Annotated in this window: 43 protein-coding genes (1 of these 43 only partly in view); 22 read left to right on the forward strand and 21 right to left on the reverse strand. The window is 74.0% G+C overall.

All coding sequences use genetic code 11. The features are described from left to right. Nucleotides 1-866, forward strand: partial view of a cytochrome P450 gene (locus ACZ4VA_RS31870; protein WP_356172695.1) — the 3' portion only. The gene continues 322 nt to the left of window position 1, outside the view; only the last 866 of its 1,188 coding nucleotides appear in the window; its start codon lies off the left edge, out of view; the stop codon is at nucleotides 864-866. Nucleotides 867-878: 12 nt separating this feature from the next. Then, nucleotides 879-1,079, forward strand: coding sequence for a ferredoxin (locus ACZ4VA_RS31875; RefSeq protein WP_355786636.1), 201 nt, complete (start codon nucleotides 879-881; stop codon nucleotides 1,077-1,079). Nucleotides 1,080-1,126: 47 nt separating this feature from the next. On the opposite strand, the gene ACZ4VA_RS31880 is transcribed toward ACZ4VA_RS31875, so the two are convergent. Further along, the gene (locus ACZ4VA_RS31880) at nucleotides 1,127-1,705 is read right to left on the reverse strand and encodes a TetR/AcrR family transcriptional regulator (RefSeq protein WP_355786633.1); all 579 of its coding nucleotides are present in this window, start codon (nucleotides 1,703-1,705) and stop codon (nucleotides 1,127-1,129) included. Nucleotides 1,706-1,816: 111 nt separating this feature from the next. On the opposite strand from ACZ4VA_RS31880, the gene ACZ4VA_RS31885 reads away from it, so the two are divergent. Together ACZ4VA_RS31885 and ACZ4VA_RS31890 are read left to right on the forward strand one after the other, a co-directional pair. Further along, on the forward strand, nucleotides 1,817-2,275 hold the full coding sequence (locus ACZ4VA_RS31885; protein ID WP_468083449.1) for a nuclear transport factor 2 family protein: 459 nt from the start codon (nucleotides 1,817-1,819) through the stop codon (nucleotides 2,273-2,275). Nucleotides 2,276-2,376: 101 nt separating this feature from the next. Beyond that, nucleotides 2,377-2,940, forward strand: coding sequence for a flavoprotein (locus ACZ4VA_RS31890; RefSeq protein WP_468083451.1), 564 nt, complete (start codon nucleotides 2,377-2,379; stop codon nucleotides 2,938-2,940). Here ACZ4VA_RS31890 and ACZ4VA_RS31895 read toward each other — a convergent pair. Then, nucleotides 2,891-3,808: a hypothetical protein gene (locus tag ACZ4VA_RS31895; RefSeq protein WP_468083453.1), complete on the reverse strand. Its 918-nt coding sequence runs from the start codon at nucleotides 3,806-3,808 to the stop codon at nucleotides 2,891-2,893. The two genes, ACZ4VA_RS31890 and ACZ4VA_RS31895, sit on opposite strands and share 50 nt — an antisense overlap. 199 nt (nucleotides 3,809-4,007) lie before the next feature. Beyond that, nucleotides 4,008-4,916, reverse strand: coding sequence for an endo alpha-1,4 polygalactosaminidase (locus tag ACZ4VA_RS31900; protein WP_355792230.1), 909 nt, complete (start codon nucleotides 4,914-4,916; stop codon nucleotides 4,008-4,010). A 283-nt stretch (nucleotides 4,917-5,199) separates the two neighbouring features. On the opposite strand from ACZ4VA_RS31900, the gene ACZ4VA_RS31905 reads away from it, so the two are divergent. The 5 genes from ACZ4VA_RS31905 (at nucleotide 5,200) to ACZ4VA_RS31925 (ending at nucleotide 11,572) form a co-directional block, all read left to right on the forward strand. After that, complete coding sequence (locus ACZ4VA_RS31905; RefSeq protein WP_468083456.1) at nucleotides 5,200-5,823, forward strand: NADPH-dependent F420 reductase; 624 nt, start codon at nucleotides 5,200-5,202, stop codon at nucleotides 5,821-5,823. Between the two features lies 1 nt (nucleotide 5,824). Beyond that, nucleotides 5,825-6,685 carry an alpha/beta hydrolase gene (locus ACZ4VA_RS31910; protein ID WP_356172706.1) on the forward strand — a complete coding sequence of 287 codons (861 nt, stop codon included), beginning with the start codon at nucleotides 5,825-5,827 and terminating at the stop codon, nucleotides 6,683-6,685. Beyond that, complete coding sequence (locus ACZ4VA_RS31915; protein WP_356172709.1) at nucleotides 6,682-9,453, forward strand: helix-turn-helix transcriptional regulator; 2,772 nt, start codon at nucleotides 6,682-6,684, stop codon at nucleotides 9,451-9,453. The genes ACZ4VA_RS31910 and ACZ4VA_RS31915 overlap by 4 nt, the downstream gene beginning before the upstream one ends. Nucleotides 9,454-9,716: 263 nt before the next feature. After that, entirely contained in the window at nucleotides 9,717-10,790 is a 1,074-nt protein-coding gene (locus tag ACZ4VA_RS31920; RefSeq protein ID WP_468083458.1) for an RNA polymerase sigma factor, read from the forward strand. 122 nt (nucleotides 10,791-10,912) lie between these two features. After that, complete coding sequence (locus tag ACZ4VA_RS31925) at nucleotides 10,913-11,572, forward strand: RICIN domain-containing protein (RefSeq protein WP_468083460.1); 660 nt, start codon at nucleotides 10,913-10,915, stop codon at nucleotides 11,570-11,572. 6 nt (nucleotides 11,573-11,578) lie between these two features. Here ACZ4VA_RS31925 and ACZ4VA_RS31930 read toward each other — a convergent pair whose 3' ends face one another. From ACZ4VA_RS31930 to ACZ4VA_RS31940, 3 genes are all read right to left on the reverse strand, one after another. Next, complete coding sequence (locus tag ACZ4VA_RS31930; RefSeq protein ID WP_356172714.1) at nucleotides 11,579-12,073, reverse strand: universal stress protein; 495 nt, start codon at nucleotides 12,071-12,073, stop codon at nucleotides 11,579-11,581. A 5-nt stretch (nucleotides 12,074-12,078) separates the two neighbouring features. Beyond that, nucleotides 12,079-13,374, reverse strand: coding sequence for an arsenic transporter (locus ACZ4VA_RS31935; RefSeq protein ID WP_468083462.1), 1,296 nt, complete (start codon nucleotides 13,372-13,374; stop codon nucleotides 12,079-12,081). Between the two features lie 96 nt (nucleotides 13,375-13,470). Next, on the reverse strand, nucleotides 13,471-15,852 hold the full coding sequence (locus ACZ4VA_RS31940; RefSeq protein ID WP_468083503.1) for a SpoIIE family protein phosphatase: 2,382 nt from the start codon (nucleotides 15,850-15,852) through the stop codon (nucleotides 13,471-13,473). Between the two features lie 858 nt (nucleotides 15,853-16,710). Here ACZ4VA_RS31940 and ACZ4VA_RS31945 point away from each other — a divergent pair. Next, nucleotides 16,711-18,609 (forward strand): RICIN domain-containing protein, encoded by a 1,899-nt coding sequence (locus ACZ4VA_RS31945; RefSeq protein ID WP_468083464.1) that lies wholly within the window; start codon nucleotides 16,711-16,713, stop codon nucleotides 18,607-18,609. A gap of 61 nt (nucleotides 18,610-18,670) precedes the next feature. On the opposite strand, the gene ACZ4VA_RS31950 is transcribed toward ACZ4VA_RS31945, so the two are convergent. Beyond that, nucleotides 18,671-19,672 (reverse strand): 2-hydroxyacid dehydrogenase, encoded by a 1,002-nt coding sequence (locus ACZ4VA_RS31950; RefSeq protein ID WP_468083466.1) that lies wholly within the window; start codon nucleotides 19,670-19,672, stop codon nucleotides 18,671-18,673. After that, entirely contained in the window at nucleotides 19,669-20,838 is a 1,170-nt protein-coding gene (locus tag ACZ4VA_RS31955) for a lactate 2-monooxygenase (RefSeq protein ID WP_355793890.1), read from the reverse strand. The genes ACZ4VA_RS31950 and ACZ4VA_RS31955 overlap by 4 nt, the downstream gene beginning before the upstream one ends. Before the next feature lie 113 nt (nucleotides 20,839-20,951). Here ACZ4VA_RS31955 and ACZ4VA_RS31960 point away from each other — a divergent pair, with 113 nt between their 5' ends. Beyond that, nucleotides 20,952-22,160: a PucR family transcriptional regulator gene (locus tag ACZ4VA_RS31960; protein ID WP_468083469.1), complete on the forward strand. Its 1,209-nt coding sequence runs from the start codon at nucleotides 20,952-20,954 to the stop codon at nucleotides 22,158-22,160. A gap of 95 nt (nucleotides 22,161-22,255) precedes the next feature. Then, on the forward strand, nucleotides 22,256-22,528 hold the full coding sequence (locus ACZ4VA_RS31965; RefSeq protein ID WP_355789339.1) for a hypothetical protein: 273 nt from the start codon (nucleotides 22,256-22,258) through the stop codon (nucleotides 22,526-22,528). An 87-nt stretch (nucleotides 22,529-22,615) separates the two neighbouring features. Here ACZ4VA_RS31965 and ACZ4VA_RS31970 read toward each other — a convergent pair whose 3' ends face one another. Together ACZ4VA_RS31970 and ACZ4VA_RS31975 are read right to left on the reverse strand one after the other, a co-directional pair. Continuing rightward, on the reverse strand, nucleotides 22,616-23,800 hold the full coding sequence (locus ACZ4VA_RS31970) for a glycoside hydrolase family 64 protein (RefSeq protein ID WP_468083471.1): 1,185 nt from the start codon (nucleotides 23,798-23,800) through the stop codon (nucleotides 22,616-22,618). Nucleotides 23,801-24,282: 482 nt separating this feature from the next. Then, nucleotides 24,283-26,079 carry a coagulation factor 5/8 type domain-containing protein gene (locus tag ACZ4VA_RS31975; protein ID WP_468083473.1) on the reverse strand — a complete coding sequence of 599 codons (1,797 nt, stop codon included), beginning with the start codon at nucleotides 26,077-26,079 and terminating at the stop codon, nucleotides 24,283-24,285. Nucleotides 26,080-26,499: 420 nt separating this feature from the next. Here ACZ4VA_RS31975 and ACZ4VA_RS31980 point away from each other — a divergent pair, with 420 nt between their 5' ends. The 5 genes from ACZ4VA_RS31980 (at nucleotide 26,500) to ACZ4VA_RS32000 (ending at nucleotide 33,742) form a co-directional block, all read left to right on the forward strand. After that, nucleotides 26,500-27,594, forward strand: a complete 1,095-nt coding sequence (locus ACZ4VA_RS31980) for a DUF1996 domain-containing protein (RefSeq protein ID WP_356172731.1) — start codon at nucleotides 26,500-26,502, stop codon at nucleotides 27,592-27,594. Nucleotides 27,595-27,710: 116 nt separating this feature from the next. Beyond that, entirely contained in the window at nucleotides 27,711-29,459 is a 1,749-nt protein-coding gene (locus tag ACZ4VA_RS31985) for a discoidin domain-containing protein (RefSeq protein WP_468083475.1), read from the forward strand. A gap of 16 nt (nucleotides 29,460-29,475) precedes the next feature. After that, on the forward strand, nucleotides 29,476-31,908 hold the full coding sequence (locus ACZ4VA_RS31990; RefSeq protein WP_468083477.1) for a glycoside hydrolase family 3 C-terminal domain-containing protein: 2,433 nt from the start codon (nucleotides 29,476-29,478) through the stop codon (nucleotides 31,906-31,908). Nucleotides 31,909-31,972: 64 nt separating this feature from the next. Then, nucleotides 31,973-33,013 (forward strand): LacI family DNA-binding transcriptional regulator, encoded by a 1,041-nt coding sequence (locus ACZ4VA_RS31995; RefSeq protein ID WP_355790389.1) that lies wholly within the window; start codon nucleotides 31,973-31,975, stop codon nucleotides 33,011-33,013. Between the two features lie 294 nt (nucleotides 33,014-33,307). After that, the gene (locus ACZ4VA_RS32000; RefSeq protein WP_355790386.1) at nucleotides 33,308-33,742 is read left to right on the forward strand and encodes a protease inhibitor; all 435 of its coding nucleotides are present in this window, start codon (nucleotides 33,308-33,310) and stop codon (nucleotides 33,740-33,742) included. 214 nt (nucleotides 33,743-33,956) lie between these two features. Here the strand turns inward: ACZ4VA_RS32000 and ACZ4VA_RS32005 are convergent, their stop codons facing one another. Genes ACZ4VA_RS32005 through ACZ4VA_RS32015 form a run of 3 tightly spaced genes read right to left on the reverse strand, consistent with a single transcriptional unit; the run spans nucleotide 33,957 to nucleotide 35,812 of the window. Beyond that, entirely contained in the window at nucleotides 33,957-34,160 is a 204-nt protein-coding gene (locus ACZ4VA_RS32005) for a CDGSH iron-sulfur domain-containing protein (RefSeq protein WP_355790384.1), read from the reverse strand. Beyond that, nucleotides 34,141-34,770: a HemK2/MTQ2 family protein methyltransferase gene (locus tag ACZ4VA_RS32010; RefSeq protein WP_468083480.1), complete on the reverse strand. Its 630-nt coding sequence runs from the start codon at nucleotides 34,768-34,770 to the stop codon at nucleotides 34,141-34,143. Before ACZ4VA_RS32010 ends, ACZ4VA_RS32005 begins: the two co-directional genes overlap by 20 nt. 46 nt (nucleotides 34,771-34,816) lie before the next feature. Next, nucleotides 34,817-35,812: an iron-containing redox enzyme family protein gene (locus ACZ4VA_RS32015; protein ID WP_356172744.1), complete on the reverse strand. Its 996-nt coding sequence runs from the start codon at nucleotides 35,810-35,812 to the stop codon at nucleotides 34,817-34,819. A gap of 73 nt (nucleotides 35,813-35,885) precedes the next feature. Here ACZ4VA_RS32015 and ACZ4VA_RS32020 point away from each other — a divergent pair, with 73 nt between their 5' ends. Further along, on the forward strand, nucleotides 35,886-36,494 hold the full coding sequence (locus ACZ4VA_RS32020) for a flavodoxin family protein (protein WP_356241457.1): 609 nt from the start codon (nucleotides 35,886-35,888) through the stop codon (nucleotides 36,492-36,494). 56 nt (nucleotides 36,495-36,550) lie between these two features. Here ACZ4VA_RS32020 and ACZ4VA_RS32025 read toward each other — a convergent pair whose 3' ends face one another. Further along, a complete protein-coding gene (locus ACZ4VA_RS32025) occupies nucleotides 36,551-37,570 on the reverse strand; it encodes a Ppx/GppA family phosphatase (RefSeq protein WP_389391254.1) in 1,020 nt (339 codons plus the stop codon). 137 nt (nucleotides 37,571-37,707) lie between these two features. Between ACZ4VA_RS32025 and ACZ4VA_RS32030 the strand changes: the two genes are divergently transcribed. Then, nucleotides 37,708-39,291, forward strand: a complete 1,584-nt coding sequence (locus tag ACZ4VA_RS32030) for a phosphatase PAP2 family protein (RefSeq protein WP_468083483.1) — start codon at nucleotides 37,708-37,710, stop codon at nucleotides 39,289-39,291. A gap of 36 nt (nucleotides 39,292-39,327) precedes the next feature. On the opposite strand, the gene ACZ4VA_RS32035 is transcribed toward ACZ4VA_RS32030, so the two are convergent. From ACZ4VA_RS32035 to ACZ4VA_RS32060, 6 genes are all read right to left on the reverse strand, one after another. Continuing rightward, complete coding sequence (locus tag ACZ4VA_RS32035; protein ID WP_356172776.1) at nucleotides 39,328-40,830, reverse strand: MFS transporter; 1,503 nt, start codon at nucleotides 40,828-40,830, stop codon at nucleotides 39,328-39,330. Nucleotides 40,831-43,423: 2,593 nt separating this feature from the next. Then, a complete protein-coding gene (locus ACZ4VA_RS32040; RefSeq protein WP_468083485.1) occupies nucleotides 43,424-46,240 on the reverse strand; it encodes an NHLP bacteriocin export ABC transporter permease/ATPase subunit in 2,817 nt (938 codons plus the stop codon). Nucleotide 46,241: 1 nt separating this feature from the next. Further along, nucleotides 46,242-48,479: an NHLP family bacteriocin export ABC transporter peptidase/permease/ATPase subunit gene (locus ACZ4VA_RS32045; RefSeq protein ID WP_468083487.1), complete on the reverse strand. Its 2,238-nt coding sequence runs from the start codon at nucleotides 48,477-48,479 to the stop codon at nucleotides 46,242-46,244. Further along, nucleotides 48,476-49,285 carry a hypothetical protein gene (locus tag ACZ4VA_RS32050; RefSeq protein WP_468083489.1) on the reverse strand — a complete coding sequence of 270 codons (810 nt, stop codon included), beginning with the start codon at nucleotides 49,283-49,285 and terminating at the stop codon, nucleotides 48,476-48,478. Before ACZ4VA_RS32050 ends, ACZ4VA_RS32045 begins: the two co-directional genes overlap by 4 nt. Before the next feature lie 91 nt (nucleotides 49,286-49,376). Beyond that, entirely contained in the window at nucleotides 49,377-49,592 is a 216-nt protein-coding gene (locus ACZ4VA_RS32055) for a type A2 lantipeptide (protein ID WP_121407520.1), read from the reverse strand. Nucleotides 49,593-50,049: 457 nt separating this feature from the next. After that, nucleotides 50,050-50,463: a PaaI family thioesterase gene (locus ACZ4VA_RS32060; protein WP_356172761.1), complete on the reverse strand. Its 414-nt coding sequence runs from the start codon at nucleotides 50,461-50,463 to the stop codon at nucleotides 50,050-50,052. A 117-nt stretch (nucleotides 50,464-50,580) separates the two neighbouring features. Here ACZ4VA_RS32060 and ACZ4VA_RS32065 point away from each other — a divergent pair, with 117 nt between their 5' ends. After that, complete coding sequence (locus ACZ4VA_RS32065) at nucleotides 50,581-51,906, forward strand: S1 family peptidase (protein WP_468083492.1); 1,326 nt, start codon at nucleotides 50,581-50,583, stop codon at nucleotides 51,904-51,906. Nucleotides 51,907-52,063: 157 nt separating this feature from the next. Here ACZ4VA_RS32065 and ACZ4VA_RS32070 read toward each other — a convergent pair whose 3' ends face one another. Then, nucleotides 52,064-54,205, reverse strand: coding sequence for a SpoIIE family protein phosphatase (locus tag ACZ4VA_RS32070; protein ID WP_468083494.1), 2,142 nt, complete (start codon nucleotides 54,203-54,205; stop codon nucleotides 52,064-52,066). A 301-nt stretch (nucleotides 54,206-54,506) separates the two neighbouring features. Between ACZ4VA_RS32070 and ACZ4VA_RS32075 the strand changes: the two genes are divergently transcribed. Together ACZ4VA_RS32075 and ACZ4VA_RS32080 are read left to right on the forward strand one after the other, a co-directional pair. Further along, a complete protein-coding gene (locus ACZ4VA_RS32075) occupies nucleotides 54,507-56,948 on the forward strand; it encodes a SpoIIE family protein phosphatase (RefSeq protein WP_356172770.1) in 2,442 nt (813 codons plus the stop codon). Nucleotides 56,949-56,981: 33 nt separating this feature from the next. Further along, complete coding sequence (locus tag ACZ4VA_RS32080) at nucleotides 56,982-57,494, forward strand: metallophosphoesterase family protein (protein ID WP_389391251.1); 513 nt, start codon at nucleotides 56,982-56,984, stop codon at nucleotides 57,492-57,494. Nucleotides 57,495-57,584: the final 90 nt, after the last annotated feature.

A 57,584-nucleotide genomic window follows, 5' to 3' on the forward strand; every position in this document is an offset into this window, starting at 1 on the left:
GGACCGCCGAGCTGCGTCCCCGGATCCAGGAGACCGTGGACCGGCTGCTGGACCGGATGGCGGAACAGGGTCCCGACGCCGAACTCGTGGACGCCTTCGCGCTGCCCGTGCCCTCGACCGTGATCTGCGCCATGCTCGGCGTCCCCTACGCCGACCACGACTTCTTCGAGGAGGAGTCCCGCAGACTGCTGCGCGGCCCCGGTGCGGCCGACATCCAGGCCGCCCGCGACCGACTCGACGCCTATTTCGGCGCGTTGATCGACCGCAAGCTGGAAAATCCCGGCGACGGGCTGCTCGACGAACTCGTCCAGGAGCGGCTGCGCGAGGGCACGCTCGACCGCACCGAACTGCTCGGACTGGCCACGCTCCTGCTGGTCGCCGGCCACGAGACCACGGCGAACATGATCTCGCTGGGCACCTTCACGCTGCTGCGGCACCCGGAGCGGCTGGCCGAACTCCGCGCCCGACCCGCGCTGTGGCCGGACGTGGTGGAGGAGCTGCTGCGCTATCTCTCGATCGCCGACGGGCTGCTGCGGGTGGCCACCGAGGACATCGAGGTGGCCGGGGCGACGATCCGGGCCGACGAGGGCGTCGTCTTCTCCACCTCCGTCATCAACCGCGACGCGGACGCCTTCGGGACCCCGGACGCCCTGGACTGGCACCGCCCGGCCCGGCACCACGTCGCGTTCGGCTTCGGCATCCACCAGTGCCTCGGGCAGAACCTGGCCAGGGCCGAGCTGGAGATCGCCCTGCGCTCCCTCTTCGAGCGCTTCCCCACACTGCGGCTCGGCGCCCCGGCCGAGGACATCCCCTTCAAACCGGGGGACACGATCCAGGGGATGCTGGAACTCCCCGTGACCTGGTAAGAGGCTTCGGGCATGGACTACGACATCACCATCGACAGGGACGTCTGCATCGGGGCCGGGCAGTGCGCCCTGGCCGCCCCCGGCGTCTTCACCCAGGACGACGACGGATTCGGCGAGTTGGTCCCCGGCCGCGAGGACGGCGCGGGTGACCCCATGGTGCGCGAGGCCGCACGGGCCTGTCCCGTGAGCGCCATCACGGTGTCGGGGGCCTGACGGTCCGACACCCGCGTGACGTCCCGGACCCGTCCGCGATCCGTGTCCTACGGCCGGGAGTTGAGCAGCGCGCGGGCGGCCTCGCGCGCGTGCGCGGCGGGCGCGGTGCTCTGTTCGACGCCCGCGGTGACCATGGCGCCCTCGGCGAGCAGGTACACCTGTTCGGCGAGGGCCGCCGGCCGCCCCGCGTCGGCCACCAGCGCCGCCAGCCAGCCCTTGAACGCCTGCTTGTGCGCCCGCACCCGCGCGGCCACCCGCGGCGAGGTGGCGCCCAGTTCGCCGTACGAGTTGATCCACGCGCAGCCGCGGAATCCGGGTTCGGCGAACCAGCCCTCCAGCCAGTCGAAGACCGCGAGGACGCGCTCGGCCGGGTCCTCCCGACGGTCGACGTACTCGGCCAGCCGCCGCCGCCAGCGGACGTCACGCCGCTCCAGATACGCCTCGACCAGCAGCTCCTTGGACGGGAACAGCTGGTACAGCCGCTTGAGCGAGACGCCGGAGGTGCCGCGCACGTCGTCCATGCCGACGGCCTGGATACCGCGGCCGTAGAACAACTCCTCGGCCGCGTCCAGGGCCTGGTCCCGGGCGAGGGCCACTGCCTGTTCACGGGCGGCCGTGCTGTCCATCCGAAGTCCGCTCCTTGACGTGAGAACCACCGTTCTCTACGTTAGCAGCCATCGAGAGAACGGCCGTTCTCTCCGTCGTGGGCGTCCGCGCCCCGCCTCGAGGAGGACGCCATGAGCGACCGTCCACCGCTTCCGCCCTTCACCCGCGAGACCGCCGCACAGAAGGTCCGGGCGGCCGAGGACGCCTGGAACACCCGCGACCCGCACCGGGTCTCGCTCGCGTACTCCGAGGACTCGGTCTGGCGCAACCGCGACACCTTCGTGCGGGGCCGCGCCGAGATCGTCGAGCTCCTGACCGCCAAGTGGGCACGGGAGTACGAGTACGCGCTGCGCAAGGACCTCTGGGCCTTCGACGGCAACCGGATCGCCGTGCGCTTCCAGTACGAGTCCCGGGACGCGGACGGCCAGTGGTGGCGCTCGTACGGCAACGAGCTCTGGGAGTTCGACGAGCACGGCCTGATGACGCGCCGCGAGGCGAGCATCGACGACGTGCGGATCGAGGAGGCCGAGCGCCGGATCAGGGGCCCCCGCCCGGAGACGGAACGAGCGGACACCCTGCCCCTGCGCTAGCTCCGGCCGTCCGGACCGGCCGCGAGCGGCGATGTGCCGCTCCGGACCGCGCGACGCCGACCGGATCCGGACGTCAGGACCCGGGTCATTAGGGTGCTCGGGTGAGCGAACGCGCCGAGAAGCCCTTCCTGTACGTCGTCGTCTGCGCCGCCGGTGTCGCCGCGGACGTCGGCACGCTGATCACCGCCGCCCTGCGGGACTGGGAGGTCGGCGTCATCGCCACCCCGCAGGCGCTCGGCTTCTTCGACACCGCGGACGCCGAGCAGCGGACCGGCCGCCCGATCCGCTCCGCCTGGCGCTCGCCCGGCGACCCGCGCCCGTTCCCGGCCCCCGACGCGGTCACCGTCGCACCGGCCACCTTCAACACGGTCAACAAATGGGCCGGCGGCATCTCCGACACCCTGGCCCTGGGCACCCTGTGCGAGGCGTACGGTCTCGGCGTGCCCATATCCGTCCTGCCCTGTGTGAACGAGGCGCTCGCCGCCCACCCCGCCTACCGCGCGAGCGTCGAACGGCTCGGCGGCATGGGCGTCCGGTTCGGCGACCCGTACGACGGCGCGCCGGGGGAGGACGGCGGACGCGGTGAGTTCCGCTGGGAGCGGGCGCTCGACCTGCTCACCCGTCCCGTCCGACCCCGGCGGCGGAGGGCCGGTCCGCGCAGGTGAGCGTGGGCCCGACGAGCATGCCGCCCGTGTAGACGGCCTGGCCCTGCGGCATCCAGTAGCCCAGTTTGGAGACGACCGTGGAGCAGGACTCGGGCAAGGAGACGTGGACGACGACCGTGTCGGGCCGGCCCGGCTGGAGTTCGGTGAGGGCGCAGTCCAGGGCGTGCATGCTCCGCTCCGTGGAGGGATAGCGGCCGGTCAGCGGGTTGACGCAGCGGGGATCCGACGTCGTCAGCTCCACCCCGGACCCCTCCTCGCCGATGAGCCCGAAGCGGGCGCTGCCGTCACCCTGCTCGCTCTCCCGCGCGACCGTGTAGGTCACGGTGGTCGTGGAGCCCGCGCGCAGCGAGTCCCGGTCGACGTCGATGCGGTGGGTGGGCGCGGCCTTCGGCCCGGACAGGGTCAGCGTGGCGTGCACCCGGCCGCGCAGGTCGACACCCGCGGGTGTCGAGCGGACGTGCACCTCGCCGCTGATGTCGTAGGTGCCGGGCCCCGGGTAGTCGCGTCCGCCGGGCAGCGTCCCGGAGGCGACGGTCTCGCCCGCGCGCCGCGCCGTCCAGCTGCCCGAGGTCGTACAGGCGTACGCGACGGACGTGCCGGCCCGGCGGCAGGTCGCCGGGGCCGACACCGACATGGTCGGACCACCGCTGCTCGCGCACAGGTTCACGGAGGCCCGCTGGCCGTTCTCGCCCTTCAGCGTGCCCGCCTGCGCGCACAGGGTGGCGGGGGCGGAACCGCCGGGGGCCGGGGCGCGCCGCTCGGCGCTCGCCGCGGGCTCCCCCACGACGCCCCATCCGACGGCGGCGGCCAGCAGGGCCGCCGCCGTGAGGGTCCGGGACGTCCTGCGGACGGTGGTGCGTGTCGGCACGGCTTTTTCCTCCCGCACGGCTGTGACCGGCGGGTCCGCCGGTCGCGTGCGTCGAGGATGCGCGTCCGGCCGCCCCGGGCCGCCGCTCCCACGCCGGACGGTCACCTGCGGGCACGAAGGACGGGCACCCATCCGGGGCACCGGAGGCTCGGGGCGGGGGTGGGTGCCCGCCGTGCGCCACCACGGCAACGGCCGGGCGTCAGCGGGTCCGGCGTACGTACTTCTCGTCGTCCGGCGTGGACACCAGGACGTCCCTGCGGACGATGCTCAGCCGGTCGCCGAAGGCGGAGCGCGCCTTGCGCAAGCCGCTGTCGGTGTACTCGATGACGAGCACCCGGTCCCGGAACGCCTTCGCGTAGACCCCGCACTCGTCGTACTGGCCGCACTCCTCCGCCACCGCGAAGTCGAGCCCGGCAGCCTTCCGCCGCCCGGCCAGCTCCGGCGTGTTCTTCTGGCCGACGGCCAGATGCCGGGCGTGGGCGTGCGCCGAGAGGAGCCTGGTGAACGCGACGGCGTCGTCGGCGGTCAGCAGGTGCCGGGAGCGGGTGTAGCTGTCGTAGTTGTCCGGCTCGACGGCGTCGAAGCCCTTGGCGGCGCAGCCGTCGATCCAGCGGGCGACCCGCGCGGCCACCCGCTCGCGCTTGGCCGGGGTGCCGATGTCCAGCAGCGCCTCGTTCCAGTCGCGGTCCACGACGACCTCGCCGTCCGCGTCGCGCAGCAGCAGGTCCGCGGGCCACGCGTCGCGCTCCGCGGGCTGGGCCTGGAAGGCGTTGACGTAGCAGACGTTGTAGAGGCCGCGCGCGGGCGTCGCCGAGCGGTCGCGGCTGACGACGCGCACGCCGGCGGGCGGAGGATAGGCGCCGCCGATCTGGTAGTCGAAGTCCGCGCCGAGCGGCGGCAGGCGCACCCCGGCCCGCGAGGAGGAGTCCTCGCGCGGCTTCGGGCCGCCGTGCTCGTCCGGGGCCGTGGCCGCGCTTTCCCGGCCGCCCGAATCGTTCTTCCCGGCCCCGCCGGACCCCGATCCGCAGCCCGCGAGCGCGGTCAGGACGGCCAGGGCCGCGGCGACGGTTCGCAGGGGCCGGGCACGGCCCACACGCGTGACGGACATGTCCGCTCCATCGATCGCGAGTACGACCCCGCCTCGGACGCGTCGGCGGTCCTGGCGACTGTGGCCGGGCTTGGACCGAGTCCGCTACCGGCTGGGCGCACCTCTGCGTGCCGGGTTCCACCACGGCACGCGAAAGATCCAAGCGTGCCGGGCCGCCGCGAGTCAAGCGGCCCCCCGGCGCCGCCGAATCAGGTCACGCGACAGAAGCACGGCCCCGGCCCGTGCCCGATGCTGGCCGGTGCGCACGTCGGAGAAGCCGGGCACCACGGGAGAGCAGGCACGCATGCCCATCGGGATCATCGGCGCGGGAGCCGTCGGACAGGCCCTCGCCGTCCGCTTCCTGGCCGCCGGGGAGCGGGTCGTCGTCAGCGACAGCCGGGACCCGCAGCGGTCGCGGGCCCTGGCCGACGCCCTCGGGCCCGGACTGACGGCCGCGACGGTCGAGGAGGCGGCCGTCGCGGAGATCGTCGTGCTCGCCGTGCCCTGGCGGCGGCTGCGGGAGGCGGTGCGGGCCGCCGAGTCGTCCGACTGGCAGGAACGGATCGTCGTCGACACCACCAACCCGCTGGGGCCCGGCCACACGCCGGCCGAGCTCGGCGGGCGCCCGTCCAGCGAGGTCGTGGCCGCTCTGCTGCCCGGCGCGCGCCTGGTCAAGGCGTTCAACACGCTGCCGCCGGCCCTGCTCGGAGCCGACCCGCGCACCCCCGCCGGACGCCGTGTGATCTTCCTCTCCGGGAACCACCCGGGCGCCAACGGGCGTATCGCCGGTCTCGTGCGGCGCGCGGGCTGGGCGGCGGTGGATCTCGGGCCGCTGGCGGGCGGCGGGCGGCTCCAGCAGTTCCCGGGCGGTCCGCTGGCGACGCTGGAGCTCATTCTGAGGCCCGGCGCGGAGGCCTTATTGTCATGACATGAGGAACGACCGCGGCGCATTGGCCGTGCACGACCACGGGGGCGAGGGCTCGCCCCTGCTCCTGCTGCACGGCGCGGGCCGCACCCTCGCCGACTGGGCGGCCGTCGCGCCGATGCTCGTGCGCCGACACCGGGTGCTCGCCGTGGATCTGCGCGGACACGGCCTCTCCCCGTCCGGCGCCTGGAGCGTCCCGGAGCTGCTCGGCGACCTCGAAGGCGTCCTCAAGGAGCACGGCATCCCGGACGCGCTGCCCGTCGGGCACTGCGTCGGCGGTGTGCTCGCCGTCCTGTACGCGCTGGAGCACCCCGACGTCACCCCGGGCGCGGTGAACCTGGACGGGTTCGGGTGGGGACGCCCCGGCCCGGACGGGGACCCCGGGAGCGAGGAAGATCCGGCGCTCGCCGCGTCCGGACGTCCGCTGCCGGCCGACGGACTCAAGGAACTCCTCGCGCTCCAGCGCACCCTGTCGGAGCGGCTCGGCATCCCCTACGAACTGCTGGAGGCCGGCGTCCGGCGCGCGACCCACGACGGGCCCGACGGACGGCTGGCGCTGCGGCCCGAGCGCGCCCAGGTACGGGAGATGCGCGCCGCGATCGACTCGCTCGACCTCTTCGGCCTTCTCCGGCGGACCACGCGGCCCCTGCTTCTCGGCCGTGCGCTGCGGACCGCGCCGCCGATCCCGGGCATGGACTGGTCGTGCGCCCCGACGGCCGCCGGTGCGAGGGACATCGAGCGGGAACTCGCCGAACTGGCCGAGTACCGGGCCGAGTTGACGGTCACCGGAATCGACGCCACCCACGCCATGCTCCTCGAGAACCCCAGGGCGGTCGCCGACGCCGTCCTCCGGTTCGCCGCATGACGCCCGCCGGAGACGAGTGGATCGTCGGCCGCGAACACGAACTGGAGCTGCTCGCCCGGCTGGTGGACGACCCGTCGGCCCAGGTCCTGCTGGTCACCGGCGGCCCCGGACTCGGCAAGAGCGTGCTGCTGGACGCCACCGCCCGCCAGGCCCGGCGCGCCGGAACGCGGGTGTTGCGCTGCCGGGGCTGCGAGGGCGAGTCGGAGCTACCGTTCGCCGGACTCCACCAGCTGCTGCGGCCGGTCCTCGACCTGGCCGACGGGCTCCCCGCCCGTCAACGCGCCGCACTGCTCGGCGTGTTCGGGATCGAGGAGAGCGCCGAGCCCGCCGACCCGCTGCTGACCGCGCTGGGCGCCCTGACGCTGCTCTCCGACGCGGCGAACGGGGGCCCGCTGCTCCTGGTGGCCGACGACGCCCACTGGCTGGACGTGGGCACGCTCGACGTCCTCGCCTTCGTCGCCCGGCGCCTCGAAGGGGAACCGCTCACCCTGCTCGTCGCGGCACGCGAGGGCTGCGTACCCGCGCCCTTCGCCCGCGAGGCCCGGACACTGGCCGTCGAGCCGCTGGAGCCCGCGGCGGCCGGCCGGCTCCTCGACGTCCAGCCCCGGCCGCCGGTCGGACGCGCCCGCTCCCGCATCCTGGAGCAGGCCGCGGGCGTACCGCTCGCCCTGGTGGAGCTGGCCCGCGCCGCCGGACGCGACCCGGCCGCCGCCCAGGACGGGACGCTGCCGCTGACCGGCCGGCTGGAGGAGATCTTCGCCGCGGACCTGCCCGGACTGCCCGGCGCCACCCGGCAGTTGCTGCTCCTCGCCGCGGCCGCGGAGACGGCCGAGCTGCCGGTGATCCTGTCCGCCGCCGAGACGACGGCCCCGGACCGCCCGCCCGGCCCCGGCGACTGGCTGCCGGCCGAACGGGCCGGCCTCGTCCGCATCGCCGACGGGCACATACGCTTCCGCCACCCCCTGATCCGCTCCGCCGTCTACCAGGCCGCGACCTACGCCGAACGCCACGCCGCCCACCGCGCGCTGGCCGAGGTGCTCGACGGCGAACCCGACCGCCGCGCCTGGCACCGCGCCGCCGCCGTCTCCGGCGTCGACGAGGAGGTGGCCCGGGAACTGGTGGACAGCGCCTCGCGCGCCCGGCGCCGGGGCGGCTACGCGGCGGCGGCCACCGCCCTGGAGCGGGCGGCGCTGCTCACCCCCGACCCCGAGGTGCGCGCGCGACGCCTGGTCCGGGCCGCGACCATGGCGATGTACGCCGGACACCCCCGCTGGGTCGGCCAGATCGCCTCCCGCGTCGCGGCGATCGCCGAGGACCCGGCCGTGCTGGCCGAGGCATCCCTCCGGGCGGGCTGGGCGCTCGCCGTGACGACCCAGTTCGAGGGCTCGCTCGGCTTCCTGCTGCCGGTCGCCGAGGCCGCCGTCGAGACGAATCCCGGGCTCGCCCTGGACGCTCTGAGCACCGCGACCACCCCCGCCTACAACGCCGGGGACTTCACGCACCGCGAGAAGATCCTGCGGACCGCCGAGCGGGTGCCGCCCCAGCGGGACGAGACGGCCCGGCTGTGGATCCTGGCCGGCTGCGACCCGCTGCTGCACCGGACCCGGGCCCTCTCGATGCTGCGCGGCACGGCCTGGACCGAGCCCGCGGCGGAGCCCGGCCCCGGCGGCTCGGACGAACGGCTGTCCCGCCTGACCGCGGCCGGCGCCGCCGCGTGGATCCTCGACGAGACCGCCGAGGCGATACGCCTGCTCGGCGCCGCGCTGGAACACCTGCGACGCTCCCCGACCGCCGGCGCCAACGCGACCGTCGCCCAGGCCCTCGCCCTCGCCCTGTACGAGAACGGCTCCTGGGCCGCGTGTCAGGAAGCCGTCGACGAGGCGTACCGCACGGCCGCGGAGGCGGGCCTGGAGAACGTGGCCGTCGGCTCACCCGTCCTCGGGGCCACCCTGCTCGCCCTGCGCGGCGACACGGAGGAGGCGCGCGCCGCCGTACAGCGCGCATCGCACGGCATCGACCTGCCCAACTGCCGCAGCCTGCAGGTGCGGGCGCACTACGCGCTGGGCGCGGCGGCGCTCGCCGAAGGCGACCATCCGGCCGCCTACGACCGCTTCCGCGCCGTCTACACCCAGGACCCGGAACCCGAACCCCTGCACTACCACGCCTCCGACTACCACCTGGCCGACCTCGCCGCGGCCGCCGTGCGCACGGGACGGGCCGAGGAAGCGCGGCGCGTCCTCGACGCCGTCCGCCGCCGGCTCGCGCGGGGCGAGGTGTCCGCGCGGCTCGACGCGATCGTGCACCGGGCGAGCGCGCTCCTGGCCGCACCCGACGACGCCGAACGGCACTTCCTGGCCGCCCTCGCCGGCCCGGAGGGCGACCAGTGGCCCTTCGAGCGCGCGCAGGTCCGCCTCGACTACGCGGAATGGCTGCGCCGTAGGCGACGCTCGGTGGAGGCGCGACCGCTGCTCACCGCGGCGCTCGACGTCTTCGACCGGCTCGGTGCCCGCCCCTGGCGTGAACGCGCGCTCGCGGAGCTGCGCGCGGCGGGCGTCACGCCCGGCACACCGCCGGCCGCCGACGCGCTGGCCGAACTCACCCCGCAGCAGGTGCAGATCGCCCGGCTCGCCGCCACCGGCCTCACCAATCGCGAGATCGGTGAGCGGATCTTCCTCTCGCCCCGAACGGTCGGTTTCCACCTCTACCGGATCTTCCCCAAGCTGGGTATCACCTCGCGGGCCCAACTCCGCGACGTACTCGGGGAGTAGCCCGCGCCGCCCGGGCGCGGGCAGAGGTGAATAGCCGTGGAGGGGCCTTGCTGACAATTCGTCAATCCGCGTTCCACGGGCGGAGTCGCGAAAGTTTCGGGATGTCTTGTTCCGCCTCCGTGACCTGTGCAAAGGTGTGCCGTGCCTGACGGGGGGCGGCCTATTTCGTTTCCCCCTGCACGCTTTTTGCGTTTCTGGTGACCCCCTGTCGCGGAACTCTGGTACGGACTTTTCGCCGCGCGGGCTTCAGGAGGAAAGTGAACGTGAATGACCTCGCTCCGCCGAATTCCTCCGCCCCCGGCCGAGCACCCGAACCGACGGACGAACAGCTCGCCGTCGAACTGAAGAAGCACTCGGGAAAAGGGCCCGCGAACCGACCCGTCGAGGAACTCCTCGCCCGCCACTGGGAATCCGCCTTCTCGTACGCGCTGCTGTGCGCGGACGGTCCCCACCCCGCCGGGATGCTGACCACCGCCGCGTTCACCCGCCTCTTCGAGGAGGCCCTGCGCGGGAGCGGTCCGACGGCGGCCTGGCGGCCCGAGGTCCTCGTCGCCGTACGGCGCATCGCCGCGGAGTGGGACACGGACCACCGCCGGGAACTGCTCCACCCCGCCCTGCTGTCCGCCGCCGAGGACGGTGAACGCGCCGCGAGCCGGCTCCTGCCCACGGCGACCGGACGTCTGGTCTCCCGGGCGTTCCAGCGGCTCGGCGCGCCCGCCCGCTGCCTGCTCTGGCACGCGGAGGTCGAGGCCGAGCCCCTGGAGGCGCCCGCCGCACTGCTGGGGCTGAGCACCGAGGACGCCGCCGTGAAGCTGGAGCGGGCACGCTCGCTGCTGCGCGCGGGCTGTCTCGACGTCCACCGCGAACTGGCCCCCGATCAGGAGTGCCGCCGCTACAGCCGCCTGCTGGACGTGTCCCTCCGGCGCGACGACGACATCCTGGACCCCGACCTGCGCGACCATCTCGCCACCTGCCGGCACTGCGGGCAGGCCGCCGGGCAGCTCGACCACCGCGACGGGCGGCTCGCCCTCCTGCTGGCCGAGGCGGTACTCGGCTGGGGTGCGCGGGACTACCTGGACTCCCGGCCAGGGCAGGCCGACGAAGGGCCCGGCGAGGAGCGGACGGCGTGGCCGGGCGGGGTGCCCGGCGGTGAGCCGTCCACCGGCACCGCGGCTCCGGCCGGGCCGGTCACCGGAACGGCGTCTCGCGGCGGGTCCGGTACCCCGGCGGCCCCCGCCCGGCCCCCGCCCGGCCGCCGCGCGCCGGGTCCCGCACGGCCACGCTGCGCGCGTACCGCCGCGCACGCCACCGCAGGCATCTCGCCCTCGCCGCCCTGACGGCGGGCGTCTGCGTCCTCGTACCGCTCATCGTGTGGGCGGCCTCGGGGGACGGCGACGGGCGTCCGGCCGGGGGGAACGGCCCGCACAAGGAGTCCGCGCCCGGCTCTCCGCCCTCCTGGGTGAGCGCCGCGGACCGCGGTCCCGTCGGCACGCTGCGGGGCCGGCTCCGCAACACGGCGAGCGGCCTCTGCGTCGGCCTGGACCGGGGGAGGCCGGTGGCGGGCGCGGAGGCGGTGCTGGTCCCGTGCGGCGCGGCGGCGGACCAGCAGTGGGTGTACGAGACCGACGGGCTGCTGCGCAGCGGCTCCGCCCCCGACCTGTGCCTCGACTCCCACCTCGGCGACTCGGTCGTGCTGGGCGGGTGCACCGACGCCGCGGGGCCCGGGACCGGGAACGTGCGCTACGACTTCACCCCGCGGGGCTCCCTGGTCCCCCGGTGGAACCGGGATCTCGCGCTGACGCCCGCCTCCTCGCGGGACGGCGCCGCGCTGGTCCTCAAGCCCCGGGCGGACGAGTCCGCGGAGCAGCGCTGGGTGACCGACACGTCGGCGGACCGGCTGAGACCGGAGTCGGTCGACTGGGACTCCGCGGACCGCCCGGCGTCACCGCGGGACGCGAGCCCGAAGCCCTCCGCGCCCCCGTCACCGACGGCCACGCGTACCCCCGCCCCCACCGAGGCCCCGTCCGGCGGTCCCGGTCAGGACACGTGCTCCTGGTCCACCTGCGGGGATGACGGACACGGCTGGTGGGGCCGGGGCGGCCGGGGACACCGGCACTGACCGGGTTCAGGCGGGCGGTGGCGGTGGCGGTGGCGGCAGCGTCGTGACGTCCGGCGCCGGTTCCGGCCAGACCAGCAGCACCGGGCAGGGCGCGTGGTCGACGACGAAACGTCCGGCGGGCCCCAGGCTGTGCGGGCCGAGACGGGCGCGGTCGCCGTCGCGCGCCAGGACGAGCAGGCCGGCGCCCCGGGCCGCTTCGACCACCTCGCGCTCGGCGTGCCCGGTGCGCTCCAGCCGGGTGCAGGGGCCGCCGAGCCGCTCGGCCGCGGCGTCGAGGAGACGGGCCGCCGACACCGTGCCCAGGTCCTCCAGGCGGTTCCCGGGGTCGCGTTCCGGGTGCCCGCGGCCGAGCAGGCCCGCGAAGGCGCCGTGCGCGAGACCCGGTACGTCCGGCTCGCTCACGTGCAGCAGGACCACGTCCGCGGTTGCCGGGGCGTGAGCGCGCACGGCGTCGACACACGCGGGCCAGGTCCCCTCGACGAGCCAGGCGATCACCCGCATGTCCATCAGCCTCCGAAGACCAGCAGTCCCGTCCACAGCGCCGCCACGGCGGAGACCAGCGCGGCCGGCACGGTGATCAGCCCGAGCCGGGTGAACTCGCCGAGATCGACGCCGTGGTCGTGCTCGTGCACGATACGCCGCCACAGCAGCGTCGCCAGGGACCCCGCGTAGGTCAGGTTCGGCCCGATGTTGACGCCCAGCAGCACCGCCAGCACGGCGCCGGGACCGGACGCGGCGGTCAGCGGCAGCAGGACGAGGACCGCGGGCAGGTTGTTGATCAGGTTGGCCAGGACGGCGGCCAGGGCGGCGATGCCGAGGAGGGCGAGGAACCCGGTCCCCTCGGGCAGGAGCCGGCCGAGGCCGTCGGACAGTCCGTTGTCGACCACCGCGCGTACGACGATGCCCAGCGCCAGCACGAAGGCCAGGAAGGCGGGCGCCGTGGCGCGCACCACCGCGAGCGGTGTCGTGCGCCGCCGGACCAGGGCCCGGACGGCGAGGACGGCCGCCCCGGCCGTCGCGGACCACGCCGGGTCGACGCCGAGCGCGGAGGCGACGACGAAACCGGCCAGCGTGCAGGCCACCGTCACCAGCGCGAACACGGGCACCTCGGGCGGCGCGCCGGCGCTCGGCACGGGGGCGGCGGCGTTCAGGTCGCGGGCGAAGAAGCGCCGGAACACCAGGTACTCGGCGCCGATGGCGACCAGCCAGGGCAGCGTCATCAGGGCGGCGAAACGGGTGAAGCTCAGCCCGCTCGCGGTGAACGCGAGGAGGTTGGTGAGGTTCGAGACCGGCAGCAGCAGCGAGGCCGTGTTCGACAGGTGCGTGCAGGCGTACACGTGCGGTTTGGGGCGGACACCCATCCGGCCGGCCGTGGCGAACACCACCGGGGTGAGCAGCACGATGGTGGCGTCCAGGCTCAGCACGGCGGTGATCGCCGAGGCGAGGGCGAAGACGGCGGTCAGCAGCCGCCCCGGACTGCCCGCCGCCCAGCGGGCCGTCCACGCCCCGCACGCCTGGAAGAGGCCCTCCTCGTCGCAGTAGCGGGCGAGGACCAGCACCGCGGCCAGGAAGCCGACCACCGGACCCAGATGCGCGCTCTCCGCGCGGGCGTGGTCGAGCGAGATCGCGCCGGTCGCGACGGCGATGCCCGCCGCGGGGACCGCCACGGCGGCCTCGGGCAGCCCGAAGGGGCGGACCACGGCGCAGACGAGGACGGCCACGAGCAGGACGACCGAGAGTGCTTCGGCGAGCGGGGTGTTCAGGGTTCGGTCCTCCGGGCGCGGTTCTTCGTGCCCGTTCATGAAAGCAGGCCGTGCCGGGCGGACCGCAGCGGACCCGGCCGCGGGGGACCCCCAGCCGTGCTCACCGTTCGGGCGGACGCGCACGCCGGCGGCGTCTCATTCCTCCAGGAGCGCGATCTCCGCCCAGATCGTCTTGCCCTCCGCGGTGTGCCGGCTGCCCCAGCGCTCCGTGAGCTGGGCGACCAGCAGCAGCCCCCGGCCGCCCTCGTCGAAGGTCTTGGCCCGGCGCAGGTGCGGCGCGGTGTGGCTGCTGTCGGAGACCTCGCAGATGAGGGTGGTGTCGTCGTGGATGAGGCGCAGCCGGATCGGGTGGTCGCCGTAGCGGATGGCGTTGGTGACGAGCTCGCTGACCACCAGCTCGGCCGTGAACCCGGCCTCGCTCAGTCCCCAGGCGTCGAGCTGCTCCACCACGCGCTTGCGGACCGGGGCGACGAGGGAGGGGTCGGCCGGCACGTCCCAGGCCGCCACCTGGGAGGACGGCAGCTCGCGGGTCCGGGCGAGCAGCAGGGCCACGTCGTCGGAGGCGCCGCCCGGCGGGAGCAGGTGCTGGAGGACCTCGTGGCAGGTGTCGTCCAGGGAGCCCGAGTAGCGCCCCAGCACGTCGCAGAGCAGTTCCTGGCTGGCGTCCAGGTCTCGCTCGCGGCTCTCGACCAGCCCGTCGGTGTAGAGCGTGAGCACGCTGCCCTCGGCCAGCTCGAACTCGGCGGACTCGAAGGGCATGCCGCCCAGACCCAGCCGCGGCCCGGCCGGCACGTCGAGCTGCCGGGGCGGACCGTCCGGCGGGATCAGGATCGGCGGGAGGTGTCCGGCGCGCGCGACGGTGCAGCGGCGCGACACCGGGTCGTACACGGCGTACAGGCAGGTGGCCCCGAGCTCGCCGGTGGTGCCGTCGCTGCCCGCCTCCGCGGACAGCCGTACGACGAGGTCGTCGAGGTGCGTCAGCAGCTCCTCCGGCGCCAGGTCGATGTCGGCGAGGGTGCGCACCGCGGTGCGCAGCCGGCCCATCGTCGCCGAGGCCTGGATCCCGTGGCCGACGACGTCGCCGACGACCATGGCGACGCGCATCCCGGACAGCGGGATCACGTCGAACCAGTCGCCGCCGACCCCGGCGCGCGCGGCGGGCAGATAGCGCGAGGCCGCCTCGACGGCGGCGGTCCGGGGCAGGGAGCGCGGCAGCAGACTGCGCTGCAGGGCCAGCGCGGTCTCGCGTTCGCGGGAGTAGCGGCGGGCGTTGTCGATGCACACCCCGGCCCTCGCGGTGATCTCCTCGGCCAGCAGGACGTCCTCGGCGGTGAAGGGGTCCGGGCGGCGGAACCTGCTGAGGACGGCGACGCCCAGGGTCGCGCCGCGCGCCTGGACGGGGACGGACATCGTGGCGTGGATGCCGTACTCCGCGACCCGCTCGCCCCGCCGGCGGTCCCAGGACAGCCAGTCCGCGAGGGCGGCGGTCTCGTCCGGCGCCACGATGGTCCGCGCGGCCAGCAGGGAGTCCGCCTGCGGTGAGGAGGCGGGGTAGACGTCCACCTCGCCCAGCCCGACCACGGCCTCGGGAGCACCCGGGTTGACGGACCGGTGGGCGGCCCGGCGCAGGGTCACGGGTGCGGAGACCGGGGCCGGGGTGGGGTCGCCCGAGTGGTCCACGGGTTCCAGCAGGTCGACGCTGACGAAGTCGGCGAGGGCGGGGACGCAGACGTCCGCGAGCTCCTGGGCCGTACGCGTCACGTCGAGGGTGGTGCCTATGCGGACGCTCGCCTCGTTGACGACCTGGAGCCGCTGCCGGGCCCGGTACTGGTCGCTGAAGTCGTGGGCGGACACGCACACGCCGCGCACCCGGCCGTCCGCGTCGGTCAGCCGGGCGATCCGCGCCAGCCAGGCGTGGGCGTGCTCCTCGCCGCCCGAGCGCAGATAGGTCTCGACGTCGCGCGGGGTGCCGGAGACCAGCACCTCGCACATCTGGCGTTCGAGGTCGGCGCTCTGCGGAGTGCCGCTGATCTCGGTGACCCGCAGTCCGCGGACGCGGTCCTCGGGGAGCCCGATGACCCCCGCCATCGCGTCGTTGATCCCCCGGAGGCGCATGCGGTCGTCGTAGACGGCCGTCGCGCAGGGGGACTGGTCCAGGGCGGCGAGGACGAGGAGGTCGTCCGTGGAGGCGCGGACGCCCTCCAGCGGGCTGAGCACGAGCCAGTCACCCGGTCCGCCGCTCCCGGGCCGCCGGTGATGGGCGAGGACGGACACGGTCCGTGTGCCGCCGTCACGGTGCCGCAGGTCCAGGGTGCCGCTCCAGCGGTTCTGGTCCGGCGCGGGGGCCGCGGGCAGGCCGGCGGAGGCGAGCAGGCGGGCGGCGGGACGGCCCTCGACGTCGGCGGCCGCGTGTCCCAGCAGCCGGCGCGCGCCCTCGTTCCAGTGGCGCACGATGCCGTGCTCGTCGATGACGGCCCGTGCCGTGGCCGACTCGTCGAGGGGAAGCACCGGGCCCATCGTCGCCACTCCCTTGCGCACACCCACAGTGAACAAGCAACGTCACTCGTGTTCCAGCCTAGTGGGTGGCGCGGTCCGGCACCCGGGGGACGGACGGTCCCGGTCGCCACGCGCGGCGGGGACCCGGTGCAGGCCCCCGGACCAGGGCTCCGCACGGGGCGGGACGGACGCATGCCGCCGGTCCTCCGTCCGCTGAAGGTGTCTGTCCGTCAGATTCCTTTCACACGCGGTCAGTTGCGAGCGGTTGGCGGTCATCGACGAAGGTGTCGCAGGGCGGTCGCACGCACGTCCGTCCGGGCCGTCGGAGCGCTCCCACCGGGCGTCGCGTCCACGCGCGCGGCCCGCTCGACACCCTTCGGGGCCGCCGGCCGAGGGCGGGAGGAGCAGGGCCGGCGGCCGGTTTCGCGCGGGAGAGCCGCCGTCCCGCGCGGGGCCTCCGAGAAGGGCCGGTTCCCAGTGGACTACGGCTTTTCGCGCGCCGGGAGCGTGCGCGGGGCGCCGGCGCGAGCGAGGACTTCACACGGGGCGCTTCCGATATCGAATGCCGGTGCGAGCGAGAGAAGTCGTCCCGCCCTTGCTGACGGAATTTCAATTGCCGCGGATGTTGCCCAAGTGCCTTGTTGGTCGAACGCGAGTTGTGCGAGGGTGAACTCCCTGCGCAGGGGCAATGACCAGGTCTGATTCACCACTTCGGTATTTCGGGCCGTCGACAGGCTCGAAAGGCCCTCGGCAGCGGTCGCCCCGCGGCCTCGTCCCCGGCCGCTTTCCCCCGCGCTCGCCGAAAAGGTACGCACCAACGAAGGGTCATTCGGGCAAGCGGAACTCTTGCCGGTGTGAACCCTGGAAGGAATCCGCTCTGTGCACACCCCCCACCCCCCACCCCCCGCTCATCCCCCGAGGCCCGGGCCGCCCGCCGGCGAATCCGACGAGAGCCTGGCCGCCCGCCTGAGCGGCAGACCGGAGGGCGGGGCGCCGCACTCCGTGGCCCTGCTCATGGCACGGCACTGGCAGTCGGCGTACGACTACTCCGTCATCTGCCTCGCCTCCTCGGCGGGCGTCGCCTCGATGGTGGCCGCCGCGTCCTTCCACCAGGTCCTGGAGGACCTGACGCTGGGCGGGTCCGGCGCCGCGCTGCGTCCCCGGCTGCTCGTCACGGTCCGGGACACGGTGGCGGACTGGTCCGGCCAGGACCCGGTGACCGCCGTGCTGCCGCAGCTGGCGAAGCCCGCCGGGGCGCGCGGCCTGCGGGCGGCGACGACGGTGACACCCGAGAACCGCAGGCTCGCCGAGCGCGCTTTCCTGAGCCTGTCCGGACTCGCCCAGTGCCTGCTGTGGCACACCGAGGTCGAGGCCGAGCCCATATCCGTACCGGCCGGTCTGTCGGGGCTGGGCACCGGCTCCGCCGCTGCCGCGCTGGAGCAGGCGCGTGAACAATTCCGGGCGGCTTGTGTACGCGCCCATCAGGAACTCGCGCCCAGCAAGGAATGCCGCTTCTACAACAGGCTGCTGGACGTTCCCATTCGGCGGGGCGGCGCCTTGCTCCCCGATGTCCGGCAGCATCTCCAGGAGTGCCGCCACTGCCGATTCGCCGCCGAACAACTGGGCTATTTCGAGAGCGGGTTGGGCACCCTGCTCGCCGAATCGGTACTCGGCTGGGGTGCCAGGCGTTACCTGGAATCCCGCCCCGGCCGCCGCGAGGGGGCGCGCAGCGGTGTGAGCGTCCCCACCGGCGGCGACCGCCCGCGCCGCGGCGGACGTCCGGCTGGCGGACGGGGACGGCGACGGGCCGCGGGAGGCGCACGCCACCGGCTCATGTCCCGCATCCCCACGCCCGGCCGCTGGAACCCGCAGCGCGGGCCGGACGCCAAGGCCGTCGTCACCGGCGTCGGCATCGCCTCGGCGGCGGTGCTGGCGACCGTGCTCGTCGCGAGCGTCTGGTCGCAGGACGGCGGGACCACCGGCCCGGCCGCCTCCACCGGCGCCACCGGCGCCACCGCGGCCTCGCCCGCCCCCGGCTCCCGGACCCCGCCCGGCGCCACGTCACCGCCCGACTCCGCGGGTCTGCCCGACGCCCCGCGCCAGACCCGGCTGCGCAACCTCGCCGCCGACCTGTGCCTGGACGTCAGAGGCGGCAAGGCGGAGGCCGGCACCGGGACCGCGCTCGCCGTGTGCTCCTCGGCGTGGACCCAGCAGTGGTCCTACGAGGAGGACGGCCTGCTGCGCAGCGTCGCCGCTCCCGGACTGTGCCTGGACTCGCATGCCGACGCCTCCGGCCTCGTCGTGCTGGGCCGCTGCGTCGCCGAGGACGCGAAGCGCGGTGACGACGTGCGCTACGACCTCACCGTCCAGGGCGAGTTGCTGCCTCGGTGGAAGGAGGAGCTGGCCGTCGCACCCGCCGCCACGGATCCGAAGGCGGACGTGGTGACCAAGGAGCGGGACGGCTCGGACGACCAGCGCTGGGCGACCGACTCCCCGGCGGCGAGCCCCGATTCGCTGTCCGTCGCGGGCACGGTCGCACCACCGGCGCGGCCCTCCGGGACTCCGTCGGGCGATCCGTCCACGGACCCGGACGAGCGGGACGAGCCGGACGGTCGAGGGGCGGCCCCCTCGGCACACCCGAAGAAGTCCCCGTCGCAGCGGCACGGGCTGCGCCGGGCCGTGACCGTCGGCGACGACACGAGCCGGGCCCCGGTCCTGCCGGCGCCGGTCCAGCTGCCCGTCGAGCCGTCCGACGTCCTGGCGGGCGTCGGACTCTGACCGTCGTGCGTGGGGGCGGACCCGGTGCTCCGGGCCCGCCCCCACGCCGTGCACGCCGCGGCTACGACACGACGTCCCGGGGTGCCTTGCCCGCGAGGAAGTCGGCGACGTTCTGCACGGCGGCCAGCGCGATCCGCACGAGCGTCTCGCGGGTGACCCCGGCGACGTGCGGGGAGAGCACCACGTTCGGCGCCTTGAGCAACCGCAGTGCGGCCGTGGGCGGTTCGGGGTCGAAGACATCGATGCCCGCACCGGCCAGCGCGCCCGCCTCCAGCGCGTCCGCCAGCGCGTCCTGGTCGATCAGCGCGCCCCGGGCGGTGTTCACGACGAACGCGGTCGGCTTGAGGAGCGCGAGCCGCTCCGCGTTCAGCAGATGCCGGGTCGCCTCGGTGAGCGGCGCGTGCAGGGTGACGTAGTCGGACACCCGCAGCAGCTCGTCGAGTTCGACGTACCGGGCACCGCCCAGCCGTGCCTCGGCCTCGGGGCCCAGCGGCTGCGGGCCCGCGTACACGATGCTCATGTCGAAGGCGACGGCGCGCCGGGCCACCTCCTCGCCGATGTGGCCGAGTCCGACGATCCCGAGGACCTTGCCGGACAGTTCGGTGATCGACCGCTGGAGCCGTGGCAGTGCCCAGTCCGCGTCCACGAGCGCGGTGTGGGCCGGCACCAGCTGCTTGGCGAGGGCGAGCATCAGTGCGAAGGTCTGCTCGGCGACGTTCTGCTTCTCGGCGCCGCTGGAGCCGATGTTGCAGACGGGCAGTCCCCGGGCCCGCGCCGCGTCCAGGTCGACGTAGTCGAAACCGTGGCTCGCGCACTGGATCAGCTCCAGGCGCGGCGCGGCGGCGATGTGCCCGGCGTCGACGGGACCGAGCCCCGTGATGACGACATGCGCCTCGCGCAGCGCGACGGGGTCCTCGTCCGCCGCCTCCACGACGGTCACCCGCGCCTGCCCGGGGAAGACGGCGGCGAGCCCCGCCCCCGCCGCGCGGCCCCCGACATGGGGTGACACGACGGCCAGCACGTTCTTCACGGTGTCGCTCCCGGAGTCGTGCGCGGAGGTCATGCGGTCTCCTCGATCAGGTCGTCGGGGCCGACTGTGGCCGGGGTGGCGTGCCCGGACAGGGCCAGCGTGAGGTCGAACTCGGCGAGCAGGCAGCGGATGACGTGCTCCACGCCCGCCTGCCCGTCGAGGCCCAGCCCGTACGCGTAGGGGCGTCCCACGAGCACGGCCCGCGCACCGAGGGCCAGCGCCTTGAAGATGTCGTCGCCGGTGCGGACACCGCTGTCGAACAGGACGGTCAGCCGGTCGCCCGCGGCCTCCACGACGCGGGGCAGCGCGTCGGCCGCCGCGACCGAACCCGCCACCTGGCGCCCGCCGTGATTGGAGACGATCACCCCGTCCATCCCGGCGCTCGCGGCACGGCGGGCGTCGTCCGGGTGCAGGACGCCCTTGAGGAGGATCGGCCCGTCCCAGTTCTCCCGCAGGAACTCCAGGTCCGGCCACGTCTTGCCGGGGTCCGCGAACATGCTCACGAAATGCATCACGGCGGCGTTCGGGTCCTCGTGCACCGGCTTGGCGAGGCCCGCCTGGAACGCCGGGTCCGAGAAGTAGTTGGCGGTGCCCACCCCGTGCAGGAACGGCAGGTACGCCTGGTCGAGATCGCGCGGACGCCAGGCCAGCATCGGGGTGTCGAGGGTGACGAGCAGCGCCGTGTACCCGGCGGCCTTCGCCCGGTCCAGGAAACTCCTGGTGACCTCGCGGTCCTTGGCCCAGTACAGCTGGAACCAGCGTTCCGCGTCGCCCATCGCCTCCGCGACCTGCTCCATCGGCGTGCTGGAGGCCGAGGACAGGATGAACGGCACGCCCTGCGCCGCGGCGGCCCGCGCGGCGGCGGACTCGGCGTCCGGATGCATGATCGACAGCACGCCCACCGGCGCGAGCGCCAGCGGGGCGGGCAGTGAACGGCCCAGCACCTCGACCGACAGGTCCCGCTCGTGCACGTCCCGCAGCATCCGCGGCACGATCCTGCGCCGCTCCAGCGCGGCCCGGTTGGCGCGGGCGGTACTGCCGTTGCCCGCGCTTCCCGCGACATAGCCGACCGGACCGGGGCCGAGCCGCTGCTCGGTGAGTTCCTCCAGCCGCGTCAGATCGGTGGGCAGCCGCGGTACGGCTCCCGTCATCCCGTTCAGATAGATCTCGTACTGGAAGTCGGCCCAGTGCTTCGCCATCCGTACGTCCCGCCTCTCGTCCCTGAGACCGCGCTGTACGACGTCGATCCTGGCGAGTGTGACAAGGCCCGTCCACCGTGGTGCGCACATCGCGCGGCTGGGATCATCACGGTGTGACAAGCAGGACGCCGAAGGAGGCCGCCGCCGCACCGCCCCCGGCGGGGGACAGGGAGCGTGTCCGGCAGGAACTGCTCGCCGACCCGCGCGTGGTCGCGGCGGTCGTCGCCGCCGTGCACGAGCAGGTCCCCGTCTACGCGGCCCTCGACGACAGCCGGCTGCCGGAGGTACGGGCCATCGCGGCCTGGGGCCTCGAACGCCTGCTGCACCTGTGGGCCACCGACGGCGTACTGGAGGCGGCGGACCTCAGGCGGTTCCGCGGCATCGCCGCGGCCCGGGCGGCCGACGGGCGTCCCGTCCAGGCGGTGCTGCGCGCCTACCGGGTGGCCGCGACCGTGCTCACCGACGAGATCGCGGCCCGCGCGCCGGACCTGGCCGCCGCGGACGCCTTCGCCCTCACCCGGATGCTGCTGACCGCGCTCGACACCCTCTCCGAGGAGATGGCCACCGCGTACGCCGCCACCAGCGAGGACCTCGCCGGGGACCGCGGCCGGGCGCTGCGGCTGCTGCTCGACGACCTGATCGCGGGCCGGCACGCCTCGGTGGGCGCGCTGGCCGACCGCTCGGCCCGGCTCGGCATCCAACTCCCCGACCCGTACTGCCTGCTGGTCGCCGAGCCGGCCGTCGCGGACGGCTCCGACATGTCGCACGACGCGGCGGCCGGCCTCCTCGACGACCTGACCGCACCCGACGGGGACACCACGTCCCTGGCGACGGTACGGGGACCGCGCGCCGTCCTGCTGCTGCCGGCCACCGCCGCCGACGGGGCCGGGACCGTGCTCGCCGCACGCTCCTGGCGCGGCTGCGCGCTCACGGGCGAGAGCCTGGACCGGGTCGCCGTCGCCCACCGCCTCGCCGCCGACGCCCTCGACACGGCACCGGCGCACGCCCACCGGCCCGGTCACGTGCTCACCGACGCCGACGCGCACGTCCTCGCGCTGCTCGCCGGGCACCCGGCCGCCGCCCCGGACCACATCGGCCGGCTCGTCCTCGGCCCGCTCGCCGAACCCGCCGGACGCCATCTGCTGGACGCCCTCGTCGCCTACCTGGACACCGGCTCGGCGAACGCCGCCGCCCGCCGCCTGCACCTGCACCCGCAGTCCCTGCGCTACCGCCTGCGCCGCGTCCACACCCTCACCGGCCGCGACCCCCGAGACACCTGGCACCGCCTGACACTGGACATCGCCCGCACGCTCGCATTCTGAGGCCCTCCGGGCCGACCGACCCGGGTCCACCGCGTACGCGCCCTGTCACCGGAGAACGACGGCCGGGGAAGCGGGTGGGGCCGTAGTCTCAACGCATGCACGTCGTAACGGAGATGAAGTCCCCGATTCTGGAGATCCGCCCGCTTTTCCCCGCGGTCGCGCAGACGAAGGACCGTGTCTGCTCCATGACCACGGCCGGGCACTGCGACGCCCTGCTGGTGGCCGAGGTCTTCGTCCAGTTCGCTGACGGCACCGTCCACCAGTGGCGGGTGTGCGGGGAATGGCTGACCTGCCATCCCAAGGCGATCGACCACATCAAGGTCCAGGGTTTCGCCGAGCCCCGCAGCGAGAAGCCCGCCGCCCGCTGAGGGTGACCGCCGATCGGGCGTAAGCCCCCGCAGGGCCCCGCCCGCCGCAGGGGCGGGGAGAGGTCCGGCGGGCGGCTCGCGGTGGGGTCAGGAGAACGGGGTCAGGGACAGGCGGATGCCGGTCGGGGCGGTGTCCTGGACGTACGAGGCGAAGTCCGCCACGTCGTCGAAGGCGAAGCCGTACGCCTTCCCGTCGGCCGTGGCCGCGTGCACCGCCTTCGCGTAGTGGTTGGTGACCGCGGTGCGGTAGAAGGACGCGGGGTCGGTGGTCGGCTGGTCCGCGGTGCTCACCAGGGTCGTGCGGTTGAACGCGGCTCCGAGGACCGCGGCGACGGGACCGGTCCTGCCGTCGTTGGGCGCGGCCAGCGCACCGTCGCAGAAGAGCACGTCACGCGTGGACGGCTTGGCGAAGGACACGGAGGCGGGCCCGGTGAAGGAGAGCGTGCCCCCGCTGACCCGCCCGATGAAGGTCCCGGCGTTGGTGGTGACCGACAGGTCCCTGGAGGCGTACGTGCTCCACGCCTCGTCGATGTACGAAGCGAGGTAGTCCTTGGCGAACAGCCCGGCGTCCAGACCGTGTCCGGGGGCGATGACCCGGCGGTCGCCCACCACCAGCGGAGCGAAGGCGTCGACGGCCCTGACGGCGGAGAACACCTTGTCGCGTCCGCCCGCCACCAGCGTCCCGGTGGTCTGGTCGGCGGCGCCGGTGAGCCGGATCGCCATCGGCACGCTGAACATGTCGACCATCGTCGTGTTGCAGAACATCCCGGCCGAGTTGTAGGTGAACTCGGCGCAGTCGTGCAGCACGTCGTAGTTGGGGTCGGAGGCGACCCAGCCCGCGGGGTACTGGAGCGCCGCGTTCCCCGCGCCGTCGGTGACGGCCTTGAACCTCAGCTTGCTGCCCAGAGCGACGTATACACGGCCGGACATGTACGGGAGGGACAACGTTGTCTCGCCGCCCGCGGCCAGCGGGATGGCGTAGTCGGTGTACCCGTCGGCGCCGTTGTCGGACAGGGCCACGGGCGCCAGGGTCCCGTTCGGGGTGACCCGCACCTGGCGGCCGTCCTGGTTGCCGACGATGTAGACGTACACGGACGAATTGGCGTACTCGCCCGTGGAGTTGACGATCGTCAGCGGGAGCGCTCCGGCCGCCGCGGTGCCGGAGCCGTCCGGGACGGCCGCTCCCAGGGCGCGGGGCGCGACCAGGGCGAGGCCCGGTCCGGCGACGGCTGCGGCGGCGAGGGAGGCGAACATCCTTCTACGGGTGATCATGCGGTTCCTGTTCTCGTGGGGGAGGTGGTGCCGGCGACGTCCGGGAGCCGGGGCGGCCCGGAGTGCCCCCGCTGTCGTGGAGTTCGGAGTGCCGGAGCGGCCGGGCCCGCGGATCGGGCCGTGGACGGCGCCCGGCCCCCTGCCGAGGTTCGCGAAACCGTCGCGAGGGCGGCCGGGCCGCCGGAGGGCAGAGAGCGGCAGCGGTGTGTGCACATGCCGAACCTCGTTGTGGGGGTGGGGAGTTGCGGATGTGCGGGATCGATCGTCAGGGGGATGGGAGTGATGCTACGCAGGACGGTTGCCCCGGCCAACGTTTCGCGTCGCCGGGAGAGGGGCCCCGACCTGCGGGTTTTTCCGCAGCCTTGCTGCATAAAGATCTCTTAGGGCTCGCTTAAGCGGCGCGGGGGCCCGGGCGCCCTGTGCCGTGGGGGTGGCGGCAGGACGCCCGGGACGCAACCGCTCGTGCGGGCGGGCCGGAGCGGTCAGGGGTAGGAGACCACCGTGGACGGCACGGTCGAGGTGCCGGAGGTCGGCGACCCGGTGTCGTTGATGACGCGCTCGTACTGGCCGTTGCCGCCGAGCGAGACGACCAGCAGGTCGTGGAACTTCACCCCGGGCCTGTCGGGCGCGGAGAATCCGTGGTGCTGCACGATCGTGGGGTCCACGTTGTAGTAGCAGTAGCTGCCCAGACCCCAGCCCTCGTGCGTGGTCACGGAGTCGCCGACCTTGTAGGCCGCGTACCCCTTGACGGAGCCGTTCTGGATCGCCGCCTGGTTCGGCGCGTCGTACGCCTTCTCGTTCTGGAAGAAGATCGTGCGGCCGCGCTGGCCGTACCACTGGACGTCGTACTTGTTGAAGTGCTCGACGAACAGGCCGGTCGCCAGCACGTCGTCGCCGTTGACGCGGATGCCGTAGTCCGCGCGGTTGGTCTCCCAGCCGACGCCGGTCCCGTGGTCGGCGCGCCAGACCCAGGTGTGGTCGATGATGGTGTGCCGGCTGTTGATCACCATGCTGGTGGTCGCCTTGCCCGCGCCGGCCCCGCCGATGCGGATGAAGACGTCCTGCACCGTCGTCGGGTTCGCCGAGTGGTCGGCCGAGGCTCCGGCGGGGCCGACCTCAAGCAGCGTGGGCGAGTTGACGGGCCCGGCGTCGATCAGGAACCCGGCGAGCCGCACGCCGTCGACGTCGGCGACCTTCAGGGCCGTGACGCCGTTGTCCGGGATCAGCGTCGCGTAACCGAGCCCGAGGACCACGGTGTTGGCGCGCTTGACCTGGACCGGCTGGTCGAGGTGGTAGATCCCCGGGGTGAGCAGCAGGTGCAGGCCCTGGTCCAGCGCCGCGTTCAGGGTGGCGGCGGTGACACCGGGCTTGGCCACGTAGAACCGGGTGAGCGGGAGCGAGGTGCCCCGGGGTGTCCCGCTGCCCCAGGTGGTGCCGCGCGCGTTGGTGCGCTTCTCCGGCAGGAAGACCCGGTAGGTGCTCCCGTCCAGATAGAGGAAGGGCTTCTCCCGGGAGACGGGCGTCGTGTCGAGCGTGGTGTACGGCGGATTCGGGAAGCTCTGCGCGGGTGCGCCCTGCACGCCCGAGAACACCATGTTCCAGACCGCGTTGGTCCAGCCGCCCACGGAACTGTCGCGGGTGTACCACTGCTGCTGGGAGTACGGGCCGACCGTGCCGTCGATGCGGCTGTCGGCGATGTACCCGCCGCTGGCCCAGCCGTAGCCGTCGGGGGCGAGGTTCAGACCGCCCCTGACGTGCATGCGCCGGAAGGGGGCGGCCTGGGCGACGGCCCAGCGGTTGGTGCCGTTGACGGGGTTGAGGGCGAGGTTCTCCGCCGAACGCCAGAAGTTCTGGGTGGCGTTGCCGTTGAACCAGCCCGCGTCGACGGTCACGTCGCCGTTGATCGTGGTGTCGTCCGGGGACAGTCCGAGGCCGGCGATCGAGGTGTAGAAGCCGAGCTGGGCGTTGAGCCCGTTGTAGGTGCCCGGCTTGAACAGCAGCGCGTAGCGGCCGGTGCCGAACTGCGCCGACTCCTGCCGGGCGAAGACCTGGTCCAGCCTGGCCTGGATGCCGGGGGTGGCGGGGTCGAAGACGATCACGTTCGGGCCGAGGTCGCCGCCGCCGGGCAGGGCGCGGGCGGTGCCCGGCGCCGCCTGCGCAGGGGAGGAGGCGGCGAGCAGTGCGGGTGCGGCGGCCGCGGCGGCCACGGCGCCGAGCACCGTGCGCCGGGCGAGGGGAGACCGGTCGGACGAGGAGGGACCTGTGGGGGCAGGGGGCATGGGGGGAGACTCTCCTGGTTCAGGAAATGAACGGTGTGGGGTGTCTGGGAGCGCTCTCTCGCCGATGAATGCTTCATCCGTGTGAACGACGCGTCAAGAGTTGTGACCGCAGTCCCGCGAGTTGTTGCGGAGGCAACGGCAACTAAGCGCCGGTTTGGCCCTGTTCGACGGGACGGGAGTTCTCCACGGTCCCGGCGTCCGGTCCGGGGTTGAGTTCAAGAGATGCGTGACGGCGCTCATATGACACCTCGTCGGATGCCTTGACACTCCCGCGTCACCGCCACAACACTCCAGGACGGGAGAGCGCTCTCCCACCTGTTTCCGGCACAGGTGATCGTCCCTCGGTGAGCCGTCGCGGGACGCACGCCGCCCTCACGGCCGCCCGACCCCCACCGTCCCTCGACGTGGCAGGAGGTCTCCATGGCACGGAGATCGAAGATCGTCTCAGGAATGCTCGTCAGCGGCGCACTGCTGCTGACCTCGCTCGGCCTCGGCGGAGTCGCCATGAGCGCCGACACGCTCCCCACCGGCGGGGCGCAGGCCGAACCGGCCGCGGTCTCGCACGCCGGCCATGTGATGGCCGCGTCCACGGCCGCCTCACCCGACGACCCGGACGGCGACGGCTACATCCCGGCCGTCCCGCAGGTGACCGGCGTCCAGCCCTCCACCAAGGAGCCGCCCCACCGCTACTTCCACGAGTTCCAGGCCAACTGCTCGGTGTCCCACACCCGTCCGGACGACCCGATCGTCTATCCGGGCCAGCCGGGCAAGTCCCACGACCACACCTTCATGGGCAACACCACGACGAGCGCGGCCAGTTCCACCGCCTCGCTCGGCGGCGGGTCCACCACCTGCAAGGCGCCCGGTGACAAGTCCGCGTACTGGATGCCGACCCTGTTCAAGGGGACGCAGGCGGTGCTGCCGGTCGGACCGCAGACCATCTACTACAAGGCCGGCGTCACGGACTACACCAGCGTCCGGCCCTTCCCCAAGGGGCTGCGGTTCGTGGTCGGCAGCCCCATGCAGACCGCGGAGCAGTTCCGCAACCACCGCGGCTTCGTCGAGGGATGGGAGTGCGGGAACAGCTACTTCAACGTGCAGTTCCCGGCCGGCTGCCCCACCAGCCCCGACGTCCAGCTCAACATCCGGTTCCAGGCGCCGAGCTGCTGGGACGGCCGGTACCTGGACACCCCGGACCACCAGAGCCACATGGCGTATCCGGTGGTCAACCCCGGCACGAACAACAACATCTGCCCCGCGTCCCACCCGGTCGCGCTGCCGATGATCGAGTTCAAGATGGCCTTCCCCGTGAACGGGGACCTCTCGCAGGTGAGGCTGGCGAGCGGGCCCGGCTACTCCTTCCACTACGACTTCTTCAACGCCTGGGACGACCCGACGCTGAAGGCGCTCGTGGACCACTGCGTCGTCGGCGCGCTCCAGTGCGACGCCCGCGGCTACGACCAGACCCACCCCGAGGCCGGGGCGGCGCTGGACGCGAACTACCGGCTCCCCTGACCCGGAGCCGCCCGGCCGGAGCGGCACCCGCCCCTCCGGCCGGGCCCCCACCGCCGGCCCCGGCTCCTTCCCCCAGGCCGACCGGCTCCCCCCTCCCGCACACCGGAGATGCAGACATGACCAGATCCCGTACCGCCGCGCGCCGGGCCGCGGCGCCCGCCGTGGCGACCCTGCTCGCCGCGGGGGCACTCGCACTGCCCGCACAGCAGGCCCAGGCCGCCGGCAGCGTCGTCAAGGTGACCGGCTCGCAGGGCAACTGGCAGCTGACCGTCGACGGCCGCCCCTACCAGGTCAAGGGACTGACCTGGGGACCCTCCGTCGCGGACGCCGACCGCTACCTGCCCGACCTGAGGTCCATGGGCGTCAACACCATCCGCACCTGGGGAACCGACGCCTCCAGCAAGCCCCTGTTCGACTCGGCGGCCGCCAACGGCATCAAGGTCATCGCCGGCTTCTGGCTCCAGCCGGGCGGCGGCCCCGGCAGCGGCGGCTGCGTCAACTACCTGACCGACACCACGTACAAGAACCAGGTGCTCGACGAGTTCCCCAAGTGGGCCGCCACCTACAAGGACAACCCCGGCGTCCTGATGTGGAACGTCGGCAACGAGTCGGTCCTCGGTCTGCAGAACTGCTACAGCGGGGACGAACTGGAACGGCAGCGCAACGCCTACACCACCCTCGTCAACGACATCACCAGGAAGATCCACGCCGTCGACCCCAATCACCCGGTCACCTCGACCGACGCGTGGACCGGCGCCTGGCCCTACTACAAGAGGAACGCGCCCGACCTCGACCTGTACGCCGTCAACGCCTACAACGCGGTGTGTGACGTGCGTGCCAACTGGCAGCAGGGCGGCTACACCAAGCCGTACATCGTCACCGAGACCGGGCCCGCGGGGGAGTGGGAGGTCCCGGACGACGCCAACGGCGTACCGAAGGAGCCCACCGACCAGGCCAAGGCGGAGGGCTACACCCGCGCCTGGAACTGCGTCACCGGCCACCAGGGTGTCGCGCTGGGCGCCACGATGTTCCACTACGGCACCGAGTACGACTTCGGCGGCATCTGGTTCAACCTGCTGCCGGCCGGCCAGAAGCGCCTGTCGTACTACGCGGTGAAGAAGGCGTACGGGGCCGACACCTCGCGCGACAACACCCCGCCCGTCGTCCCCGAACTCGCCCTGGACGCCGACCCGTCCAAGGTGCCGGCCGGCCGCCAGGTGACCGTCAGCGCCAAGGCCACCGACCCGGACGGCGACCCCGTCTCCTACGAGGTCCTGGTCAACAGCAACTACGTCGACCAGTCCAAGCAGCTCAACTCGCTGCCCGCCACCGATCTCGGGGGAGGCCGGCTCCGCTTCACCGCGCCGGACCGGCCCGGCGTGTGGAAGCTGTACGTCAAGGCCACCGACGGCAAGGGCAACGTCGGCGTCGAGACCCGCTCGATCCGGGTGGTCGCCCCGCCGGTGAACGGGACCGACGTCGCCCTCGGCAAGCCCGCCACCGCCTCCTCGTACCAGCCCTCGGGCGGCGACTGCCCCTGCCCGGCCGCCAACGCCGTGGACGGCAAGGCCGACACCCGCTGGGCCAGCGACTGGAGCGACCCCCAGTGGATCCGGGTCGACCTCGGGTCCCGTACGTCGTTCACCCATGTCCAGCTCGTCTGGGAGACCTCGTACGCCAAGGCCTACACCGTCCAGACCTCCGACGACGGCCAGAACTGGCAGACCGTCCGCAGCGTGAGCGACGGCAACGGCGGCGTCGACGACCTCGACGTCAGTGGCACCGGCCGGTACGTGCGGGTCAACGGGACGGCGCGGGGCACCGGCTGGGGCTACTCGCTGTATCACTTCGGCGTCTACCGCTGAGCGGAGTCCGTGAACGATGACCGACGAAGAACTCGAGCGCCTGCTCGACAAGCTGACCCTGCCGCAGAAGGTCCGGCTGCTCACCGGTGCGACGACCTGGCGCACCGCGGCCGAACCGGCGGTCGGACTGCGGGAGTTGGTGATGTCGGACGGGCCCGCCGGGGTGCGCGGGGAAGCCTGGGACGAGCGCGACCCGGCGCTGCTGCTGCCCTCGGCCTCCGCGCTCGGCGCCCTGTGGGACGAGGAGTTCACCGAGCGCCTCGGCGGGCTCCTCGCCGCCGAGGCCCGGCGCAAGGGCGTGGACGTCGTCCTCGCCCCGACCCTCAACCTGCACCGCACCCCGCTCGGCGGACGGCACTTCGAGTGCTTCGCGGAGGACCCCGAACTCACCGGCCGCACCGGGGCCGCCCTGATCCGCGGTGTCCAGGCGCACGGGGTGACCGCCACCGCCAAGCACTACGTCGCCAACGACTCCGAGACCGACCGGCTGACCGTCGACGTCCGGGTGGGGGAGCGGGCGCTGCGCGAGGTGTACCTCGCCCCGTTCGAGGCGGCCGTCGAGGCGGGTGTCCGGGTCGTCATGGCCGGCTACAACGGAGTCGGGGGACACACGATGACGGCGAGCCCCCTGCTGACCGAACCCCTCAAGGGGGAGTGGGGATTCGACGGCGTCGTGCTGTCCGACTGGGGCGCGGTGCGCTCGACGGCGGGTTCGGGCGCCGCCGGTCTCGACCTCGCGATGCCGGGCCCGGACGGCCCGTGGGGGGAGGCGCTCGTCCGCGCGGTCGAGGAGGGGGCGGTCCCGGAGGCGGCCGTCGACGACAAGGTCCGCCGGCTGCTGCGGCTCGCCGACCGGGCCGGCGCGCTCGGCGGACCGCGGGCCACGGCGCCCCCGGTCCGCTCCCGCGACGCGCGGCTCCTCCTGCGCCGCGCCGTCGCCGCGAGCACCGTGCTGCTGCACAACCGCGACGTACTGCCCCTGGACCCGGACGCGTTGGGCACCGTCGCCGTCATCGGGGCGCACGCCACCCGTCCGCGTGTGCAGGGCGGTGGCAGCGCCGGTGTCTTCCCGTCGGCCGTCGTCACCCCGCTCGACGGCATCCGGACCTGGCTGCGCGGCCGGGCCCGGGTCGTCCACGTGCCGGGGCCCTCACCGGACGCTCCGCCGCCGCCCCTGGACATGGACCTGTGCCGGGACCCGCGCTCGGGCGTCCCCGGTGTGCTGCTGCGCGTGCTCGACGTGTCCGGGGCCGAGATCTACGCCGAACACCGCCAGACCGGGCGCCAGTTGGAGCCACTCGTCGTGCCGGCCGCGCACACCGTGGAGATCAGCGCCCTGCTGCTGCCGAGGACCACCGGCGAATGGACCTTCGGCATCGCCGGTTTCGGCCGGCTGAGCCTCACCGTGGACGAACACACCCTGGTGGACGGCGACTTCCCGAGGCAGACCGACGATCCCGCGGTCGTCCACGTGAACCCACCCGCCCACCACGGCCGGGTCCACCTCGCCGCCGGGCGCACCGCGCACCTGGTGGCGCGGCGTGAACTGGCCCCCGGCACCGGCCGGGCGACGGTCGTCAGCGCCGCACCGCCGGACATCGGCGCCGAGGAGTCGCTGGCCGCCGCGGCCCGTGCGGCCGGGGAGGCGGACGCGGCGATCGTGGTCGTCGGCACGACGGAGCACGACGAGTCGGAGGGCCACGACCGGACGGGCCTCGCCCTCGGCGGCAGGCAGGACGACCTCGTGCGCGCGGTCGCGGACTCCAATCCCCGCACCGTGGTCGTCGTGAACAGCGGCGGACCGGTGGAACTGCCCTGGCACACGAGGGCCGGCGCCGTCCTGCTGACCTGGTTCCCCGGACAGGAGGCCGGCGCGGGACTGGCCGACGTGCTGTTCGGCCGCGCCGAACCGGGCGGGCGCCTGCCCACCACCTGGCCGTCCGCCCTGGCCGACGCGCCGGTCACCCGGACCCGCCCGCACGCGGGACGGCTCGACTACGAGGAGGGCCTCCACATCGGCTACCGGGCCTGGCTGCGCGAACACCGGGAGCCGGCCTACTGGTTCGGCCACGGCTTCGGCTACACGACCTGGTGCTACGAGGACGTGAGCGTGCCGACCGAGGCCGAGGCGGGCGCGCCGTTCACGGTGCGCGTCGACGTCCGCAACACCGGCGGCCGGTCGGGACGTGAGGTCGTACAGGTGTATCTCGCGCGGCCGGCCTCGGAGTGGGAGCGCCCGGCGCGGTGGCTGGCGGGCTGGGCGGCCGTCCGGGCGGCCCCGGGCGAGACGGTGACGGCGTGCGTCCGGGTGCCGGCGCGCGCCCTGCGGCACTGGTCGCCCGCGGAACGGGCCTGGCGGACGGAGCCCGGCCGCTTCCTGGTGCTGGCCGGGCGGTCGGCCGGTGATCTGCCGCTGACGGCCGCGGTGGAGGTGACGGCTCCGGGCTGACCCGGCCCGCGGGTGCGGGAGAGCGCTCTATACCGTTCGCGGACCGGCCCGTTAGGGTGCGGGGATGAGCAGACAGGCTCCTACGCTGGAGGACGTCGCGCGGGAGGCGGGGGTCTCCCGGGCGACCGTGTCCCGGGTCGTCAACGGCGTACGCAACGTCGATCCGGCCATCCAGGACGTGGTGCGCCGGGCCATCGAGCGGACCGGTTACGCGCCCAACCGGGCGGCCCGTTCCCTGGTGACCCGGCGGACCGAGACCGTCGCGCTGATCGTCTCCGGCGCCGGTGACGCCTCGGAGGAGGAGCAGAACGGGTTCGCGACCCGCGTGTTCGCGGATCCGTTCTTCGGGCGCGTCGTCGGGGGAGTGGTGGGCTATCTGCGGCCCCGCTCGATGCATCCGGTGCTGATGTTCGCCGAGTCGCCGGCGGCACGGGAGCAGGCGCTGGCCTACCTGCGGCAGGGCAGCGCGGACGGCGCGCTCGTCGTCTCCACCCACGCGGACGACCCCCTGCCCGCGCTGCTGGCCGACGCGGGAGTGCCCGCCGTGCTGTTCGCGCGTCCGTCGCGGCCGGTGCCGCTCAGTCACGTCGACCTGGCCCACCGGGACGGGGCGCGGCTGGCCGCCGAGCACCTGCTGGACCGGGGCTGCCGACGGATCGTCACGGTGACCGGCCCGCTGGCCGTCTCGGCGAGCCAGGACCGGCTCGCCGGCTTCCGCGACACGATGGCCCGCCGGGGGCACCCGCACGTGCCGGTCGCCGAGGGCGGCTTCACGCTGGACAGCGGGATGTCGGCGATGTCCGCGCTGCTGGCCGAACACCCGGACGTGGACGGGGTGTTCGCGGCCAACGACCTGATGGCCCAGGGTGTCTGCCAACTGCTGCGGGAGCGCGGCAGGCGGGTGCCGGACGACGTCGCCGTGGTCGGCTTCGACGACTCCAGCGTGGCGGTGACGTGCCGTCCGCCGCTGACGACCGTGCGGCAGCCCGTGGAGGAGATGGCGGCGGCGATGGCACGGCTGCTCGACGAGCACATCCGCGGGGTGCGCACCGAGCCCGTCTCACTGGTCTTCACGCCCGAACTCGTGGTGCGCGCCTCGGCGTAGAGGTGTCCGGGACGCCGCCGGACGGTGTCGCCGCAGGCCGAACCGGAATGTTTCAGGCCTATTGCCGAGCCGTGGGAAACCGGCCAGCGGGCCGATTCCGGCGATCACCGACCCCGTAGCCATGGGGCTTGCACGTTCGAATTCTGTGACTTCGCGCCACTGATTCAATACTCAAAGTTACCGAAACGCGTGGGGTCGATGTGTGTTTCCGTGCCGGACTCGGCAGACTCGCGCTCGCCGCACCGGCAACCAACCCGAGCCGGTACGCCTCCGAACAGCGGAAGGATGCACACAATGCCGAACACCGCGCGCTGGGCAGCGACCCTGACCCTCACGGCCACCGCCGTCTGCGGACCCCTCGCCGGCTCCGCCCTCGCAGCCCCCACCCCCGCGCCCGCCTCGCTCTACGCCCCCTCGGCCCTGGTGCTCACCACCGGGCACGGCGACGGCGCGGAGGGCGTCACGCCCGAACGGGCGGTCACTCTGAGCTGTGCCCCGACCGCCTCGGGCACCCATCCGGACCCGGTCCGGGCGTGTGCCGAACTCCGCGCCTCCGGCGGGGACTTCGACGCCCTGGACGTCAGGGACGAGGTGATGTGCACCAAGCAGTTCGATCCGGTGGTCGTGACCGTCGACGGCGTATGGCAGGGCCGCCGCGTGTCGTACGAGCGCACCTTCGCCAACGAGTGCGTGAAGAACTCCTACGGGATGACCGTCTTCGCGTTCTGAGGGACCGGGATCGCGCGGCCCCCGTGAGCATCTGTCGAGGGCCGTAACTGGGGAGTGCGAGCCCCCGTCGCGGAGGACCACGTGATCTCGCACCGAGGGCCGGCAGGACGGAGTGGGGCCGTCCGCCGGCCCTCGGCATGTGCCCGGGGCGGAGCGCATCGCCGCATACGAGGGTGGCGTCCTGGAGCGGAGCACGGCGGAGGTCCGCCGGATCTCACGTCGGCTTCGAGCGACGGTGACTGGTGTCGCACCAGGGGTAGCGGCGGCTGAGCCGGCAGGTGCACAGGGCGACGCGGAAGCGGTCGGAGGAGACGACGCTGCCGTCCTCCAGCTCGACCTCGACCGGGCCGTCCACCAGGAGCGGGCCGCGGCGCTGCACGGTGATCCGGCGCGCGGCGTCAGACGGGTCGTTCGGCACGTATGACCACCAGCTCTTCCTTCTCGTCGTCGGCGGAGAGCAGACCGCGTTCGCGCAGCCAGCCCTCCCGTTCGCGCAGCACGGGTCCGAAAGCGACCCAGCGCCGCTCCGTCACCGAGGCGGTCAGCCCCGCCGCCCGCAGCAGCCTGAGGGTGGGATCGGCCCCGCTCAGCGCCGAGTGGACCATCAGCAGCACGCCCCCCGGCCGCAGCAGGGCGGGCGCCTCGCGGCAGATCCGGTCCAGTACGAGCCGGCCGTCCTGACCGGCGTCCCAGGCCCGGGCGGCGCCCCGCGGCGTGCTCTGGGCGCCGGGCGCGGGCACGTACGGCGGATTGGTGAGGATCAGGTCGAACGACTGGCCCGCCACCGGGGCGAAGAGGTTCCCGCGCACGATGCGCACGGGCAGTCCGGCCAGGCGGGCGTTCAGCCGGGCGGTGCACACGGCCCGCCACGAGACGTCCACGGCTGTCACCCGGCCGCCCTTCCGCGCGGCTTCCAGGGCCAGGGCGCCGGTACCCGTGCAGACGTCCAGCACCCGGGCCCCGGGTGCGAGCGGCTCGTCGGCCAGCGCGTCGACCAGCAGAGTGGTGTCATCCTGTGGGGCGTACACGCCCGGAAGTGCCAGAGGTTTCACGCGGGGCCGAGTACCCGGGGAATCATGAAATATGGGTATCGCGCATCGTGGGCCTTCCGGCCCGCCACTCCGCGAGGAGACGCTCGGCGAGACGGTCCTCCAGATGGCCGGTGGCGTCGATGCCGAAGACCACGTCGGCCTCCAGGTGCGGCTCCTCGGCCAGCAGGCCGCCGATCACGTCACGGCGGACGACCTGCTCGTGCACCGCGTCGGCCTCGACGTGCTCGTCGTAGAAGAACTCGGCCGCGGGGCCCGCGCCGGTACGCCGCATGGCCTCCGCGAGCCGGTGGGACCCGGGCGAGGAGGTGATCTCGACCGCCGCGAAGTGGCCGACCAGGGCGCCGCGCAGCGACCGGTGCAGACCGAAGAGGGACATCATGTTGACGACGGCCAGCATCTCCGCGGACCCCGAGTCCAGGTAGGCGCCGTACGCCGTGTCCAGCCCCAGATCCTTCATCATGTCGGCGAAGAGCTGGGCGTGCACCCGTTCGGCCCTGCCGCCGCCGTACTCGTCGAACTCGACGGCCGCCATGCCCGCCTTGGCCCGGCCCCACAGCCGTGGCAGCACCCAGGCGTGCGGGTCGGCCTCCTTCAGGTGGTAGAGCGAGCGCTGGGCCACGTACTCGCGGACCTGCCACAACTCGCCCTCGTCGCGCAGATGGTGGCTGACTCCGGTACCCTCCGCCGGCTCCACGAGCAGTTCCTTGACCGCCGCCTCGACGCTGTCGTGCACCTGGGTGTCGGCGCGCAGGGCGGTCAGGAACCGGTCCTCCAGGGCCCGCCGGGTCCGCAGCAGCTCCGGGTCCCACTCCAGGTCCGGATCGACCCCGGCGAAGCCCCGGTAGTGCAGTTCGTAGCAGCAGTACAGGGCCAGCTGCAGGTCGTCGCCGTAGGGCGACGCCGCCCGGACGTCCTCGGGCGAGGGGAGGGCGCCCGTGCCCGTCAGATGGGCGGTGACGGCCGTCGAGAGGGGGCCGCGGCCCTGCGGCAGCTTCGGTCCTGGACGATCTTCTGTCATGGCGGCCGGGTACCCGCCACGCGCCAGGTCATCCGCGGTGTGGGGACGCGCCGGGCGGGTACTCCGAGGCGTCATGAAGGCACTCGTCGTCAACTGCACGCTCAAGCGGTCCCCCGCACCCTCCAACACCGAGGCCCTGGCCGAGGTGGTCGTCGGGCAGCTGGTGAAGGAGGGCGTCGCCGTCGAGGTCGTACGCGCCGTCGACCTGGACATCCTGCCGGGTGTGACCAGCGAGGCCGCCGGCGAGGGCGACGCCTGGCCGGGCGTCCACGAGAAACTCCTGGCCGCGGACATCCTGGTGATGGCGTCGCCGACCTGGGTCGGCCGTCCCTCGTCCGTAGCCCAGCGGGTGCTCGAACGCATGGACGGCATGCTGTCCGAGACCGACGACCAGGGCCGGCCCGTGGCCTACAACCGCGTCGCGGGCGTCGTCGTCACCGGCAACGAGGACGGCGCGCACCACGTGATCAGCGAGATCTCCGGCGCGCTCGCCGACATCGGCTACACCATCCCCGGCCAGGCATGGACGTACTGGCACCTGGGCCCCGGACCCGGCCCCGACTACCTGGACGACGAGCGCGGCCGGGAATGGTCGCACCGCACCGGCCGGGCCATGGCGGCCAACCTGTACGGCGTCGCGCGCGCCCTGGCCGAGAACCCGCTCGCAGCGCCGCCGCAGTGAGGCGGCGGTCCCGCCCGGCCTGGTGCGGACAGGTCACCCGGAGCCGGAGTGCCGGGTCAGCGGGCCTGCGCCGCGATGCGCAGCGGCACGGTCCCCGCGCCGGTGGGCGGAGGCGGCATGTCGTCGCAGTGCTCGCTGATCTCGGCCCACCAGGACCCGCCCTCCTCGATGTGCCTCAGCAGTACGCCCTCGCGGATCGCCCACGGGCAGATGCTGACCCTCTTCAGGCCCGTGAGCTTCATCGTCGTGTGCCCGACCACCGCGCCGGCGAGGCTCTGCGCGGCACGGGGCGCCGAGATGCCGGGGAGCCGGGCGCGTTCGCGGGCCGGGAGGGCGGCCAGGCGCGGGATCGCGGCGCCCAGCTCCCTGCGGTGCAGCTCCCGCTCCACGAAGGGCCCGTTGCGACCGGGGGCCGTCCCGCACAGCCGCGCGAGCTGCTGGAACGTCCGCGAGGTGGCCACCGCCGTACGGGGCCCCTCCCAGCGGATCCGGGCCGCGACGTCCCGCAACTGGTGGCGCACCCGGCGCCGCAGCGCCCGCAACGCCTCCGGCGTCGGCGGGTCCTGGTCCAGCAGGTACTCCTGCGTCAACCGGCTTGCGCCAAGCGGCAGCGAGGCCACGAAGTCCGGCAACCTGCCCCGGCCGAAGGCGACTTCCAGTGAGCCGCCGCCGATGTCCATCAGCGCGAGCGGCCCCGACCGCCAGCCCATCCATCTTCGGGCGCCGAGGAACGTGAGCTCGCCCTCCACCTCGCCCGGCAGCGTGCACAGCGGCACGCCTGTCTCGCTCCGTACGGCCCGCAGGATCTCCGTGCGGTTGGGCGCGTTGCGCACCACGGCGGTGGCGAACGCCAACGGGCCCACGGCACCCCACCGTTGAGCGGTCCGCGCGGCGGCGCGCACCGCGAGGACGAGTTGCTGCACCGATTCCTCGGGTATATGGCCGTCCGGTTCCACGTGTTCGGACAACCGTAGGCGCCACTTGGCCGTGTGCACCGGCAGCGGCACCCCGCCCTCCGCGTCCGCGACAACCAGTCTGACAGTGTTCGATCCCACATCCACCACGCTCAGTCGCATGTCCCGGGAAGTACCCGGCTGCCGTCGAAGCACGCCCTCCTGGCGACCGCCGCACGGGTGCGCCGACCGGAGCAGCGGCGTCACCGGTCCGGGTCGCCCCGGATGCCGGTCGGGGCGCGATCCCGTAACGGTGGAGCATGGGTGTACTGGGCGAGTGGGACCGACTGCTGTTCACGCGGGTCGCCGGCACGCGGCTGCCGGGCGCCGATCCGGCGGTGACCCGGCTCAGCCGCTCCGCCGACCACGGCAGGCTCTGGCTGGGCGCCGCCGCCGGACTGGCGGTGCTCGGCGGCCGCACCGCCCGGCGGGCCGCCCTGCGCGGCGCCGGCTCGCTCGCCCTGGCCTCCTTCACCGTGAACACCGTCGTGAAGTGGGGCGCCCGGCGCCCCCGTCCGCTCCTCGACCATGTGCCGCCGGTACGGCACCTGCGGCGCCAGCCGCACACCACGTCCTTCCCCTCCGGGCACGCCGCCTCGGCCGCCGCCTTCGCCACCGGTGTCGCCCTGGAGTCCACCCGCTACGGCGCCCTGGTCGCGCCCCTGGCGGCGTCCGTCGCCTTCTCGCGGGTCTACGTCGGGGTGCACTACCCCGGAGACGTGCTGGCCGGCGCCGCCATCGGAGTCGGGGCCGCCGCGCTCACCTGCCGGTGGTGGCCCCCGCGCACCCCGGCCCCGGAGCGCGAACGTCCGGCGGCCGGCGCCCCCGCCCTGCCCGACGGCGAGGGACTGGTCGTCTTCGTCAACAGCAGCGCGGGCAACGGCGTGCCGAGTCCACCGCTGCCGGCCGTGGACCGGCTGCGCGGACTGCTGCCGCGGGCCGAACTGGTCGAGTGCGGTCCCGGGGACGACTTCACGCGGCTGCTCGCCGACTCGGTCGAGCGGGCCGCGCGGACGGGTGGCGCGCTGGGAGTGTGCGGTGGCGACGGCAGCGTGAACGCGGCGGCCCGGGCGGCCGCACAGGCGGGCCTGGCACTCGCCGTGTTCCCGGGCGGCACCCTCAACCACTTCGCGCTGGACGTGGGCGTACCGGAGTTCGAGGACACCGCGGTCGCCGTCACACGGGGCGAGGCGGTGGCGGTGGACATCGGGGTGGCCGCGTCGGCGACGGGCGAGGAGGTGCGGTTCCTCAACACCTTCAGCATCGGGTTCTACCCGGAACTGGTCCGGATCCGCGAGCACTTGGAGAAGCGCTGGGGCAAGTGGCCGGCGGCGGCCGTGGCCACGGCCCGGGTCCTGCGCACGTCCACGCCCGTGGAGCTGCGTGTCGACGGCCGGCCGCGGCGGCTTTGGCTGCTGTTCGCGGGCAACGGCCGCTATCTGCCCGACGGTTTCGCCCCGACCTATCGGCCGCGCCTGGACGACGGGCTGCTGGACCTGCGGATGGTCGACGCCGGCCACCGTCTCGCGCGTACCCGGGTGCTCGTCTCCGCGCTGGCCGGTGCGCTGGGCCGCTCCCGTGTGTACAGCGCCGCGACCGTGCCGCGGGTGGAGCTGGCGGGTGTGACGGGGACGGGCCCGCTGGCCTACGACGGTGAAGTCGTCCCGGCGCCGGACGCGTTGAGGCTGACGAAGGCCGCGCGGGCACTGGTCGTCTACCGGCCGGCGCTGCCGCAGAACGAGCTCGCCCAGCAGGCGCGTCTCGCCGCCGCCACCGCCCGGTACCGGGCACGGGCGAGGGGCCGCCGTCTCCCTGAGGACGGCGGCCCCTCGGCTCGCGGGTGAACTCGCTCCGGACCGGCGTCGGCGGTCCGGACCCGCTCACATGTGGACGACCGGTGCGGCGTCCGGGTCCGGCTCCTGCGTCCCGCGGCGGTAGAGCAGGAAGGCGATGACCGTGCCCGCGACGAAGAAGCCGGCCGACCACCAGAAGGCGGTGGTGTAGCTCTCGATCGTGGACTGCGCCTGCACGAGCTTGTCGGTGGCGTCCCGGCCGGCCAGGTAGCTCGTCGCGGCACTCGCGGCCAGGGTGTTCAGCAGGGCCGTGCCGATCGAACCGCCCACCTGCTGCATGGTGTTGACGGTCGCGGAGGCGACGCCGGCGTCCTCGGCGGCCACCCCGCTCGTGGCGAGCGCCATGGCGGGCGGCATCACGATGCCGAGGCCCGCGCCGATCAGGATCACCTGGGGCAGTACGGCGGTGGAGAAGTCCGAGGCGACACCGATGCCGGTCAGCCACGCCATGCCGACCGCGGCGATGGCGAAGCCCGCCGGGATGACGGCCTTCGGCCCGATGCGCGGCACCAGGACGGTGGTGGAGAGCTGGGCCATGACCATCATGGCCGCGACCATCGGCAGGAAGGCGACGCCGGTCTTCGTGGGGCTGAAGCCGAGGTTCAGCTGGAGGTAGTAGGTGAGGAAGAGGAAGACACCGAACATGCCCGCGCCGGTGATGAGCACGGCGACGAAGGACGCGGCGCGGTTGCGGTCGAGCAGGACGCGCAGCGGCAGCAGCGGGTGCTTGGCCCGGGTCTGCCACCAGCCGAACACGGCGAGCAGCAGGCCGCCGGCGACCAGGAAGCCCCAGGTGGCGGGCGAACTCCAGTCGTGGGTCTCGGCGTTGGAGAAGCCGTAGACCACGGCGAAGAGACCGGAGGAGACCAGCAGGGTGCCCGGCAGGTCGAGCTTGGAGTTCGCCGCGTCACGGTGGTTGCCGAGCAGCACCCAGCCGCCGACGAAGGCGACGATCGCGAAGACGACGTTGACGTACAGCGTCCAGCGCCAGTCGAGCGCGTCGGTCAGGACACCGCCGAGCAGCAGTCCGACCGCACCGCCGGCGCCCGCGATGGCGCCGTACACGCTGAACGCCTTGGCGCGGTCCCGGGCCTCGGTGAACGTCGTGTTCAGCAGCGAGAGCGCGGCGGGAGCGAGCAGTGCGCCGAACACGCCCTGGAGGGCGCGCGCCATCACCAGCATGCCGAAGCTGGTGGACGCGCCGCCGAGTACGGACGCCCCGGCGAAGCCGGCGACGCCGACGAGGAAGGCGGGCTTGCGCCCGAAGAGGTCGGCTATCCGCCCGCCGAGCAGCAGGAGGGAGGCGAAGGCCAGCGAGTAGGCGGTGACGATCCACTGCCGGTTGCCGTCGGAGAAGCCGAGGTCCGCCTGGGCGGAGGGCAGGGCGATGTTCACGATGGTGGCGTCGAGGACCACCATCAGCTGCGCGATGCCGACGATCGCGAGGATCCACCACCGCTTCGCCGGATGCGCCGCGGGCGCTTCCGCCGCACCCGCGCGGGTGCTTTCGGTCAGGGTCGGGGACATCAGAGAACGCTCCAGGGAAGTTGCGCTGCGTTACGGATACGTAAACGAAACGGTTTCGTACACGTCGAGCGTAGACCACGCCGATCGAAACGGCAAAGTTTCGCTTGCGCGACACCGCTCTCACGCCCGGGCCGGGAGCGCCGCCCGCCTGGGAGCACCGCCCGCCGGTGGCATCGACCGCCCGGGAGCCCCGGCTGGCCGGGGGCATCGGCGTCCCTGGAGCACCGGCCCGCACGGAGCGCCGGAGCGCCGGCCCCCTGGAGCACCGGCCCCCTGGAGCACCGGCCCCCTGGAGCGCCGGCCCCCTGGAGCGCCGGCTGCCCAGGACTGCCTGCCGGCCAGGCGCACCCGGCGGCCCGGAGCGCCGGAGCACCGGCCGCCGCAGGGCGTCGGCGCGCGACACCGCCCTCACACCCCGGCCGGGGAGGCCGCCCGCCTGGGAGCACCGCCCGCCGGTGGTACCGGCCGCCCCGGAGTCCCGGCCGGCCGGGGGCGGCGGCGGCCCGGGAGCACCGGCCCGTACGGAGCGCCGGAGCGCTGGCCCTCTGGAGCGCCGGCTGCCCAGGACTGCCGGCTGGCCGGGCGCACCCGCCGGCCCGGACCGCCGGAGCGCCGGCCGCCGCAGGGCATCGGCGGGCCCGGAGCGCTTGCTGCGCGGGAGCACCCGCCGGCCCGGAGCACGCCGCCTCGGAGCGCTGTAGCACCGGCCGCTCGGGGGCATCAGCCGCCCGGAGCGCCTGCCGCGCGGGCGCATCGGCCGGCCGAAACCCTTGCCGCCCGGGAGCACCGGCTGCCCTGGGGCGTTGGCGGCCCGAAACCCTTGCCGCCCGGGAGCACCGGCTGCCCCGGGGCGCAGGCTGCCTGGGATCACCGGTCGGCTCGGAGCGCCGGAACGCCGGGCGCCTGGGCCTCGGCCGACCCGGAGCGCCGCTGCCCCGTCACCAGCGGCCTCGGGGCACCCGCCAGTCCGTTGCGCCTACTGCCCCGGCCGCCCCGGGGTACCGTCCGCCCGGCGGCACCGGTCCCGCCACGGCACCGAGCCCGCCGCACCGAGTGCCCGGCGGCGCCGAGCGTCCGCGCCGCACCCACGGGACGGCGACGTTCCTCGAGCGAGAGGCTGGGGCCCGTCGGGGACTCCAGCTACCCGGAGCGCCGGCTGTCCTGAGCTGTCGGCCGCCTGGAGCCACCGGCCGCCCCGAGGCGCCAGCCGACCGGGCCCCGGGCCGCGCGGCGGCACCGAGTGCCCGACGGCACCGACGGTCCCCGCCGCACCGGCGGTACGGCGGGCGTCCTCACGCGAGAGGCCGGGGACCCCGGCTGCCCCGAAGCGCGGGCTGTCCTGAGCCACCGGCCGCCCGGGGGCCACCGGCTGTCCTGGCCACCGGCCGCCGCCCCGAGATACCGGCCACCAGGGCCCCGGGCCGCCCGAGGCACGGGCCGCGCGGCGGCACCGAGTGCCCGACGGCACCGACCGTCTCCGTCGCATCGAGCGTCCGGCGGCACCGAGCGTCCGCGCCGCACCGACGGCACGGCGCCGTTCCTCAGGCAGGAGGCCGGGGCCTCTCGGGGACCCCGGCTGCCCCGGAGCGCCGGCCGTCCTGAGCCGTCGGTCGCCTGGGGCCACCGGCTGTCCTGGCCACCGCCTCCCCGAGGCACCGGCGACCAAGGCCACGGGTCGCCCGAGCCGCGGGCCGCCCGCGGCACCAAGTGCGCTTCGGCGCCGATCGTGCCCGCCGTACCGAGTGCCTGGCGGCGCCGATCGTCCCCGCGGCACCGACGGGTACGGCGCCGTTCCTCACGCGAGAGCCTGGGCCCCCTCGGGGACTCCGGCTGCCCGGAGCGCCAGCTGTCCTGGCCACCGGCAGGCCCGAGGCGCCGCCCACCAAGGCCACGGGCCGCGCGGTGGCACCGAGCGTGCGGCGACACCACCGTCCCGCCGCATCGAGCGCCCGGCGGCGCCGATCATCCCCGCCGCACCGGCGGCACGGCGCCGTTCCTCACTCAGGAGGCCGGAGCCCTACGGGGACCCCGGCTGCCCCGGAGCGCGTGCAGTCCTGAGCCGCCGGCCGCCCAGGGGCCACCGCTGTCTTGGCCACCGGCCGCCCCGAGGCACCGGCCACCAAGGCCACGAGCCGCCCGAGCCACGAGCCGCCCGAGCCCCGAGCCGCCCGAGCCCCGAGCCGCCCGAGCCACGGGCCGCGCGCGGCACCGAGCGTCCGGCGGCATCGACCGTCCCCGCGGCACCGATGGCACGGTGCCGTTTCTCAGGCAGGAGGCAGGGTGCCCCTCTGGGACCCCGGCTGCCCCGGAGCGCCGGCTGTCCCGGGCCACCGGCTGTCCTGGCCACCGCCGCCCCGCGGCACCGGCCACCAAGGCCACGGGCCGCCCGAGCCCCGGGCCGCGCGGCGACACCGGGCGCCCGGCGGCACCGACCGTCCCCGCCGCATCGAGCGCCCGGCGGCGTCGACCGTCCCCGCCATACCGAGTGCCCGGCGGCGCCGATCGTCCCCGCCGCACCCGCGGCACGGCGGGCGTCCTCGCGTAGGAGGCCGGGGTCCCCTCGGGGACGCCGGTCTCGGCCTGCGTCAGTGGGTGCTCAGTGCATCTGGCGTCGTACCAGCTCGTGCAGCCGGCCGCCCGTGTCCGCGAGGAGTTGCGCGGGGGGACCCTGCTGCGCGATCCGGCCGTCCTCCATCACGATGACGCGGTCCGCGTCCATCACGGTGGACAGGCGGTGCGCGATCACCACGCGCGTGGCGTCGAGCGCCCGGGTGCTCTCGATGACCGTGCGCTGCGTCTCGTTGTCCAGCGCGCTGGTGGCCTCGTCGAGGAACAGGATCCGCGGCCGGCGGATCAGCGCCTGAGCGATCATCAGGCGCTGCCGCTGGCCGCCCGACACCGCGCCGCTGCCCGACACGATGGTGTGCAGCCCCATCGGCATCCGCCGGATGTCCTCCGCCAGGCCGGCCATCTCGGCCGCCGCCATCGCCTCCTCGGGCGTGTACGGCTCCGTGCCGCAGATGCAGTCCAGGATCGACCCGGTGAACGGCTGGGCGTGCTGGAGCACCACCCCGCACTGACGACGCACGGCCGACTGGTCGAGGGCCGCCAGATCCTGGCCGTCGTACAGCACGCTGCCCGAGACCGGCCGGTCGAAGCCGATGAGCAGCCGCAGCAGCGTGGACTTGCCGCAGCCGCTCGGCCCCACGATCGCCACGAACTCGCCCGGCCGGACGGCGAAGGACACGTCGTCCAGGACGAGCGGACCGTCGTCGGAGTACCGGAAGGAGAGCCCGCGCGCCTCGATCCCCCCGGACAGCGGGCCCGGTCGCGTGCTCGCCGTACGCACCTCGGGCGTCGCGTCCAGCATCGGCCTGATCTCCTCGAACATCGGGAGCGCGGCCGCCGCCGAGACGAACGCGCTGGTCAGCTGGGTGACCGAGGTGAGCAGCATGGTGACCGAGGTGTTGAAGGTGAGGAACTCGGCGGCGGTCAGGGAGCCGCGCGCCGGGCCCGCCAGCAGCATGAACATCAGCAGCGAGCACAACGGCAGGTACACCGCGCCCAGCACGGTCGTCAGGTTCTTGATGCGGCCGACCCTCTGCTGCAGTTCACGGCTGCGCGCGAACTCGCCCGCCCAGGCCGCGTACGCGTAGTTCTCCGCCGCGGCGACGCGCAGCTTCGGCAGCCCGCGCAGGGTCTGGAAGGCCTGGTTGTTCAGCTTGTTGCCGAGCACGACCAGCCTGCGCTGCCAGCGCACCTGCCACAGACCGAGTCCCAGGAACACGGCCGCGATGACGACGAGCATCCCGATCGCGGCCAGCGCCATCGGCACGCTGTACCAGAGCAGCAGGCCCAGGTTCATCGCGCCGACTGTGCCGGCCTGGAGGACCGTGGGCCCGACACCCGCCAGCAGTCGGCGGATCGAGCTGATCCCCATGGCGGCACTCGCCAGCTCACCGGTCGAACGCGAGGTGAAGAACGTCGTCGGAAGTCTCAACAGCCGGTCCCACACCGCCGGTTGCAGCACCGCCTCGATGCGTCCCTCCATCCGCAGCACGGTCAGGTTCTGCAGCAGCATGAACGCCGCGGACACCACGCCGGACACCATGACGGCCAGGCAGACCTGCGCGATCAGCCCGTGCTGCGCCTTGGGGACGTACTCGCCGAGCACCTTGCCGGTGGCGATCGGCACGAGCGCCCCGATCGCCACCGTCACCAGACCGCTGATCGCCAGATTGCGCAGATCGCCGCCGGTGCCCCGCAGGCAGAACCGCATCAGGCGCAGCGGGCTCAACCGGCGTTCGGGCAACGGCCGGTAGAACATCACGCCCCGCGGCTCGAACTCCGCCGCGTTGGCCTTCTCCACCGGTGTCTCGCGGCCCGAGGACGGGTGCACCGCCACGTATCCGCCGCGCCGCCACAGCAGCGCCACCGGCGCCCCCGACACGGCACGGTGGCCCACCAGCGGACCGATGTCGTCGCGCCACCAGCGCCCGTCGAGGCGCACGGCCCGGGCCCGTACGCGCGAGGCCAGGGCGATGCGCTCCACCGGGTCGAGCCGCTCGCCGTCGGCACCGCCGCGCGCGGGCTGCGCGAGCGTGATCCCGGCCGCCCGGGCGACCAGTTCGCAGGCCGCGTAGGTGGCGTCCGCGTCGGCGGCGGTCGGCCGCCTGCCCGACTGCCTGCCGATCGACGCCAGCAGGGTGCGGTCGGCCTGGGCGCGGACGGCCTCGCCCGCCTCGATGCCGGCCGCCGTACGGTGCTCGTGGTGCTCCTCCAACCGCTCGATCCACCGGTCGAGCGTGGCAAGCAGGCGGTACTGCTGGTCGACCATGCCCTGCCAGACACCTGGGTCCATCAGCAGGTCGGCCGCCGCCTCAGCGCCGTACAGGGAGCCGTACTGCACACTCCCGGGCGGCACCTGCATCCAGAAGACGTCGTCGTCGGTGGGCGCCGCGGCGCTCTCCGTGGCCATCGGCGCCTGGAAGAGGATCGACAGACTGCGGCCGACACCGAGCGCGAGGGCGTACTCCAGCGGGCTCGATGTCGGCGGCACGTACTGGGGGTTGCCGTACGCGTCGTACGACCAGGTCTGCGTGGGGGCCTGCTGGTACAGCTCGCGGAGCCCGATCCGGCGCACCGCGCAGTCCCGCGACGGCCGCCCCACGAGCGTGTGCTGGGGCCCCGCGACCGGGCCGAGCAGCAGCGAACCCGCCTCCAGGCGGCCCAGATGGTGCCAGTGTCCCTGCAGGGCCGCGTCCACCGCGAACAGGTCCATGGCCCCCGCCGCGACGAGCCACAGGACCTGAGGGCCCTCCAGGTCGAGCCGGTTGGACCCGGCGCAGTCGACCGGCGTCCCCATGCCGCCGAGCGCCCCGAGGACGAGGTCGCCGTCCTGAACCGTCGTCATCTCAACGCTCCCTGACCAGCTCGGCGTACGGACCGCCGGCGACCACCAGGGCGTCGTGCCGGCCCCGCTCCACGACCGTGCCGTGCTGGAGCACCACGATCTCGTCGCTGTCGCGCACCGTGCTCAGCCGGTGCGCGATCACCACGCAGGCACAGCCGCGCCTGCGCAGGTTGTCCATGACGACCTGCTCGGTCTCCGCGTCCAGCGCGCTGGTCACCTCGTCGAGCACCAGGATGCTGGGCCTGCGCACCAACGCCCGCGCGATCTCCAGGCGTTGCCGCTGACCGCCGGAGAAGTTCCGCCCGTCCTGCTCGACCCGGCTGTGGATGCCCCCCGGCCTGCGCGTCACCACGTCGTACAGCGCCGCGTCGCGCAGCGCCTCGGTGACCGCGTCGTCCGGGATCGAGGGGTCCCACAGCGCCACGTTGTCCCGGACGGTCCCCTCGAAGAGGAACACGTCCTGGTCGACGAAGGAGACGGAGGCGGCGAGCGCGCCGCGCGGGATGTCCTCAAGACGCCGACCGTCGATGCGGATCGTGCCCTCCCACGGGGCGTACAGCCCCGAGATCAGCCGCGACACCGTCGACTTGCCGCTGCCGGAGCCGCCGACCAGCGCGACCTGCTGCCCCGGCCCCACCGTGAGCGAGAACCCGGTGAGCAGCGGCTTGTCGAGCGGGCTGTAGCCGAACGTGACGTTCTTTAGCTCGACATGGCCGTGCAGCCGCCTGGTGGAGTCGCCGGTGCCGCCACGCGCGTAGAGCGGATCGGCCTCGAAGTTCTCCACGTCCTTGAGCCGGGCCACGTCGGCCGCGAAGTCCTGGATGCGGCCCGCGACCCCGTTGAGCCGGGTGATCGGCGCGGTGAAGCGGGTCACCAGCGCCTGGAAGGCGACGAGCAGTCCCACCGAGATGTGCCCCTCGACGGCGCGCAGGCCGCCGATCCACAGGATCAGCGCGCTGTTCAGCGTCGCCAGTGTGGGCGCGACCACCCCCAGCCAGGCGCTCGGCACGCCGAGCCGCTGCTGCTCCTCCAGAGTGGTGGCGTGCTGCCCGGCCCACTTGCGGAAGTAGCCGTCCTCACCGCCGGTGGCCTTCATCGTCTCGATCAACTGGAGGCCGGTATAAGCGGTGTTGGTCAGCCGGGCGCTGTCCGCCCGCAGCTTCGCGGTCCGGTTGGCCCGCAGCCGGATCACCACCCGCATCGCCACCACGTTCAGCAGCGCGACGCCGATGCCCACGGCCGTCAGCTGCGGGTCGTACGTGTAGAGCAGCACGGCGTACAGCACCACCACGACCGCGTCCACCCCGGCCGCCGCGAGGTCGCGGGCCAGGGTCTCGGCCACCGCGTCGTTCGACTGGAGCCGCTGGACCAGGTCCGCCGGGCTGCGCTGGGAGAAGAAGGTGACCGGCAGCCGCAGCAGGTGCCGCAGGAAACGGGCGCTGCTGAGCGTGGAGGAGATGAGCCGCCCGCGCAGCAGGTTCGCCTGCTGGAGCCAGGTGAGAACCACCGTGAGCAGTACGGAGGCGCCCATGGACGCGAACAGCACGCCCAGCAGCGACGTCTGACCGCCGATCAGGAACATGTCGATGTAGGTGCGGCTCAGCGCGGGCACCGCCGCGCCGACCGCCACCAGCAGCAGACTCGACAGCACGGCGGCGGGCATGGTGCCCGACGTTCCGCGCAGCCGGGCCGGCATGGCACCCAGGATTCCCGGCCTGCGGCCGCCCCGGCGGAAGTCGGGGCCCGGCTCCATGACCAGGACGACGCCGGTGAAGCTGGTGTCGAAGTCCTCCATCGGGACGAAACGGCGGCCCTTGGCGGGGTCGTTGACGTGCACCCCGCGCCGGCCGAGCCGGCGCCCCATCCCGTCGTAGACGACGTAGTGGTTGAACTCCCAGAACAGGATCGCGGGCGCGCGCACCTCGGCGAGCGCGCTCGTGTCCATCTGCATGCCCTTGGCCGTCAGGCCGTAACTCCGGGCGGCCTTCAGCAGGTTGCTGGCCCGTGAGCCGTCGCGGGAGACCCCGCAGGCGATGCGCAGCTCCTCCAGCGGGATGTGCCGCCCGTAGTGGCCGAGCACCATGGAGAGGGAGGCGGCGCCGCACTCCACGGCCTCCATCTGGAGGACGGTGGGGGTGCGGACCGTCTTCCCGCGGCCCTTGGGCACGGTGCGCCGGGGCGGGGCGGCGCGGCGTCTGCCCCGGACGGGTGGCGGGAGGGTGTCCTGGGGAGCGGTCACGGCAGAAGCCAATCGACGGGGCGCTGATCGGCCAGGCGGATCGAACCCGTGGCCAGGGTCATGGAGTCCAGGGCGTACGGCGGCCCGTCGGCGGACGACCACCGGTAGCCGCTCTTCGTGCCGGAAGACCGGTCGAGGCGGACCAGGACGGCCACCGGCCTGCCCTTCTCGGTGAACTGCTCGCCCAACTGGCTGTCACCGAGGTAGGCGGTGATCTGCTGCCGGGTCTGCGCGGTCCGGTCGACCGCCTTCACATGACCGCGCAGGACGCCGTATTGCTGCGTCGGCACGGACTGGACGGTCAGGTCCACCGCCGCGTCGACCGGGATGCCCGAGGCGTTCTCCGCCGGGACGTACACGGTCGCGTACAGGGGGTCGCCGGCGTGGGCGACCTTCTCCACGGCGGCGACGTTCGCGCCCGTGGTGATGATCGCCCCGATGGTCGCGGCGAGCGCGGTGATCCGGCCAGCGGCGACGGTGCGGACGACCCTCTTCTCGCCCTCGGCCGTGCGGACTTCGAGGACGGGGGAGTTCGCGGGGAGCCGCCGGCCCTCCTCGGCGAGAACCGCGGTGACCTGCCCGGCGACCGGACTCTGCAGGACGTAGCTGCCCTCCCCGTGCGTGAGGACGGCGGGGGCGCTGACCGTGGACGCGACGGTGCCCGTCACGGCCCACACGGACGCGGCGGCCATGACGACGACCGTCACGGACAGGACGAGCCAGCCCTGGGGGCGGGCGAAACGCACCGGGAGGTCGAGTTCCTCCGGCGACTGCAGCTTGGTGAGGGCCTGTTGGCGGAACTGCACGGGTCTTCCCTCGGCTGTCCGGGAGAGTCAGGGCATCCGAGAGTCCCGGAACCGGGGAGTGGTTCCGGGACTCGACGGCGCGTGGATGCGATCAGAGACCGGCGACCAGGCCGGTGACCGGGGCGGTGTTCAGGCCGGTCACACCCTCGACGGTGCCGACGACGGTGCCCACGAGGCCGGAGACCGGGGCGACCGAGTCCACGAGGTCCGTGACGGTTCCGACGGCCTGGACGGACAGGCCGCCCGCGACGTTGTCGAGCTCGGCGTCGGAGATCTCGACGGTCGCAACCTGGGGGGTGGAGTTCATGATGGAACTTCCCTTCGTATGGGGATTCATAAGGGGGGAGCGGCCCCCTCTGGGGACAGATGGTCGGCCGCGACCGCGGGCTTGCGGCTCCCGTCTCCGGGAACCTTCGTGCGAACCGCGGTGCCACGGATCAAAGCACGGTGACGCGCCGCCCTTCCAATCAATCAGGGCTCCGACCAGGGCACTTGGGAGCCGAGGCGGTCCAAGCGTGCAGGCGTGCCCACGTCTCGGCGGCGACTTCTTCACATGCTGCGCGGCATCGGTTCGCGCTACCCCTTGCCTCCCGGAGTCCGAAAGGGACAGTCCGGGCCCGGGGCGCGGCGCACGGCGGCCGCGTGTGCAGATCCGCCGTGCGCGGTGCCCTCGTTGCGCATTCGATGTGCAGATTCGCTGAAGCCGGGATTCCGCTCCGTGTCCTGGACGGAACGTGACCAGGCGACTCCGGAGGGTGCCGTCCTCAGCCCAGCAGCGCGTACACCGTGCTCGCCCGCGCCACGACGTCGTCCGACCCCTCGGCGGTCATGGTGATGTCGGCGAAGGCCATCCGGCGGCCCAGCTTGGTGAGGACCGACTCCACCGAGACGTTCGCGTCCGTGACGGCCCGTTGGAAACTCGTGGACTGCTGCACCGTCGTCATCGGCACGAAGCCGCCGCGTGCCGCCGAGACCGCGATCACGGTCGCCGTGTCGGCGGCCGCCATCAGCGCCTGACCGGACAGGGAGCCGCCGGTACGGGCCAGCCGGGCCGACCACGGGAGCCGCAGGACGGCCCGGTCGTCCCCCAACTCCCGTACGGAAAGGCCCAGGTCGAGCACCCAGGGGGCGAAGTTGTCGGCGAGGATCCGGTCGGCTTCGGCGCGTGTCAGTGTCATGCGGCGATTCTTCCCCCGTTGAACGCCCCGGACGGCCCGTGCGTATCAACTGCCATCCAGGCGCCCCCAGTCAGCTGCCGGACGGCGGCTCGGACCCCGCCCCCAGGAGGTCGAGAGTTGAGTCACAAACGCATACCCAAGCGCAAGGCCGCGATCGCGGCAGGAAGCGTGGTGGCGCTCGGAGCGGCGGCGCTCGTGCTGCCCAACGCCATGGCGTCCCAGACGGACCAGGCGGACGCTCCCCGTACCTTCAAGGCGGCCGACGCCTCGGACGTCGCGGCGCAGCTCGCGTCCCGGCTCGGCGACGCCTTCGCCGGCTCGTACTACGACGCCGGCAGGCAGCAGATCATCATCAACGTCGTCGGTGACGACAGCGAGGTCGTCAACGAGATCCGCGAGGCCGGTGCCGTCCCCAACCAGGTGGACAACAGCACCGCCACCCTCAAGGCCGCCGCCAGAACGCTGCGGACGGACGCGACGATCCCCGGCACCGCCTGGTCCGTCGACCCGAAGACCAACGAGATCCGGGTCACCGCGGACAGCACCGTCACCGGCGCCCGCTGGAACCAGCTCACCTCGACCGTCAAGTCGCTCGGCTCCGACGTCGCGACCGTCAAGCGCTCCCCCGGCACCTTCAAGACGTTCGTGGAGGGCGGCGACGCCATCTTCGGCGGCGGGGCCCGCTGCTCCCTAGGCTTCAACGTGACGGCGGGCGACGGCAGTCCGGCGTTCCTGACGGCCGGTCACTGCGGCGTCGCCGCCGCCGAGTGGTCGGACGCGCAGGACGGCGCCCCGATCGCCACCGTCGACCAGGCCACCTTCCCCGGGGCCGGCGACTTCGCGCTGGTCAAGTACGACGACCCGAACACCGAAGCCCCCAGCACCGTAGACGTCGGCGACGGCAAGACGGTGGAGATCACCCAGGCCGCGGAGGCGACCGTGGGCCAGCAGGTCCTGCGCATGGGCAGCACGACGGGTCTGAACGACGGCAGCGTGACGGGCCTCGACGCCACCGTGAACTACCCGGAGGGCACGGTGACCGGTCTCATCCAGACCGACGTCTGCGCCGAACCCGGGGACAGCGGCGGCTCCCTGTTCACGCAGGACGGCAGCGCGATCGGCCTGACCTCGGGCGGCAGCGGCGACTGCACCAACGGCGGGGAGACGTTCTTCCAGCCCGTCACCACCGCGCTGGAGGCGGTCGGCGCGACCCTCGGCGCCGGCGGAGCGGGCGCGGGCGACGAAGCCGGCGACCAGGCGGGCGACCAGGCCGGCGAGGAGGGCCAGGCCGGTGCCGGTGAGGAAGGGGCCGGCGCCGGCGGGGACGAGCAGGCCGGAGGCGGCGGCGAGGCGGTCGACCCCTCGGCCCCGGCGGACGGCGCGGCCGATGACGGCTCGGGCGCGGCCGACGACGGCTCAGGCGCGGCTGTCGAGGGCCACTGACACCGGCCTGCCGCGACCGGTGACCCACGGGTGAGGACAGCGCCCGGGTCACCGGCACAGGAACCGCCGTACCGGACGCAAAAGCGGTTCGTCCGGGCGGTGGAACGGTCCGGCTCTCCGGCGGGAGGGCCGGACCGCTCCGTGTCCCGCCCGGGTGTCAGCCGCGGGTCCGCAGCAGGAGCAGCGCGACGTCGTCCGGCCGTTCCTGCGCCGACTCGGTGCTCCGGACCAGGGTGTCGGCCAGCGTGTCCAGCGGCTGGTCGCCCAGCTCGGCGAACCGCCCGGCGAGCTCGGCCAGGGAGTCCTCGATGTCCACACCGGGCGCCTCGATGAGACCGTCGGTGCACAGGGCGAGCACGGAACCGGGGGCGAGCTCCAGCTCGGTCGTCGGGTACGTGGCCGAGGCGTCGATCCCCAGCAGCGGACCGCCGGGCAGGTCGAGGACGCGGACCCGGCCGTCCGGTGTGCGCAGCAGCGGCGGAGGGTGCCCGGCCCGCGCCAGCACCGCCCGTCCGCGTGCCGGGTCGAGCCGCAGGTACAGGCAGCTCGCGAACAGCTCGGCGCCCAGGTCGATCAGCAGCCGGTTCGTGCTGCGCATGACCTCGCCGGGCGCCTGCCCGACGGTCGTGTACGCCCGTACGGCGGTCCGGATCTGCCCCATCAGGCCGGCCGCCGTCACGTTGTGCCCCTGGACGTCACCGATCACCGCGGCAGCCTGCCCGCCGGTGGGCACCAGGTCGTAGAAGTCGCCGCCGATGTCCATGCCGAGGGTGGCGGGCAGATAGCGTGCCGCCGCCTCGATCCCGGGCAGGGACGGCAGGGAGTGCGGAAGCAGGGCGGCCTGCAGGCCGTGGGCCAGCTGGTGCTTGGCGTCGTAGAGGAGCGCCCGCTCCAGCGCCTGGGCGACGAGCCCGCCGAGGCTGGTGAGTACGGCCCGCTCGTCGGCGGGGAAGGTGTGCGGCTCCGCGTAGGCGAGCACGCACGTGCCGACCGGCCGCCCCGAGGCGACGAGCGGCAGGTACGCCCACGCGGCCATGCCGTCGGGCGTCGCGCCGCGGGCGGGGTAGATGTGCTCCAGCTGCCCGCGCGACTCGAAGAAGGCGGGCACACCGGTGCTCAGCGCCCGGGTGCCCGGGGTGTGCGCGGTGAGCGGGAGCCCGTCGAAGTGCTCCACCACCCGCGGGTCGGTGTACCCGTGCTGCCCGAGCACGTGCATGCGCCCGCCCTGCGTCCCGAGGACGACCAGCGCCTTGCTGCCGACGGCGGGCGCGACCTCCTCGGCGACCAGCTGCACCACGTCCTGCACGCTCACCGCCTCCGTGAGCGCGCTGGCCAGACTGAGGATGTGGGAGATGGTCACCAGCCGCGGATTGGTGTCCGTGCGCCGGGGCTGCGCGCGGTTCATCTCGGACACCGCGCGGGCCCGGGCGATGCGGACGCTGAGCCCGCTGGTGCTCGGGTACAGACGGAACGACAGCCACTCGCCGGGCGGGCGCAGCGCAACGAACGACGTCACGTGCTGGCTCATCAGGGCCGCCCGGTACCGGTCCTCGTACACCGGGTCGTTGAGCCAGGGCACGGACGCCCAGGGCTGCGTGCCCACCAGGTCGTCGACGGGCACTCCGAGCAGCTCGGCCGTGGCCTGGTTGGCGAAGCTGACCCGTCCGTGCAGGTCCAGCGCGCACAGCCCGTAGGGCAGCCGCTCCACCAGGCGCGCCGCCTCCACCGAGCCGAACCTGCCGGTCAGTTCCGTCGCCGAGGTGGGCAGATCGGGTTCCGAGGGCAGGGGGCGGTTCTGCTTCACCGCGCGCTCCAGGCGCAGCGCCAGCCGGTCGCCGGCGGCGATGAGATGGGACCGCTCCCGGTCGGACAGCTCCTGCGGATGCGTGCTCGGCCAGGTCACGAACATCGCGCCGTACGGGGTGTGCCCGGTCGCCACCGGGACGGCGGCCAGCGCGAAGGGGTAGGGCAGGACCACCGCGATACGGGGATAGCAGCGCGCCATCTCCTCCTCGCCGCTGACCCAGATCAGCCGTCGTCGCCGCAGCGCCTCGGCGACGGGGATCGGCGCGTTGATCCCGACCCGCTCCCAGGGCGCGGCGAAGGCCCGGGGCAGCCCCGCCATGACGGCCATCTCCAGGACCGGTTCGTCGGGCGCCAGCAGGTACACGGCACCCGAATGGGCCTCGACGTCGTCCATGATCGTGGCGAGGGTGAGCGAGAGCAGCGGTTTGCCGACCGGTGCCCGTGGGGCGGCCGGTGCCTGACCGGACGCCTGCCAGTCGGACACGCCGACCACCTCCTCGCATGGCCGCGACGGGTCCTCAGGGGTCAAGGCTCTCGCGCGCGGCCGTTTCCCGCACGGCGAGCGGGGCGGCGCCCGCACGGAGGGGACCTGGGCGGTCGCGCCCCGGTCCCGTCTCGGACACGCGCGGCGGGACGTACGTGCTCGCACAGGAGTACCCGTACGCCCGTACGAAGACGAAGGGTCACCCCGGTGTGACGTCCTGTGCGGGCCCTGCCCGGCGGCGGGCCTCGGCCGTCGTCCCGGGGCCCGGGAACCGTCCCAGGGGCTGCGCGCGCGTCCGGGAAGCGCTGTAATGACGGACGTGGTCAGTGAGGGCGCTGCGGGACGCAGAACGAGATCGTCGCGTGCCGAACTTGCCCTCAAGGCGCTCACCGCGGACCTCGGCTCCCGCGAACGGCTGCGCCGCGTTCTCGAACAGGCGCTCGTCTTCGCAGGGGTCACCCTGGCCGCCGTGTACGCCCCGGGCGAGGGCGGCGACGAGCTGTGCCTGGTCGAGTCCGCCGGGTTGCCGAGGACGCTGTACGGGCTGCGCGACAGCTACCCCCTGGCCGGCACCGCCCCCGCGGCCGACGTCCACCGCTCGGGACGTCCGCGCTGGCTCACCCCCAAGGACCTCGCCCGCTGCTCCGACGCCCGGCGGCTGCCCACCCAGGAGTTCTCCCTGGCCGTCCTGCCGCTGAGCGGCGGCGGCTGCCTGGCCGCGGTCAGCGAGAACGAGCGCGGCTTCGACGCCGAGGACCGCGAGTGCCTGACCCTGATCGCCGACGCCGCCACCTTCCCCTCGCCGACCCCGGCGGGCGACCCCGACGAGCTGCCCGCCAGTTCCTTCAGCCTCGCCATGGACAGCGGCCGGGTCGAGATCGACGACGAGATGCTGCAACTCTTCGGCATCAGCCGCGAGGACTTCGACGGCAACGTCGAGACCCTCCTCTCCCTGACCGTCCCCGAGGACCTGCCCGCGCTGATGTCGGTCGTCGAGGCCGACCACATGTCCATCGGCGACCGCGAGCTGGAGTTCCGCATCCTCCAGCCGTCCGGCGTCCCCCGGTGGCTGCGGCTGCGCGGGCGGCTCCTGCCCGGCGGCGACGGCCAGCCCGCCCGCCTGGTCGGCACGGTCGCCGACGCCTCGAAACTGCGCTCCGGCGTCAACGACGTGGCCCGCGTCCAGCGTCTCGCCGCCGCGCTCGCCACCGCGGGCACGGTCCGCGACGTCAGCCACGCCGTGGTCACCGCCCTGCGCAAGCCCCTCCAGGCCGACCGGATCGCCCTCGCCGAACTGGAGGGGGACCGTCTCGTCGTCACCGTCCTGGACCCGCCCGAGCCGGACGCCTGGCCCGAGCTGTGGCGCACGGAGTGGCGCTCGGAGTGGCCGGACGCGCCCGTGCGCACCATGCCGACCCTCGCGGCGGCCCTGCGCGAGGGCCGCGCCGGGATCTGGCCCGCCGGAACCGACCTGGAGCCCGCCCTCGCCGAGGTGGGGCCCGGCGGACTCGCCGTGCTGCCGCTGGCCGCCGGCGGGCGCATGGGCGGCGCCTGCCTGATCGGCTGGGACACCCCGCACGACTTCGGCCCCGACGAACGCGCCCTGCTCACCGCCGCCGCGGGCCTGGCCGGGCAGGCCCTGATGCGCGCCCACGCCTTCGACGCCGAGCACGAGCTCGTCGGCATGCTCCAGCGCACCCTGCTGCCGCGCCGGCTGCCCAAACTGCCGGGCGCGGTCGCCGTCGCCCGCTACCTGCCCACCACGGCCGGCCTGGAGGTCGGCGGCGACTGGTACGACGTGATCCCGCTGCCCGACAACCACGTCGCCCTCGTCATCGGCGACGTCCAGGGACACAACGCCGGGGCCGCCACCCTGATGGGCCAGATGCGCACCGCCCTGCGCGCGTACGCCGTCGAGGGACACCCCCCGGACGTCGTCGTCTCCCACGCCAACCGCCTCCTCATGGACATGGAGACCGACCTCTTCGCCACCTGCTGCTACGTCGACGTCGACATGGAGGAGGGGTCCGCCTGGTTCGTCCGCGCCGGACACCTCCCGCCGGTGCTGCGCCACCCCGACGGCCGTACGGAGATCGCCGAGTCCGAGGGCGGCCCGCCGCTCGGCGTCGTCCGGCAGGCCGACTTCCCCATGAGCCCGCTGCGCCTGCAGCCCGGCACGCTGGTGGCGCTGACCACGGACGGCCTGGTGGAGTCCGCGGAGCTCGACATCGAGGACGGCCTCCGCCGGCTCGCCGCCGGACTCGCCGCCTCCGACCCCGCCCACCTCGGACTCGTCGCCGACGCCCTGCTCGCCGACGCCAACCGAAGCGACGACGTGGCCCTCCTCCTGCTGCGCTACGACGGCATGGCGCTGCGCCCGCTACGGGAGAGCTGGACCGTCTGGCGGGTCCCGGAAGCCGTCCGGCACGCCCGGCGCTTCACCCGGCGCGCCCTGCGCGCGTGGCGCGTCGGCGTCGACGCGGACGCCGTGCTCCTCGTCGTCTCCGAACTCGTCACCAACGCCCTCGTCCACACCGACGGGCCGGTACGACTCGACCTGACCCTCCTCGGCAACCGGCTGCGGATCACCGTCGCCGACAACTCGCCGCGCACCCCGATCAAGCCGACCAGCATCGGCTGGGAGGCCACCGGGGGCCGCGGCATGCTCCTGGTCGAGGCCATGTCGGCGTCCTGGGGGACCGTGCCGGTCAGCGGCGGCAAGCAGGTGTGGAGCGAGCTGGTCCTGGAGTGAGCGCCGCCGCCCCCGTGATGGCACCCTGAGCGGGTGCGTCTGCTGCTGATGTCCGACACCCACCTGCCCAAGCGCGCCAAGGAACTCCCCGCGCCGCTGCTGGCCGAACTCCCGCTCGCCGACGTGGTGATCCACGCGGGCGACTGGGTGGACACGGCCACCCTCGACCTGCTGGAGGCCCGGTCGAGGGCCCTGATCGGCGTGTACGGCAACAACGACGGCCCCGGTCTGCGCGCCCGCCTCCCCGAGGTCGCCCGCGCCGAACTGGGCGGCCTGCGCTTCGGAGTCGTCCACGAGACCGGGGCCGCCCAGGGACGCGAACGCCGCTGCGCCGAGCGCTTCCCCGACCTGGACGTCCTCGTCTTCGGACACAGCCACATCCCCTGGGACACGACGGCGGAGACCGGGCTGCGCCTGCTCAACCCGGGCTCCCCGACGGACCGCCGCCGCCAGCCGCACTGCACGTACATGACCGCGCGGGTGGCCGACGGCGGCCTGACGGAGGTCGTCCTGCACCGGCTGCCGCCCCGGGGGAACAGGCCCTAGGGCCTGTCGTTTGGATCAGGCCGGTGTCGCGGGGTCTGGCACGCACATCTGCGGCGTTGTCGTCGGTCGCCGAAGCTCCGCTTCGACTCC

This window comes from Streptomyces sp. NPDC028308, assembly GCF_055565855.1.

Coding starts and splice junctions, on each gene's coding strand:
- ACZ4VA_RS32015 (WP_356172744.1), bottom strand. CDS start 35,812: ATGACAGAAGATCGTCCAGGACCGAAGCTGCCGCAGGGCCGCGGCCCC.
- ACZ4VA_RS31995 (WP_355790389.1), top strand. CDS start 31,973: ATGAGCAGACAGGCTCCTACGCTGGAGGACGTCGCGCGGGAGGCGGGG.
- ACZ4VA_RS32025 (WP_389391254.1), bottom strand. CDS start 37,570: ATGCGACTGAGCGTGGTGGATGTGGGATCGAACACTGTCAGACTGGTT.
- ACZ4VA_RS32055 (WP_121407520.1), bottom strand. CDS start 49,592: ATGAACTCCACCCCCCAGGTTGCGACCGTCGAGATCTCCGACGCCGAG.
- ACZ4VA_RS31955 (WP_355793890.1), bottom strand. CDS start 20,838: ATGGCGAAGCACTGGGCCGACTTCCAGTACGAGATCTATCTGAACGGG.
- ACZ4VA_RS31965 (WP_355789339.1), top strand. CDS start 22,256: ATGCACGTCGTAACGGAGATGAAGTCCCCGATTCTGGAGATCCGCCCG.
- ACZ4VA_RS31900 (WP_355792230.1), bottom strand. CDS start 4,916: ATGTCCGTCACGCGTGTGGGCCGTGCCCGGCCCCTGCGAACCGTCGCC.
- ACZ4VA_RS31940 (WP_468083503.1), bottom strand. CDS start 15,852: ATGGGCCCGGTGCTTCCCCTCGACGAGTCGGCCACGGCACGGGCCGTC.
- ACZ4VA_RS31950 (WP_468083466.1), bottom strand. CDS start 19,672: ATGACCTCCGCGCACGACTCCGGGAGCGACACCGTGAAGAACGTGCTG.
- ACZ4VA_RS31935 (WP_468083462.1), bottom strand. CDS start 13,374: ATGAACGGGCACGAAGAACCGCGCCCGGAGGACCGAACCCTGAACACC.
- ACZ4VA_RS31915 (WP_356172709.1), top strand. CDS start 6,682: ATGACGCCCGCCGGAGACGAGTGGATCGTCGGCCGCGAACACGAACTG.
- ACZ4VA_RS31910 (WP_356172706.1), top strand. CDS start 5,825: ATGAGGAACGACCGCGGCGCATTGGCCGTGCACGACCACGGGGGCGAG.
- ACZ4VA_RS32020 (WP_356241457.1), top strand. CDS start 35,886: ATGAAGGCACTCGTCGTCAACTGCACGCTCAAGCGGTCCCCCGCACCC.
- ACZ4VA_RS31975 (WP_468083473.1), bottom strand. CDS start 26,079: ATGCCCCCTGCCCCCACAGGTCCCTCCTCGTCCGACCGGTCTCCCCTC.
- ACZ4VA_RS31885 (WP_468083449.1), top strand. CDS start 1,817: ATGAGCGACCGTCCACCGCTTCCGCCCTTCACCCGCGAGACCGCCGCA.
- ACZ4VA_RS31980 (WP_356172731.1), top strand. CDS start 26,500: ATGGCACGGAGATCGAAGATCGTCTCAGGAATGCTCGTCAGCGGCGCA.
- ACZ4VA_RS31905 (WP_468083456.1), top strand. CDS start 5,200: ATGCCCATCGGGATCATCGGCGCGGGAGCCGTCGGACAGGCCCTCGCC.
- ACZ4VA_RS32075 (WP_356172770.1), top strand. CDS start 54,507: ATGACGGACGTGGTCAGTGAGGGCGCTGCGGGACGCAGAACGAGATCG.
- ACZ4VA_RS31875 (WP_355786636.1), top strand. CDS start 879: ATGGACTACGACATCACCATCGACAGGGACGTCTGCATCGGGGCCGGG.
- ACZ4VA_RS32000 (WP_355790386.1), top strand. CDS start 33,308: ATGCCGAACACCGCGCGCTGGGCAGCGACCCTGACCCTCACGGCCACC.
- ACZ4VA_RS32060 (WP_356172761.1), bottom strand. CDS start 50,463: ATGACACTGACACGCGCCGAAGCCGACCGGATCCTCGCCGACAACTTC.
- ACZ4VA_RS32040 (WP_468083485.1), bottom strand. CDS start 46,240: ATGACGACGGTTCAGGACGGCGACCTCGTCCTCGGGGCGCTCGGCGGC.
- ACZ4VA_RS31880 (WP_355786633.1), bottom strand. CDS start 1,705: ATGGACAGCACGGCCGCCCGTGAACAGGCAGTGGCCCTCGCCCGGGAC.
- ACZ4VA_RS31930 (WP_356172714.1), bottom strand. CDS start 12,073: ATGCGGGTGATCGCCTGGCTCGTCGAGGGGACCTGGCCCGCGTGTGTC.
- ACZ4VA_RS31970 (WP_468083471.1), bottom strand. CDS start 23,800: ATGATCACCCGTAGAAGGATGTTCGCCTCCCTCGCCGCCGCAGCCGTC.
- ACZ4VA_RS32030 (WP_468083483.1), top strand. CDS start 37,708: ATGGGTGTACTGGGCGAGTGGGACCGACTGCTGTTCACGCGGGTCGCC.
- ACZ4VA_RS31985 (WP_468083475.1), top strand. CDS start 27,711: ATGACCAGATCCCGTACCGCCGCGCGCCGGGCCGCGGCGCCCGCCGTG.
- ACZ4VA_RS31990 (WP_468083477.1), top strand. CDS start 29,476: ATGACCGACGAAGAACTCGAGCGCCTGCTCGACAAGCTGACCCTGCCG.